This window comes from Phytohabitans houttuyneae (assembly GCF_011764425.1).
GTDB lineage: Bacteria > Actinomycetota > Actinomycetes > Mycobacteriales > Micromonosporaceae > Phytohabitans > Phytohabitans houttuyneae.
The window spans coordinates 56,732-113,945 of record NZ_BLPF01000005.1; the positions used below are offsets into that span (position 1 = coordinate 56,732).

The following is a 57,214-nucleotide window of genomic DNA, read 5'->3' on the forward strand; positions in this document are numbered from 1 at the left end:
CTGAGGTTGGGCGGTTCAGCATGTGAGGCGCGGAGGGTGAAGGCCGCGGCAGCGCTCCGCACACCGTCGCCTTGAGCCCGGCAGTAGTGGCCCAGCGGCCAACCAGCGACCTTGGACACTGCCGTCCCCGACTTCGCCGAAGCCCTGCGGTCAAGCCCGCGCTGCGGGGAGTGTCCCTGTGGGCTTGTAAGGGCGCGAGGCGTGGTCCTCCACAGGTCTCGGCTGGAGGGGCGTGGTGCGCAGCATGGCGTGAGACATCGACGCAGCGTCGTTGTGTTGAGTTGCTTGTTGCGCCCTTGGATAGGCGCTCACCGCGGATGGAGCTGCCGAACCCGCAGTGCACGCCTCACCTCCTGGTTCCCGTTGCTGCTTCGGCCGCCGGTCGGCGCGACGGGCTGGGGACGATCAATGGGGGCAAGCCCAGCTGGGTGGCCTCCCGCAGCCCACTCCACGCAGGAGTCCGCGCCCCGCTGGGGATCGTAAGTGCCGGGGTTGGTTGTGCGACCGCGGAGGGTGAGGTGGCAGGAGCAACGAGTCCGGACCACCGCGGACCTCGGAGGGTGCGGTGGCGGTCCGAGCGCGGGCCGTGCGCGGGGACTGGGGATTAGGGGGTTGCGCCCGATATGAGCGGCACACATATAGTCGCGGCGTGACGGCTGATCCCAGGGGCACGCACGAGGCGGTCGAGGCGCCCATCCCGCGCCAGCGTGACGCCGGCGTGATGGGATACGTCGCTGAGCTGCAGCAGTTCGACGACAGCATGACCGCGACGGCCGATGAGCGGGGGCCGGACAGCGAGCCGGCGGCGGACACGGCCGCGCAGGGGCGTCCTGCCGTGCCCAACCGCGCGCCACGGCCGCGGCGCGCGTCCGCGGCGGGTCGGACGCAGGCCGTGGCGGGCGGGGAGGCGGCGGAGCCGTCGCGTGGCTCGGGCGGCGGGCGGGGGCCCGAAAGGCACGGATCGCCGCGGACCGGGGCGGCGTCGGGCGTACCGAAAAAGGAAGGGCGACCGCCGTGGACCCGCACGGAGGTGGGTCTTGCGGTCGCGTTCGTGGTGGTGGCCGTCGTGGCCATCCTCGGCGGAGGTTATGCCGTCCTGACGGCCAACCGGCCGCCGACCGGTGAGGTGCAGCTGCCGTTGCCGCCGGTGGAGGCCGCGGGGGAGCAGGACCCGCCGGTGACGGCCGAGCCCACGCCGGACGCGCCGCGGGCCAGCGGTCCGGGCCAGGGGCCGTCGCCGAGCGCGGCGCCGGGCGGCGGTGCTGATCCGTCCACTGCGGACAGTGCGGCGCCGGGCGGCGGCGCGTCGCCGACGGTCGGGGCGTCACCGGCGGCGGCCGACCTCTTCGCGCGCTACTCGCGTGCCGAAAACACCGGGCTGCTCGGGCTGACGGGCTACCGCGGCGAAGTCACCATCTCAAACCGCGGCCTTGGCGCGGCCGACGGCTGGACGGTCACGCTGAGCCTGCCCGCCGGGCAGAAGGTGGACGGTGTGGTGGGTGCGGACGCGCGGCAGGCGGGCGAGCTGGTCACGTTCACGCCGCTGGCCGGGCGCGGCGAGGTGGCGGTGGGCGGGTCGGTGTCGTTCACGTTCGACGTGCCGGGGTTGCTGGCCGGCGAGCCCACCGGATGTGCGATCAACGGGCGCCCCTGCGAGTAGTTAGCTTCCTGTTCATCCCGCGCCTACGCGCAGGTTCATCCCGCGCCCACGCGCAGGCTGCCCCGCTTCGCGACGATCACGCGCGTGATGATGCGGAGAATCGCGCTCGCGGCCCTGGCCGCGGGCCTGACCCTCACGGCGTTGCCCGGTGCCGCCGTGGCGCACCCGAAGCAGTTGCCCGGCGGCGCCGCGGCGCACCCGGAGCACAAGCCGGAGTTCGACGTCCAGGCCCACCGCGGCGGGCTCGGCCTGCGGGTGGAAAACACGCTCGCCTCCTTCGGCAACGCGCTGCAGCTCGGCGTCTCCACGCTGGAGCTGGACGTGCAGATCACCGAGGACCGCCAGGCGGTGGTCACCCACGACCGCCGCGTGAGTGGCAACAAGTGTGTCGACACCGCGCCGGCGACACCCGGTGATCCCGAGTTCCCGTACGTGGGCAGGTACGTCAACACCCTCACCCTCGCCCAGGTGCGCACCCTCGACTGCGGCAGCAAGACCCTCGCCGACAAGCCCGGCCAGGTGGCCGTGCCGGGCGCGCGCATGCCGCTGCTCAGCGAGGTGTTCGCGCTGGTCAACCGGTACCGCGCGTCCGCCGTGAAGCTGAACGTCGAGACGAAAGTAGAGGCCGGGGCGCCGAGTGAGACGGCGCCGCGCGAGCAGTTCGTCCAGGTGACCGCGGGGGAGGTCCGCAAGGCGGGGCTGCTGCGCCAGGTCACGATCCAGAGCTTCGACTGGGGCGCGCTGATGCGCATGCGCCAGGTCGAGCCGCGCCTCCCGCTGGTGGCGCTCACCAATATCGACTTCCTGCAAACCGGCCAGCCGGGCGCCTCGCCGTGGCTGGGCGGCATCGACATCGACGACTTCGGTGGCGACCCGATCAAGGCGATCAAGAGCTTCGGGGTCACCACGTTCTCGCCGGTGCACGGCACGCCGCAGGGCGGCTCGGTGGTCGATCCCGGCTACAAGCCGTACGTGACCAAGGAGATGGTCCGCCACGCCCACCGCAACGGCATCAAGGTGGTGCCGTGGACCATCGACGACCTGCCCACGATGGGCAAGCTCGTCGACGACGGGGTGGATGGCATCATCACCGACTACCCCGACCGGCTCCGCGGGCTGCTCGCGCAGCGCGGCTACAAGCTCCCGCGCGGGTACGCGTCGCCGTTCGACATCCAGGGCCACCGGGGCGCCCGCGCGGTACGGCCGGAAAACACGCTGCCCGCGTTCGAGTACGCGCTCGCCAACCGCGCGATCTCCACGCTGGAGCTGGACACCGGCGTCACCCAGGACGGGCAGCTCGTGGTGATCCACGACCGTACGATCAACGGCTCGCACTGCGTGGACACCGCGCCGGCGTGGGCGGGTGACCCGGAGTTCCCGTACGTGGGCAAGCGCGTGCACGACCTCACCCTGCGGCAGATCAAGACCATCGACTGCGGCTCGAAGACGCTCGCCGAGTTCCCGTCGCAGGTGGCGGTGCCAGGCGCGCGGATTCCGACGCTGGGCGAGGTGTTCGCGCTGGTACGGTCCTCCGGCCGCCACGACGTGCGGCTCAACATCGAAACCAAGATCAGCCCGACCGCCGCCGACACCGCGCCGTACGACGTCTTCACGCGCCTCCTTGTCTCGTCGGTGCAGCGGGCCGGGTTCGTCGAGCGGGTGACGATCCAGTCGTTCGACTGGCGCACGATCCTGCTGGCCCGCAAGCTCGACCGGCGGATCGAGACGGTGGCGCTGGTCTGGCAGTACGGCCCGGCCGAGTGCGCCACGGTCGCCGACGAGTGCTCGCTCCAGGCGGCGTACGGGGACCGGTCCGTCAAGAGCCCGTGGACCGGTGGGTTGGACTGGTGGAGGTACCGCGACCTGGGCAAGCTGGTCCGCGCGGCCGGTGCCGCCACGGTCTCGTCCAACTGGCAGGTGCACGACCCCGCGCAGGTGGCGGCGCCGCACCCGGACTGGTACCTGCGCACCGACCCCTCCTACTTCCACGGGCCGGCGGTGCCGGTGCTGCAGGAGCGGTACGACCTCAAGGTGGTGCCGTACACGGTCAACGACCCGGCGGTCATGCAGCGCGTGATCGACCTGGGTGTGGACGGGATCATCTCCGACGACCCCGACACGCTGGTCGCCGTCGCGGTCCGCAACGGTCTTCGCTGACCGCTCGCGAAGGGCCCGCCCGTTTGGGCGGGCCCTTCTTGTTGCCTGCCCGTTTGGGGCGGGCTCTTCTTTTTGTCCGGAAAAGCCGGAAAAACACCTCAAAGGGGTGCATGATGCATATGACGCTCAAACTCGGAACGCTCGCTCTGGCAACTGGAGGCACCCATGTCCGAGCCTTTGGCGGTGGGGCAGGTCGACATCGACGACGCGCTCACCGATATGTGGAAGTCCGTGTTCGTGTTCCTGCCCAAGGCGGTCGCCTTCCTGGCGATCCTCTTCGTGGGCTGGATCGTGGCACGGTTCATCCGGCGCATCGTCCACAAGGGGCTGAAGCGGGTCGGCCTCGACCGCGCCATGGAGCGGGGCGGGATGGGCCGCGCATTCCAGCGCAGCCGCTACGACGCCAGCACGATCGCCGCCCGCATCGTGTACTACGCGCTGCTCCTGCTCGTACTCCAGATCGCCTTCTCGATCTGGGGCCCGAACCCGGTCAGCGACCTGATCACGAGCGTGGTCTCGTGGCTGCCCAAGGCCTTCGTCGCCATCGTCATCATGGTCGTCGCGATCGCCATCGCCAACGCAGTGCGCGACCTGGTCGGCAGCGCGCTCGGCGGCCTCTCGTACGGCAAGCTGCTGGCGACGCTCTGCTGGGTCTTCATCATCGTGCTGGGCGCCATCGCCGCGCTCAACCAGGTCGGCATCGCCACCACGGTCACCACACCGGTGCTGATCGCCGCGCTGGCCACGATCGCCGGCATCCTGATCGTCGGCGTCGGCGGCGGCCTGATCCGCCCGATGCAGCAGCGCTGGGAGGGCCTGCTCGACCGGGCGGCGACCGAGTCGCAGGCCATCCGGGCGCAGACGCAGGCGTACAACAGCGGCCGCGACGACACCCGCCGCCAGATGGGCGACCGCACCGCGGAGACGGCGCCGGTGGCCGCGCCGGCGATGTCCGGGACGGGCGCGCCGCCGCCGGCAGCCGGGGCGCCGGGCATGCCGGGGGCCGGGGCCGGGCAGCCGGGGATCTATCAGGCGGGTGGCGGCGACATGCCGCCGCGCGCTAACGACGAGACGCAGCGGATCGAGCCTCAGCAGTAGGCTGGCTGTTTTCGGTGGCTGAGGCGGGGGCGCCACATGCGCCCCCGCCTTAATTTTTGGGCTACCGCGATGTCCGCGGTGGTCCGGACCGTTGCTCCCGCGGCCTCACCCTCCGCGGGGGTCGGGCGTGTTGGCCTACCGAGCTGGTAGCAGGAGTGCGCCCACGGGGCTGTTGTGCGATCGCCGCGACTGGGCGTCTCGTCGGCGCGGACGGGCCAGGCCGTCCCTCGGATCAAGCTCGCGCGGCGTGACGTCCTCACTTCGAGGTGGGCAAGCCGTGTCCGTCCACAGTGCGGCGCCCTCGAGTCCTTTCGCGGTCAGGGTCCGCCCCGAGTTGGATGTGAGCTGCCGCTGTGCCTGCGGTGCCGCCTCACCCTTCGCGGTCGCCCAGTTCTACCCAGGAGCCCGTTCCGGCAGATCTTGGCAAGTTGGCGTCGAAATGGCGCGCAAACTCACCAAGATTTCGAAGCTGAAACCGCCTGCGCCTGATCGGTAGTCACAGACCGCGACGGCGGCGTCGAACTGCGAGTGGATTCGCGCACTCCAGCCTCAAAAGATCTGCAGAAGCACGGGTAGGGGACGATCAGACGTGTGGGGGAGCAATCCCAACTCTGAAGGTCGAGACGCACCAACTCACCAAGATTTCGACTGCGGCGCTGCTTGCGTCCAACGGATGGTCACTGACGGTAGTAAAGCCATCCGCGACGGCGCTGCGGCGTCCGCCGCCGTGAGCGCGGGACCAGCGACCTGGACACGCGCCATCCCGGCAGGGCTAGGCGCATTGCTGCCACCAGATCGGTAGCGTCCGCCGCGGCTCGCCGCATACCCGCGGACCGTGCGCGCGGCCGGCCTTGGTGTGCAAACGCGGAGGGTGAGGCCGCGGGAGCAACGGTCCGGACCACCGCGGACATCGCGGCAGCTCGCATCCGCTTCGGGTTGGATCTGGAAGGCCACCCCGGAGATCTCCACTGGGGGCGGCCACCCGCGGGCCCGCGGTGGCGTCAGGCGCGGCGCTGGGCCGGGATCGGTGTGTACGCGAGGTGGCAGACGGCGAGCAGCCGGGTCAGCACCCAGTCGACGCCGGCCGACCAGTCGATCGGTCCCTCGGGAAGGCGCCAGCCGTGCTCCGCGGCCGCGTCGCGGACGCCCTCGGCGTAGCCCGCCAGGTGCACCGGCGTCAGCGGCCGCAGGTCGCCCAGCAGGCTGTCGCGGATCGCCGCCGCGTGCTGGTCGATTGCGGCGAGCAGGCCGGGGTGGCGGGCGGCGGCCTCGAGGCCGGACGTGCCGAACGCCGACATCATCCCGTTGATCTCGGAACGTGCCGAACGCGTGGCGGCGCGCGAAGTGAATCCGCTGAACAGCCCAGTCATGGGGATCGACGCTAGCCGGGCTCCGGCGGGCCAGCCTCAACCGGTCGGCTGATTATTGGGGACGCCTGCGGGGTTGAGACCGATGTCACGCGGAGTGAGGTTACTCTGTGGCAGGGCGTCGTCGCATGGAGTCATCGGCCATGATGACCGTTGCGACCATCACGGCGACGACGATGCTGAACAACCACGAGTCGTCGGGCAGCACCTTCGCGGCGACGGGTGCCTGGAGCGCGACGAGGACGAAGCCCAGCCAAGCGAGCTGGCGCTGGCGCGGGGTCAGGAAGCCGGTGGCTTGAGGAGCACGGCGCATCCGGACAGTTTTGCGCGATGCGCCCCGATCGCCCGTCGGACGTTCGGCTGATGTTGTCATGTTCGTCCGGTTTGGACGGCCGGGCATCGGCGCGGATCGTCCAAGATCCGGAGGGCGCCGGCGCCGACTTAAGATCGGTTCTCGTGATGCGTACCCGCGGGGGCATGCTGCTCCTGGCCTACTTCGCCTTCATCAGCCTCGGGCTGCCCGACGGCCTGCTCGGTGTGGGCTGGCCCTCGATCAGCGAGGAGTTCGACGTGCCCCGCGAGACGGTGGGCGTGTTGCTCACCGTGGGGACGGTCGGATACCTGACATCGAGCGTGGCGGCCGGGTTCACGATCGCGCGGCTGGGCGTGGGACGGCTGCTCGCCGGCAGCACCGCGCTGTGTGCGATCAGCCTCGCCGCGTACGCGGTCTCCCCGGCCCTCGCCGTCATGGTCGCGTTCGCGCTGGTGCTCGGCCTCGGCGGCGGCGCGATCGACTCGGGCCTCAACGCCTACGCGGCCGCGGCCTTCGGGCCCCGCCACATGAACTGGCTGCACGCCTTCTTCGGCCTCGGCGTCGCCATCGGCCCGCTGATCATGACCACGGCGCTCTCCGCGGGCCTGTCCTGGCGATGGGGGTACGGCGTGGTCGCGAGCGCCCAGGTGATCCTCGCCACCGCCTTCGTCCTCACGGTCAACCGCTGGGCGGTGCACCGGCCGTCCCAGGTCGACGTGCCCGCGCCACCCGCTGTGCCGATCCGCGCCACGCTCGTGATTCCGGCGGTCTGGCTGGGCGCGCTCGCCTTCGCCGTGTACGTGGCGGTCGAGGTGGCGGCCGGCCTGTGGGCGTACACGCTGCTGACCGAGGGGCGGGGGCTCAGCGACGCGGTGGCCGGTGTCTGCGTCTCCGGGTACTGGGCCTGTCTCTTCCTCGGCCGCGTCGTGCAGGGCGTGGTCGCCGAGCGGGTGGGCAGCGGCCAGGTGCTGTGGGCCAGCCTCGCCGGCATGGCCGGTGGCGCGGTGCTCGTCGCGCTCCCGGCGCCGGGCTGGGTGGCGGTGCTCGGCCTCGGCATCATCGGCTTCTCGGCCGCGCCGGTCTTCCCGCTGATGACGCTGATGACCTCGGACCGGGTGGGTGAGGCGCACACCGACCGGACGATCGGGGTACAGCTTGGCGGCTCGGCTCTCGGCGGCGCGCTCCTGCCCGGCCTCGTCGGCATCCTGATCAGCCGGATCGACGTGGAGGCGCTCGGTCCGTCACTCGTCGTGATGTGCCTGCTGCTGATGGCCCTGTACGCGGCGTCGTCCCGCCGCCGGGCAGGCGACGGGACGACAGAAACCGCTGTTACGGCTCAGACCTGACCGCGCCAGGCGCCGGTCTCCTGATCGCGGTTCTCGATGAACTCCTTGAACCGCTTGAGGTCACCCTTCACGCGGTGGGTCACCGCGCCGAGCTTGTCGGCCGCCTTCTCCAGCGCGCCGTCCGGCTCGAACTCCATCTGGGCCGTGACCCGGCTGTGGTCGTCGTCGAGCCGGTGGAAGGTCACCACACCGGCCTGCCGGGTGCCCTCGGTCGAGGTCCAGGCCACCCGCTCGTCGGGGATCTGCTCGGTGATCCGGGCGTCGAACTCGCGCTTGACGCCAGCGATCTCCGTCTTCCAGTGGGTCATGGTGTCCGACAGTTGCCGGACTTCCTGGACGCCTTCCATGAAGCGGGGGAACTCTTCGAACTGGGTCCATTGGTTGTAAGCGGTCCGCACCGGTACCGCCACGTCAACCGATTCGGTCACACCACCCATTGGGTCCTCCTACCACCGTGTCGTCTCGTTCGCGTGCCCGAGTACGGCCCACACCTCGGACACGGTCTCGAACGTGCGGCCAGCCGGCAGGCGGGCCAACTCGTCGAGCACTTCGTCCGGTGCGTGGTTCTTCTCCGCCGTACGCCGCAGGGCCTCGCGTTCGGCGGGCAGTGCGGACAGGTCGATGTACCGACCCAGCTCGCTGCGCTGCTCCACCTCTTCGCTCGTCATGCCCTGCGGGACCCCCGAGCGGCGGTCTCCCGCCGGCACCTCGGTGGCCTCGGGCTGGTCTTCGCCGGCCGGTTCCGGCTCACGCCACTCCTCGGCCCGCGATCCGGCCACGCCCTGGACAGTGCCCCGCACTTCGCGGGCCATCTCGTCGTCCAGGCGCGGACCGTGCTTGCTGTTTCCCCGTTCCATATGTTCGTCCTACCCCTCGTCGGGGGAGGCAAACACCTCGCCGTCCTCCTGCGCCTTCTCCGGCATCGCCACCTTGCGGGACTCCGCGTTGATCTCCACGCCGAGCAGGACCGCGCAGTTCGAGAGGTACAGCCAGACCAGGAACGCGATGACACCGCCGAGGGTGCCGTACGTGCCCCGGTACGAGCTGAAGTTGGCCACGTAGAGCCCGAAGCCGAACGACGCGATGGCCCACACGACAAGCGTCACGGCGCCGCCGATAGTGATCCACCGGAAGCGCGGCTGCTCGACGTCCGGCGCGATCCAGAACATCAGCCCGAGCAGCGCCATCACGATCAGGATGAGGACCGGCCACTTCACGATCGACCAGGTCATGCGCGCGCCGTCGCCGACGCCCAGCGCGTTGCCGATCGCGTCGGTGACCGGGCCGCTCACGATGAGCATCACCGCCACCATCGCGAGCAGTACCAGCGCGGCCGCGGTGATCAGCAGCTGGAGCGGGCGCAGCTTGTAGAACTTGCGGCTCTCGTCGACCTCGTAGATCGCGTTCGACGCGCGGGTGAACGCGCCGATGTAGCCGGACGCGGACCAGAGCGCACCGATGATGCCGAAGCTCAGCAGCACGCTCGCCGAGCCCTGGCTGGTGACCGCGCGGATCTGGTCAATGACGCTCTGGTTCTGGACGATTGAACCGGCGCCGAGGTCGGTGGCGATCTCCACAATCGTGTCGACGGTGCGCTGGCCCTCGGAGACAAGGCCGACGAGCGCCACGATCACGATCATCGCGGGGAAGAGGGCGAGCACACCGTAGTACGTCAGGGCCGCGGCCCAGTCCGTGCAGTTGTCGTCCATGAACTCGCGTACCGCGCGGACGAACACGCCCCGCCAGGTCGCGAACGATGCCCGCGAAGGTCTGCGGGCGGGGGTGGAGGCGGATGCCGCGGTTGACGCCATGCCCGCCTCTACCCGCGCTGTGACGTGGGCAAACGTTTGTCTGCCCGGACGGTGGGTAGGGGGTCCTGACGGCTCTCAAGGAACGCGTTCAGAAGGAGGCAGCGATGCCGGCACGCGAGGACATGCCCAGCACGATCCGGCGCTCCCCGAAGAAAGCGCAGGACACCTGGGCGAAGACCCACGACTCGGCGGTCGAGACGTACGGCGAGGGTGAGCGGTCACACCGCACGGCGTTCGCCGCCCTGAAACACTCGTTCGAGAAGGTCGGCGACCACTGGGAGCCGAAGGAGAGCAAAGGGCCGAGCGACGCGCAGGCCGAACGCTCGTACGGTGACAAGCCCGCGCCGACCGCGGGCGGCGTCGACGCGAACGCCTCCAAGGAGCACCTGATGGAGATCGCGCGGAAGCTCGACGTTCCCGGCCGCTCCCGGATGAACAAGGCCGACCTCGTCGCCGCCATCGAAAAGGCCAACAACCGCCAAACGGCCAAGGCCCGCCAGCGGTAGCTTGCTGGTGTGAGCGCCGTGGACGCAGCGGCCGTGGACGCGGTCGTCATCGGCGCGGGGCACAACGGCCTCGTCGCCGCAAACCTGCTGGCCGACGCCGGGTGGGACGTGGTCGTGCTGGAGGCCACCGCCGCGCCCGGCGGGGCCATCCGGTCCGCCGGGGTCACCGCCCCCGGCTACCTCAGCGACCTTTACAGCTCCTTCTACCCGCTCGGGTACGCGTCGCCGGTCATGCGCGCGCTCGGCCTCACCGAGCACGGGCTGTCCTGGCGGCACGCACCCGACGTGCTCACCCATCTGCTGCCCGACGGGCGCGCGGCCCGGCTCAACCGGGTGCCGGAGACCACCGCCGCCTCCGTCGAGGAGTTCGCGCCGGGCGATGGGGAGCGCTGGCTCGCGGCGTACAGCGAGTGGCTTTCGGTCTCCGCGCCGATGCTGGACACGCTCTTCACGCCGTTTCCGCCCGTGCGCGGCGGCGCGGCGCTGCTCGCCCGGCTCCGGCCGGCCGGTGCGCTGCGCCTGGCCCGCCGGCTCATCCTGCCCAGCCGCAGGCTCGGCCGTGAGATCTTCCGCGGCGAGGGCGCCCAACTGCTGCTGGCCGGGTGCGCGCTGCACACCGACCTGTCCGCCGAGGACGCCGGCAGCGGCGTGTACGGATGGTTGCTGGCGATGCTCGGCCAGGAGTTCGGCTGGCCGGTGCCCGAGGGCGGCGCGCAGCGCATCACCGACGCGCTCGTCGCGCGGCTGCGGACAAGGGGCGGACACATCGAGTACGGTGCGCGCGCTTATCGCGTCATCACCGCCCGCGGCCGCGCGCTCGGCGTGTCCACGACGGGTGGCCGCCGGTGGCGGGCCCGCCGCGCGGTGCTCGCCGACGTTCCTGCGCCCGCGCTCTACCTCGACCTGGTCGGCGCCGCCGTGCTGCCGCCGAGGCTCGTCGAGGATCTGGCCCACTTCCAGTGGGACGGCTCGACGGTCAAAGTGGACTGGGCGCTGTCCGGGCCGGTGCCGTGGAAGAACCCCGCCGCGGCCGGCGCCGGCACCATCCACCTAGGTGCCGACTTGGACGGCCTGACCCGGTACGCGGCGGCGCTGACCACCGGCGAGGTGCCGCACGACCCGTTCCTCCTGGTGGGGCAGATGAGCACCGCCGACCCCTCGCGCTCGCCGGCCGGCACCGAGTCGCTGTGGAGCTACACGCACCTGCCGTTCCGCCACGAGTGGCCGGCCGATGTGGTGCTGGCCCACGTGGAGCGGATGGAGCGCGCCCTGGAGGAGCACGCGCCAGGCTTCGGCCGGCTCGTCGTGGGCCGCCACGTGGCTGGCCCCGGCGACCTGGAGCGGGAAAACCCCAGCCTGGTGGGGGGCACGCTGGGCGGCGGCACCTCGGCGGCCCACCAGCAGCTCTTCCTCCGCCCGATCCCCGGCCTGGGCCGCGCGGACACCCCCGTCGACCGCCTCTACCTGGCCAGCTCGTCGGCGCACCCCGGTGCCGGCGTACACGGCGGTCCCGGCGCCAACGCCGCCCGCGCCGCCCTGGCCCGCGACCGCTTCCTCACCGGCGACGCCTACCACGCCCTGATAGCCACCGCCCACCGCGCCATCTACTGACCCCGCGCCCCCTGTGGGCTGTTGATCAGGGAGTTGGTGGGCGTGTCGGCCGGCGTGTCCACCCACGAGGTCCCTGATCAACCGGGAGGGGCGGAGTCAACCGGGAGGGGCGGAGTCAACCGGGAGGGGCGGAGTCAACCGGGAGGGGCGGAGGCGGGGCGGCCTAGGAGCCAGCCCTGGCCCAGGTCGCAGCCGAGCTCCCGCAGGCGGGTGCGCTGGCGTTCGGTCTCGATGCCCTCTGCGGTCACCGTCAGGCGCAGGGTGTGGCCCAGGTGGATCAGTGCGGCCAGCACGGCCTCGTCGGTGCGGCTTGTCGCGCTGTCGCCGTCGAGGCCGGCCACGAAGGAGCCGGCCAGCTTGATGGCGTGCACGGGCAGCCGGCGCAGATAGGACAGTCCACAGTAGCCGGTGCCGAAGTCGTCCAGCGCCACGCGCACGGCCATGCCGGCCAGCGCCCGCACGTTGTCCACGGCCTCGCCCTCGGCGGTCATCGCCGCGTGCTCGGTGATCTCGAGCTGGAGCCGGTGCGGCGGGAGGCCGACGCGGTCGAGGACGACGGCGACCTCGGCCGCGAGGCCCGGGTGGCAGAGCTGGCGCGCGGCCAGGTTGACGCTCACGAAAGGCGGCTCGCCGCCGTCGCCGTGCCACCGCACGGCCTGGCGGCAGGCCAGCTCCAGCAGGTGCATGCCGAGCGGGAGGATGAAGCCGGAGTCTTCGGCGAGCCCGATGAAGCGGTCGGGGGCCAGCTCTCCCAGCTCGGGGTGGTCCCACCGCGCCAGGCTCTCCACGCCCACCACCCGGCCCGTGGCGAGGTCCACCATCGGCTGGTAGGCCAGCCCGAACTCGCCGCGGGCCAGCGCGGCCGGCATCTCGGCGGACAGCCGGTAACGGGCCACCGCACTCGCGTTGCGCGCCTCGTCGAAGAAGCGCCACCGGTCGCGACCCTCCACTTTGGCCCAGTGCAGCGCCATGGCGGCGGCACGCAGCGCGTCGGCCGGGTCGCCCTCGGCGACGGAGCGCTCCACGACGCCCGCGCTGGCGGACATCGGCAACTCGTGACCGTCCACTTCAAACGGTGTGCGCAGTGCCACCAACGCCCGATCGGCCGGCTTGATGGCGTCTTCCGGCTCCGCCGTGCCACGGATCAGCAGCGCGAACTCGTCGCCGCCGAGGTGGCAGGCGACCGCGCCGGGCACCTCGGCGAGGCGGGCGGCGGCCGCGGTGAGGAGGCGGTCGCCGGCCGCGTAGCCGAGGCTGTTGTTGACGGCGCCGAAGCGGTCGAGGGCGATCAGGCAGACGCCGAAGCGCTCCGGTGCGGCCGGGTCGGTGCGCAGGTCGTCCAGCCACCGGCTGAGCTGGGTGCGGTTGGGCAGGCCGGTGAGCGAGTCGTGCAGCAGCGTGTGGCGCAACCGCTCCTCGCTGCGGCGCAGGGCGATCTCCGCCTCCGAGCGTGCGGCGATGTCGGCCCGGCGCACCGCCTCCTGCCGGTCGAGCGTGTGGTCGTGCAGCGCCGTCGCGTATCCCATCGACAGCGCCTCGACAAGCGCGGTGACCCGCTCGCGACCGACCACACCGGACAGCTCCAATGTGGAGAGAAGCCGGGTGGACAGCTCGGTGATCGTGCGCCCGAGCGCCTCGGGCGCGATCTCCTCGGTGCTGGCCAGGTCGACGCCGACCCGGTAGCCGACCGCCGGGTCGAACCGCTCGGCGACCAGCGCGGACGCGATCCGCTTGGTCAGGTCGAGGAAGTACGCGTCACGCTCCGCGCCGGACAGCAGTACGTAGCTGGCATCGTGGACCGAGCGGCCCCACGCCAGAGCGAACCGCTCGATGGGTGTCATGGCTTGCGCCCCACGCCCCCGTAGTTGAAAGCGGAGAGGGTGCTGGGCTGGTCGCCGGTGTCCGGGCGCCACTCGTTTGCCCAGATGAGGCCCGGCTCGACCAGCTCGAAGCCGTCGAAGAACCGCAGGATCTCGGCGTGGGTGCGCATCGCGAGCGGCGTCGCGGTGCGCGAGACGGCCGCCGCCACCTCCTCGAACTGGTCGGGGTGATGCTCGTGCGTGCCGTGGCCGATGACCAGGTAGCTGCCCGGCGCGAGGCGGTCCTTCAGCACCGCCAGCGCGCCGTAGGGGTCGCGCTCGTCGCGGACCGCGTGGAGCAGGGCGACAAGCAGCAGCCCCACCGGCTGGCTGAAGTCGATCAGCTCGACGACCGACGGGTGCGAGAGGATCGCGTGCGGGTTGGCGAAGTCTTCCCGGATGGCCGAGGCGTTCGGGTTGCCGGCCAGGATCTGCCGGCTGTGCGCCACCGCGATCGGGTCGATGTCCACGTAGACCACCCGGGCCTCGGGGTCGACCTTCTGCGCGATCTCGTGGACGTTGCCGACGGTGGGGATGCCCGAACCGATGTCGAGGAACTGCCGGACGCCCTGGTCGAGCACAAAGCGCGTGGCGCGGTGGAGAAACGCCCTGTTTGCCCGAGCTTGAACCTTCACCTCGGGTACAGCGGCGATCATCTGCCGGGCCAGCGCCCGGTCCGCCGCGAAGTTGTGCGAGCCGCCGAGCAGGTAGTCGTACGCCCGCGCCACGGTGGCGGTGTTGTGATCGACTTCGGCGGGTGCCCAGTCCGGTCGGTCCGTCATCACACTCCTTTGGGTGCTGGGACCCCAAGTATCCTGTGTTACGGCTCACGGCTCAATTCCGCGATCGATACCTTCCCATGCGCTCCCGTAGGGGCGAGGGTTCCGGGCCAGGTCAGGGTCGGTGCCGGATCCCTTCAGGCCCGGCACGGCGGCACGATCGGGCAATGCCTGCCAGACTGTCCACTCTGGGCCTCGTGACAGCGGCCACCGCCGCCCTGTTCGCCGCGACCGGCTGCGGCCTTACCGACGGGGAGACGTCCAGCACCGTCGAGACCTACGACTTCACCGAGATCAAGACCATCGACCTGCGCGGCGAGGCCGGCGCGGTCGAGGTCGTCGCCACCGCGGGTGGGGTGCGGGTGACCGAGCGCCGGGAGTACTCCGGGACGGCTCCCAAGACCAGCCGGCGCACCGACGGCGGCACGCTCTTCCTCCGCGACGACGGCTGCGACACGCAGTGGCGGATCCGGAAGAACTGCGAGACCACGTACCGGATCGAGGCGCCGGCCGGGATCTCCTTGAAGATCAATGTCGACGCGGCCCCGGTGACGATCACCGGCATCACCGGACCGCTGGACGTCACCACCGACGTCGGCGCGATCAACGGCACCGGCCTCGCCGGAAACACGCGCGTCCGCACCGACGTGGGCGACGTGGACCTGCGGTACGGCGCGGCGCCGGACAGCCTCGACGCCACCAACGACGTGGGCAGCACCACTGTTTACCTGCCCTCCACCGCGGCGTACCGCTTCGACGTGCGGGTCGACGTGGGCGACACGACGATCGACCTGCCCAACCGCGCCGACGCGAACCACCGGATCAAGCTCACAGCGGACGTCGGCGACATCACCGTCCACGCCGCCTGAGCCGGTCAGGGTGCCCGGACGCCGCGCCGCCCTGATGGTTAGACGCGGCATGCAGGGGTATCCCGCCGGGCATGCGGGTCTTGGGTGTCAACTCGATCTTTCATGATCCAGCCGCGGCTGTCGTCGTGGACGGTCGCGTCGTGGCCGCCGCCGAGGAGGAACGGTTCAGCCGCCGTAAGCACGGCAAGCGGCCCGTGCCCTTCAGCGCCTGGGAACTGCCCGAGCTGGCCGCCGCCTGGTGCCTCGCCGAGGCGGGCCTGGAGCCGGGCGACCTGGACGCGGTCGCGTACTCGTTCGACCCGGCACTGTGCGGCGACGACCTCGGCGAGAGCGACCCCTGGGACTGGCTGCGCGTGGAGTATGCCCAGCGTGCGCCGCAGTTTCTGGCCACCGCGCTGCCCGGCCTCGACCCGGGGATCGTCCGCTTCGTGCCCCACCACGTCGCGCACGCCGCCTCGGCCGGCCTCGCCATGCCGCACCGCGACGACGCCGCCGTGCTCGTGCTGGACGGCCGCGGCGAGTCCGCCAGTCACCTCGCCGGCGCGTACCGCGACGGCCACCTCAGCCAGCTGTACGCCCAGCGCCTGCCGCACTCGCTCGGCCTGCTCTACGAGGATCTGACCCGCCATCTGGGCTTCCAGCACTCCAGCGACGAGTACAAGGTGATGGCCCTCGCCTCGTACGGCGAGCCCAAGCACCTGCCGCTGCTGCGCGACCTCGTGCGGGCCAACGGCGACGGCGGCTTCACCGTCGAGCCGATCGCCTGGGACAGCCTCGCCAAGCGCCGGACGGCGGATGGCGAGATGACCGGTGAGCACGCCGACCTGGCCGCGAGCGTGCAGGAGCGGCTGGAGGAGGTGCTGCTCGACCTGGCCCGCTGGACCTACGAGGCGGCCGGCGGCCCGCGCGTGCTGGCGATGGCCGGCGGCACCGCGCTCAACTGCGTGGCCAACGCGCGGCTCGCCGCCGAGGGCCCGTTCGACCACGTCTGGGTACAGCCCGCGGCGGGCGATGCCGGTACCGCGCTCGGCGCCGCGCTGCACGTCGCCCGCGACGGCGGAGCGCGGCCGGAGCCGATGCCCGGCGTCGCGCTGGGCCGCGGCTGGAGCGACCGCGAGATCGAGGCGGATCTGGAACGCGCGGCGCTGCCGTTCACCCGGCCCGAGTCGATCGCCGCCGAGGCGGCGCGCGTGCTGGCCGCCAACGGCATCGTGGCGTGGTTTCAGGGGCGTGGCGAGTACGGACCGCGCGCGCTCGGCCACCGCTCGCTCCTGGCTCACCCCGGCGACCAGGACACGACCCGCCGGATGAACGACGTGAAGGGGCGCGAGCAGTTCCGGCCGATCGCGCCGATGGTGCGTGCCGAGCGGGCGGCCGAGGTCTTCGAGGGCGTGCTGCCGAGCCCGTACATGCTGTTCGTCCACAAGGTACGGCCGCAGTGGCGGGACCGGATCCCGGCGGTGGTGCATGTGGACGGTACGGCGCGGGTGCAGACGGTCGATCCCGACAGCGAGCCGCTGGTGGCCGAGATGCTGGCCGAGTTCGACAGGCTGACCGGGCTGCCCGTCGTCGTCAACACCTCGCTCAACACCGCGGGGCGGCCGATCGTGGACACACCGCGCGAGGCGATGGAGCTCTTCGGCTCGGCACCGGTGGACCTGCTCGCGATCGGGCCGTACGCCGTGCACCGGGCCGAGGTGTTCCGGTGATCTCGATCGTCGTACCGACGGTCGGGCGGCCGAGCCTCGCCGTGCTGCTCGACCACCTCGCACCGTCCATAAGGGAGGGAGCCGAGATCCTGGTGGTCGACGACCGGCCCGAGCGGTTGAGCCCGCTGAGGCTGCCGGCGCGCGATGGCTCGTACCCGAAACTGCTGACGGGACGCGGCCGTGGGCCGGCGGCGGCGCGCAACACGGGCTGGCAGGCCGCCCGCTTTCCCTGGGTGGCTTTTCTCGACGACGACGTGGTGCCCGACCCGGACTGGTTTGCGCGCCTCCGCTCCGACCTGGACGTGCCCCCGCGGGTGGGCGGCGTGCAGGGCCGGATCCGGGTGCCGCTGCCGGCGGACCGCCAACCGACCGATTGGGAGCGTTCCACCGCGGGCCTCGAGCAGGCCCGCTGGATCACGGCGGACATGGCCTACCGCCGCGCGGCCCTGGCCGAGGTGGGCGGCTTCGACGAGCGCTTTCCCCGCGCGTACCGCGAGGATGCCGAACTTGCGTACCGGGTGCGGAAGGCCGGCTGGGATCTTGTGTGCGGCGCGCGGCGGGTGACCCATCCGGTGCGTCCGGAGGGGCCGTGGGTGAGCCTGCGCGCGCAGCGCGGAAACGCCGATGACGCCCTGTTGCGACATATGTACGGACCGCGATGGCGGGCGCTCGTCGAGGCGCTGCCCGGGCGGCGTCCCCGCCACGTCGCCGTCACCGCGGCGCTTGTCGTGGCCCTCGCCGTGCCGCGGCTGCGGGCGGTCGCCGGAGCGGCGTGGGCGGCTGGTACGGCGGAGTTTGCGGCCGCCCGTGTCAAGGCCGGCCCGAAGGCGCCTCGCGAGGTCGCGACAACGCTCCTGACCAGCACAATCATCCCGCCGCTTGCGACCGCGCACTGGCTTCGAGGCTGGTGGCGGTGGCGCGGTGCGCGGCCGGTCGGGACGGGGATCAGTTGATGTTTACTTCTGTTGCCCCCGGGAACCAGCGTCACGTGCGGAGCCACCTGTTCGATGCGGTGCTTTTCGACCGCGACGGCACTCTCGTCCGGGATGTGCCCTACAACGGGGACCCGGCCCTCGTGCGCCCGATGCCGGGTGCCCGGGCCGCGTTGGATCGGCTCCGCGCGGCCGGCTTTCGGCTCGGCGTGGTGACCAACCAGTCGGGCATCGCCCGCGGCCTGCTGACGCCGGGCGACGTGGCGAGGGTGAACGCCCGGGTGGAGGAGCTCCTCGGGCCGTTCGACACCTGGCAGGTGTGCCCGCACGGAGAACGCGACGGATGCCGGTGTCGCAAGCCGCAACCCGGCATGATCGTCGATGCGGCCGCGGCGCTGGGGACCACTCCCCAGCGCTGCGTGGTCGTTGGCGACATCGGCCGGGACATGGGCGCCGCCGGTGCGGCGGGCGCCGCCGCGATCCTGGTGCCCACGGCGGTCACCCGAGCCGAGGAGGTCGCCGCCGCGCCGACCGTTGCCGGCGACCTGAATGCGGCCGTACACCAGATCCTGCGCCGTTCCCGGCTGGTCCCCGCGGGCACCGCCGGCCACCGGCGGGGCACGGTGCTCGTCGCCCGGCCCGACTCGGCCGGTGACGTGCTGGTCACCGGGCCCGCGATCCGGGCGGTCGCCGCCGGCGCCGAGCGGGTGGTCATGCTCTGCGGACCCCGTGGGCGCCGCGCCGCCGAGCTGCTGCCCGGAGTGGACGAGATCATCGAGTGGCAGCTGCCGTGGATCGACCCCAGCCCTGAGCCGCTGGACAGGTCCGAAGTGGACCGGATGGTGGACCGCATCGCGGCGGCGGCGCCGGAGGAGGCGGTGCTGTTCACCTCGTTCCACCAGAGCGCGCTCCCGCTGGCCCTGGTCCTGCGCATGGCGGGCGTGGACCGCATCTCCGCGATCAGCGACGACTACCCGGGCTCCCTTCTGGACGTACGGCACCGCGTGCCGCTCGGCATCCCCGAGCCGGAGCGCGCGCTCTCACTGGCGGCCGCGGCCGGCTTTCCGCTGCCCCCCGACGACGTGCCCGAGCTGCGGATCCGCGTGGCGGAGGCGGCCACCGACCTGGCGCCCGGCTACGTGGTCGTGCACCCCGGCGCCTCGGTGCCGGCCCGCGCGTGCCCACCCGAGCGGTACGAGGCGATCGTCGTCGCGCTCACCACCGCCGGCCACCGCGTCGTGGTCACCGGCGGGCCGGACGAGCGCCCGCTCAGCGCCCGGGTAGCCGGTGCCGCCGCGCTCGACCTGGGCGGGCAGACCTCGCTCGGCGCGCTCGCCGCGGTCATCGCGCGCGCCGCCTGCGTGGTCGTGTCCAACACCGGACCGGCCCACCTCGCCGCCGCCGTCGGCACGCCGGTGGTGAGCCTCTTCGCGCCGACCGTCCCGTTCGGACAGTGGGGGCCGTACCGCGTGCCGTGGGTGCGGCTCGGCGACGCGACCGCGCCGTGCCGGAACACGCGGGCGGCGGTGTGCCCCGTCGCCGGCCACCCGTGCCTGTCCACGGTGGACCCGCTTGCGGTGGTCGAGGCGGTACGTCGGGTCGGTGCGCCGTGAACATCCTGCTCTGGCACGTCCACGGCTCGTGGACGACAGCCTTCGTACACGGCAAGCACCGCTACATCGTGCCGGTCACGCCGGACCGCGGTCCGTACGGCCTCGGCCGCGCCCGCACGTACGACTGGCCGGACACGGTGGAGGAGGTCCCGCTGGAGCGCCTCGCGGCCGAGGAGGTCGACGTGGTGGTGCTCCAGCGCGGCGAGGAGCTGGGGCTGGTCGACCGCTGGCTCGGCCGGCGTCCACCGCTTGTCTATGTGGAACACAACACGCCGAAGGGTGACGTGCCCACCACCCGCCACCCCATGGCCGACCGCGACGACGTCCTCGTCGTGCACGTGACCCACTTCAACGAGCTTTTCTGGGACACCGGCGGCACGCGTACCACCGTCATCGAGCACGGCATCGTGCCGCCGGCCGCCCGCTACTCCGGTGAGCTGCCGCGCCTGGCCGTCGCCACGAACGAGCCGGTGCGCCGCGGCCGGGTCACCGGCACCGACCTCTTCCCGCGGTTTGCCGCGGTGGCGCCGCTGGACGTCTACGGCATGGGCGTCGCCGACCTGAACGCCCTGTCCGGCGTGGACGCCCACGAGGACCTCCCGCAGGCCCGGATGCACACCGAGCTCGCCCGGCGCCGCGCGTACCTGCACCTGTGCCGGTGGACCTCGCTCGGCCTGAGCCTCCTGGAGGCGATGGCGATGGGCATGCCCGTCGTCGCGCTCGCCACCACCGAGGCGGTCCGGGCGGTGCCGCCGGACGCCGGCGTGCTGTCGACCCGGGTGGAGACGCTCGTGGAGGCGGCGAGGTGGCTGCTGGAGGAGCCGGAGGAGGCCCGCCGGCTGGGCGCACGCGCCCAGGTGGCGGCGAATGAACGCTACGGGCTCGACCGCTTCCTGGCCGACTGGGACAGGTTGTTCGAGTCCATCCATAGTCCTGGGGATTTCCGTGGTCCTGGGGTAGGAGGAGGTTCGCCATGCGCATCGCGATGATCTCGGAACATGCCAGCCCGCTGGCCGCGCTCGGGGGAGTCGACGCCGGCGGGCAGAACACCCACGTCGCCGAACTGGCCGCCGCGCTGGCCGTCGAAGGGCACGACGTACGCGTGTACACGCGCCGGGACTCCGCCGACCTGCCGGCTCTCGTCACGGTGCGGGAGGGGGTGACGGTCGCGCACGTGCCGGCCGGCCCGCCCGAGCCGCTGCCCAAGGACGACCTGCTGCCGTACATGAAGGACTTCGGCCGCTGGCTCGTCGACGAGTGGCGAAGCGACGAGTGGGCGCCGAGCGTCGCGCACGCACACTTCTGGATGAGCGGGCTCGCCGCGGTGACCGCGGGTCGCCAGACGGGCGTTCCGGTGGTGCAGACGTACCACGCGCTTGGCACGGTGAAGAAGCGGCACCAGGGCGCGGCGGACACCAGCCCGGCCCGGCGCATCGGGTACGAGCGGATGCTCGGCAAGGCCGTCGACCGCGTCGTCGCGCAATGCCAGGACGAGGTGCGCGAGCTGGTGCGGATGGGCGTGCCCCGCAACCGCATGGCGCTGATCCCGTCTGGTGTGGACAGTGAGCGCTTCTCGCCGGAGGGTCCCGCGGCGCCGCGCGACCCCGACCGGCCGCGGATCCTGACGGTGGGCCGGTTTGTGGAACGCAAGGGCTTCGCCGACGTCATCCGCGCGCTGAAGATCGTGCCGGGCGCCGAGTGCGTCATCGTGGGCGGGCCGGCGGCCGGGAGCCTGGACACCGACCCGTTCGCCAGCAAGCTGCGCAGCCTCGCGGAGTCCACAAAGGTCGCCGACCGCCTGCACCTCGTGGGCGCCGTGCCGGCGAACGAGATGCCCCGCTGGTACCGCTCCGCGGACGTCCTCGCGACCGCGCCCTGGTACGAGCCGTTCGGCCTCACCCCGCTGGAGGCGATGGCCTGCGGCGTGCCCGTGGTCGCCACCGGCGTCGGCGGCCTCACCGACACCGTGGTGGACGGGCTGACCGGTGACCTTGTGCCGCCGCGCGACCCGCGCTCGCTCGGCATGGCGCTGCGCCGCGTGCTCGGCGACCCGGTGCGGCGCTTCGCGTACGCCACGGCGGCGCTCGACCGGGCCCGCCAGTGCTACTCGTGGAAGCGGGCCGCCGAGCAGTTGGGCGCCCTGTACGCGACCGTGAGCGGGCTGCGGCCGGCGACAGGAGCGGTGGCCTGATGGAGGATGGAGCGCTGTCCGTGTTGGACAGTCACTTGGCGAGCCTGGCGTCGGCACTCGTGCCGTACCGCCAGGCCGCCCGCAAGCTCTCCCGGTGGGGGCACGAGCTGGCCCGGTTGCTGGCCGGCGGAGGGCGGCTGCTCACGGCCGGAAACGGCGGCAGCGCGGCCGAGGCCCAGCACCTGACCGCCGAGCTCGTGGGCAAGCTGCGCGACGACCGGCCGGCGCTGTCCGCGATCGCGCTCACCGCCGAGACCTCCTCGCTGACCGCGGTGAGCAACGACTTCGGGTACGACGAGGTGTTCGCCCGCCAGGTACGCGCCCACGGCCGCGCCGGCGACATCCTGCTGCTGCTGTCGACGAGCGGCCGCAGCACCAACCTGCTCGCCGCCGCCGAGGCCGGCGCCGACTGCGGGCTGCGCGTCCTCGGCCTCACCGGACCCACCCCCAACCCGCTCGCCGAGCTCTGCTCGGACGTGCTCGCGGTGCCGTCGCCCGACCCGCAGGTCGTGCAGGAGCTGCACCTGGTCTCGGTGCACGTGCTCTGCGAGTACGTCGACCTCGCACTGCCGTCGCTGCCCGCGCCCGCACGGCGCGCGGTACCGGTGGGAGGGCTGCGATGATCGTCATTGTCGGCGACACGCTGCTGGACCGGGACGTCGACGGCGCCGTGAGCCGGATCAGCCCGGACGCCCCGGTGCCCGTGCTGGCCGAGAAGTCCACAACGGACCGCCCCGGCGGGGCCGGGCTGGCGGCGCTGCTGGCCGCCCGCCGCGGCGAGTACGTCGCGCTTGTCACCGGGCTGGCCGACGACGCGGCCGGTGCCCGACTGAGCGCGCTGCTGTCCGCCGCCGGCGTCCGGATCTACCCGCTGCGGATGACTGGTACGACGCCCGAGAAGATCCGGCTGCGTTCGCGCGGGCAGGCGCTGCTGCGGCTGGACCGCGGCGACGCCGAAGTGGACGGTGAGCCGACGGAAGCCGCGCTCATGGCCATCGCCGAGGCGGACGCGATCCTGGTCAGCGACTACGGGCGCGGCATGGCCAGGCACCCGGCGCTGCGCGCCGCGCTGGCCGAGGCGACCGCTCCGGTGGTGTGGGACCCGCATCCGCGCGGGCCGGCGCCGGTGCGTGGCGTACGGCTCGCCACGCCGAACGAGGCCGAAGTCCAGCACCTGACCGGCGACTCAGGCGGGGGCAGCCGGGTCGCCGCCGCCGCGCGCGGCGGGCAGGAGCTGCGCACGCGCTGGCGCACCGGTGCCGTGGCCGTGACGATGGGCGGCGACGGCGCGCTGCTCTGCAACGGCCCCACGCCGCTTGTCGTGCCGGCGCCCGGCCGGATGGACGGCGACACCTGCGGCGCCGGTGACCGCTTCGCCACGACGGCCGCGCTCGCGCTCGCCGGTGGTGCGCTCGTCTCCGAGGCGGTGCAGGAGGGCGTGCGGGAGGCCACCGCGTACGTGGCGAGTGGGGGAGTGCAGGCCGCGCTCGCGCAGCAGGAGCCGGTGGCCGGCGCCGCCGGCGTCGGCAGGGACGCGGTGGGCGAGCTGGTCGGGCGGGTACGCGCGCGGGGTGGCCGGGTCGTCGCCACCGGCGGCTGCTTCGACCTGCTGCACGCGGGGCACATCGCCACGCTGGAGGCGGCCCGCCGGCTGGGCGACTGCCTCGTCGTGTGCCTTAACTCCGACAGCAGCGTCACCTCCCTCAAGGGGCCGGAGCGGCCGATGGTGCGGCAGGAGGACCGGGCACGGCTGCTGTCCGCGCTGTCCGCCGTGGACGCGGTCGTGGTGTTCGACGAGTCCACGCCCGACGCCGTCCTGTCCTGGCTCCGCCCCGACGTGTGGGTCAAGGGCGGCGACTACGGCAGTGACGGAGGGTTGCTTCCCGAGGCCGACCTCGTTCAACGGTGGGGTGGGGAATGCGTGATCGTGCCGTACCTGGACGGCCGCTCGACGACGCGGATGATCGCGGCGGCTCGGCACCTGGAGGGAGTTTGATGAAGGTCGTACTGGTCAGCGGCGGTTCCAGCGGGCTTGGCGCATCGGTGGTCGCCGCCGCCTCGAAGGAGGGCTGGCGCCCCTTCATCCTCGACCGGCAGCCACCGGTCGTACCGGTCGACGGCGCGGTGTGGGTCGAGTGCGACCTCGCGGACACCGGTGCGGCCGAGGAGGCCACCCGCCGCATCGCGGCGGAGGCGGGCCGCTTGGACGCGGTGGTGACCGCGGCCGGCGTCGACGTGCCCGGGCGGCTGGCGGACGTACCGGCCGAGGTGTGGGAGCGCACGGTCACGATCGACCTGTTCGCCACGGCGGCGGTCGTCCGGGCCGCCCTGCCGTCTCTGGAGCGCGCGCACGGCACCGTCGTCACGGTCGCCTCCACCCTCGGCTTCAAGGCGGTCAGCGACGCGACCGCGTACTGCGCCGCGAAGTTCGGCGTCGTGGGCTTCACCCGCGCGCTCGCCGCGGAGCTCGCCGGCACGGTGGGCGTGACGCTGCTGGTGCCCGGCGGGATGCGCACGCCGTTCTTCGACGGGCGGGACGAGCAGTACAAGCCGGGTCCGGACGCCCAGCTCAACGACCCGGCCAACGTGGCCAACGCGGTCATGTTCGCGCTGAACCAGCCGCCCGGCAGCGCGGTCCGCGAGATCGTGGTCTGCGCCGAGCAGGAGTCGTCGTACCCATGATCCTGGTGTTGCGGGCGTTGGGGATCGGTGACCTGGCGACGGGCGTGCCGGCCCTGCGCGCGCTGCGCCGGGCGTTTCCCGACCGTACGCTCGCGCTCGCCGCGCCGGCCTGGCTCAGCCCGATGGTCGAGCTGATCGGCGGGATCGACGCGCTGGTGCCCTGCGACGGGCTGGAGGGCCGCGCGCTGCCGCAGGCTTCATGGGCGGTCAACCTCCACGGCCGGGGCCGCAGTCGCACCGGCTGTTGCGCCGCGCCCACCCCGAGCGGCTGTACGCCTTCGCGTGCCCGCAAGCGGAGCATGTGGACGGTCCTGAGTGGAGTGACGGCGAGCACGAGGTGCGGCGCTGGTGCCGCCTCCTCGAGTGGTACGGCATCCCCACCGACCCCACCGACCTCGCGCTGCTCCCGCCACCGGTGCCGCCGCGCGCCGGCGTCGCGGTCGTACACCCCGGTGCCAAAGCCGCCGAACGGCACTGGCCGCCGCAGCGCTTCGCGGCCGTGGCCCGCCACCTGGCCGCGCGCGGGTTCGACGTTGCCGTCACCGGCTCCGCCGCCGAGCGACCGATCGCCGAGTGTGTCGCCGAGCTGGCAGGGCTGGGTGAGGACTCGGTGCTGGCCGGCAGCACCGACCCCGCCGAGCTGGCCGGCGTCGTGGCGCACGCGAAGCTCGTCGTGAGCGGCGACACCGGCGTCGCGCACCTGGCGACCGCGTACCGCATCCCGTCCGTGGTCCTCTTCGGACCCGTGACGCCCGACCTGTGGGGACCGCCTCCGGACCGGCCCGAGCACCGCGCGCTGTGGCGCGGCCCGGCGGTCGGTTCGATCGGAGTCGAGGAGGTGCTCGCCGCCGTGGACGAGGTGACGTGTGCGGCTGCGGCGTAGCGACGTGTCCGCGCCCGGGTACGGGCGGCGCATGCGCGGGCGTGGCGTCTCGTTCGTGGACGAGGAAGGCCGGAAGATCTCCGACCCTGAAACCCTCCAGCGCCTGCGCGACCTGGTGATCCCACCGGCGTGGAAGGACGTCTGGATCTGTCCGGACCCGCGCGGACACATCCAGGCCACCGGCGTGGACGCAGCCGGGCGCAAGCAGTACCTCTACCATCCACAGTGGAGGGCAGACCGCGACGCGGCCAAGCACGAGCACGTGCTTGACGTCGCGGCACACCTGCCCGCCCTGCGCCGGCGGGTCAACTCCGACCTCGGCGGGCGCGGCCTGGGACGCGAGCGCGTGCTGGCCGCGGTCGCCGCACTGCTGGACATGGGCGCGTTCCGGGTGGGCGGCGACGAGTACGCGGGCGGCGACGACCCCACCTACGGCGTGTCGACGCTGCGCCCCGAGCACGTGCGCGGCCGCAAGGGGTGCGTGGTGCTCGAGTTTCCGGCGAAGGGCGGCGTGGACCAGTCCTGCGAGGTGACCGACGAGCGGGTGTGCGAGGTGCTGCGCGCGCTGCGCCGGCGCCGCAAGGGTGCCGAGCGGCTGTTCGCGTACTGGAACGGGCGCGGGTGGCACGACGTGCGCAGCGACGAGGTCAACGAGTACCTGCGCGAGGCGAGCGGCACCGACATGACCGCCAAGGACTTCCGCACGTGGCACGCTACGGTGCTCGCCGCGGCCAAGCTGGCGGGGGAGGGGACGCAGGGCTCGGCGACCCGCCGCAAGCGCACGGTGGCGGCGGTGATGCGCGAGGTGGCTGAGCTGCTCGGCAACACGCCGGCCGTGGCGCGGGCGTCGTACGTGGATCCGCGCGTCGTCGACCTCTACCACGACGGCCAGGTGGTCTCCGCACCGACGGAGAGCGCCGTCCGCAAGCTCCTCTCGTAGCCCCCTGTAACGGCGCCGGCCACCGCGCCGCTCTTACCAGGTGACCCACCCGTCATCTGGAGGAACAATGCGTGCTCGCCCGGGACTTCGCGTCCTGTTCGCGGTGGCCACCGCCGCCGCGGCCGCCGCTTTCGCCGCGTCACCCGCCGCGGCTGTCAACTCGTACAACGCCCTGCCCGCGCCGGAGCGGACCGAGGTGGGTGCGCTGATCGTGCAGTGGGACCGGGACGGTGACCCGGCCACGCCGGACGTCGTCGACTGGTACTGCTCCGGCACGATGATCGACACGGACGTGTTCCTGACCGCCGCCCACTGCACCACCGACTGGCCGGCCGGGGCGAGGTTCTACGTCTCGCTGGCGCAGGACGTCCAGGGCGCGCTCGACGCGGCAGCCGGCCAGGGCCTGCCGCCGCAGCAGGTGGCGGCCGCCGTCGCGGTCGAGGGCACGGCGCACACGAGCCCGGCCTACCCCGGCAACTCCGCCGACGCGCACGACATCGCCGTGGTCACCTTCACCCCGGCTCAGGCGGCCTCGCTCGCCGCCCGCTGGCCCTTCACTCCGGCGACGCTGCCCTCGGCCAACCAGCTCGGGGCGCTCGGCTCGCGGGCGCTCGCGGCGGCGCCGTGGCAGGTCGTCGGCTACGGCACGGAGGAGGCCGAACGCGGGCCGGGTGGGCACGTGCACCCCGGGGGCGGCGTGCGGATGAAGGCGCCGGTCGGCTTCGACGCGCTGAACCCCACCTGGGTCCGGCTGGCGATGAACGAGAGCCGCGACTTCGGCGGCGCCTGCTACGGCGACTCCGGCGGCCCGAACTTCGTCACCGTCGGCGGCCGGATGCTGCTCGCCAGTACGACGATCACCGGCGACGCACCGTGTTACGCCACCAACGTCACGTACCGGCTCGACACGGCGAGCGCGCGGGGCTTCCTCGGCCAGTTCGTCGCGCTCCCATGACGGCCGCGGGGCCGGCACGGAGGGGTGCCGGCCCCGCGAGCTCGGCGGCCGCGCCTTGCGCTGTCTCACGCGCCACCGCCCGCGGAGAATGCGCCCTCTAAAGACCTTTCGGGTTGGGGTGCGCAGGTCCGTCCACAGTGCAGCACCGCCCGACGCGGCCCGGTGCAGGCGGCGCTCACCGTCGAGATCTCGACGGTCATCCCAGGAGATTTGGGCTACCGCGACGTCCGCGGTGGTCCAGAGCGCGGTAGCCCGGAACTATCTCAACGTGAATCTGACGTTCGCACTCACCCTGACCGCGAAGGGTGTCTAGCCTTGGCGGGGTCGGAGGGGGCCGGTGGAGTCGCGGACCACCAGGCGGCACGGCTGGCGGATCACGCCGGCCGCGGGCTGGCCGTCGAGGGCGGCGAAGAGATGATGGACCGCGGTCTCGCCGAGCTGCTGCAGGTTCAGGTCCACTGTGGTCAGTGGTGGCAGGCAGTCCGAGGCGAACTCGTGCCAGTTGTCGTACCCCACGATGGAGATGTCGTCGGGGATGTGGCGGCCCAGCTCGCGCACCGTGTGGGCCGCGCCGCTCGCGATCTGGTCGTTGCCGCAGAAGATGGCGTCGATGTCGGGGTACGCCGTCAGGAGCGTGCGGGTCGCGTGGCGGCCCCAGCGCTGCGACCACTCGCCGAAGAGCGGGTCGCCGCCGACCAGCGGGAGGCCCGCGTCGGTCAGCACCTTGCGCGCCGAGGTCACGCGGTCGCGGGCGGCGCGGTAGGTCTCCGGTCCGGTGATGTGCGCGATGCGGCGGCGGCCGAGCGAGACGAGGTGCTCGGTGGCGAGGCGGGCGCCGTGCTCGTCGTCGGCCAGGACGGAGAGGTCGTTGGGGTCGTCGGACTCGCCGTACACGTACACGACCGGGACCGGGATCTGGCTGGTGAGCGACGGGCGCAGGTCGTTGGAGTCGCCGAGGAGGACGAAGCCGTCGACCTGGCGGGCCAGCAGCGTGCGGATGTAGTGCTGGCGGCGGATCGCGTCACCGCGGGCGTCGCAGAGCAGCACGGACATCTGTCCACTCGCGAGCGCGTCTTCGATCCCCAGCAGGATCGGGATGGAGAAGCGGCCGGCGAGCTCGTCGGTCAGCAGGCCGATGGTGCGGGTGCGGCCGGTGAGCAGGCCGCGGGCCAGCGCGTTGGGCTGGAAGGCGAGCTCGTCGGCGGCCTGCAGCACGCGGCGGCGGGTCTCCGGCGCGACCTCGTCGCGCGCGTTGAGCGCCTTGGACGCGGTGGCCACCGACACGCCCGCGCGGCGGGCCACGTCGGTCAGCGTGACCGGTCTGGAACGCTGCCTGGCCACCGAAATCCTTTCGCCTGGCGTTTCGTCGGAGGGTACACCAAGACACCCTTGACAGCCTCACAGCGACATCGCTAGATTGCCGAAAAGGTTTTCGGGCCACCGGGCGGCCAGGTCCTGTCGGTACGTCAAAGGGTGCCCGCATGTCCGGTCATAGCTGGGTTCACGTTCACATAGATGACGAAACATGCCCGTGACCGGCGACCGGCACCACGCCGACTACCTGGCCTCCCGCCCGTGAACCGTACCTGGACAAACCGGGGTCCGGCTTCGATGCGGGCCTGGCCCCCGGTCGTAACACCGACTCGGTAAAGGAGGGAGGGCACCTACCCCACGGTCCCCGGCTGGTGGCTCCGACCTGCGCCCGGCTAGTCGGGCCACCAGCCGGCTACCTCCGCGGGGCCCTCACGGTGGAAGCTCGCGCCGCCCGCCGCCGCTCGGTCAGCTTGCGGGCCTTGGCCTGCGCACCGCAGTCGGCCATCGCGCACCAGCGGCGCGAGGAGTTACGGCTCTGGTCGAGGAAGAGCCAGCCGCAGCCACCCTCGTCCACCGGACACTCCTTGACGTGCCGCGGGTCGACCGCGCGCAGCAGCTCCACCGCCGCGAACGCGAGCCGGTCGGGCACCACGAACGCCGGATCCGTCCCCACCACCACCTCCGCCGGCCGATCGGCGCCGGCGACCAATGTGGAACGTGCCGTGGCGGCCGCCCACCGCAGCGTCAGATGCTCCAGCGCCGCCACCGGACCGGGTGTCGGGTCCGCGAGGCGGGCGGCGAGAATCCCGTACACCGACTCCCGCACATCGAGCGTCGCGTGCAGTGCCTGGCCGGCGGACCCGGACCTGGTCCGCCAGGCCGCGCTGATCGTGCGGGCCTCGCCCGCGCCCACCAGGCCGACCCGCCGTGACCAGGCGAGCAGCGCGGTGGGGAGGTGATGTGCTCGCGGCCGCCCGGGCGGCGCGGCGTCACCGTGTTGACCAGGTCGAGCACCGGGTGGCCGCCGACGATCCGCAGCTCTGGGTTGCGCACCTCCGCCACCCCTGGGACGCTACCACCATAGCCAGGTTCAGTGGAGACAGCAGGGTGCGTGCCAACGGCGCGTTGGTGGCGCTGTCGGTGGCCGCGTTCACGTTCGTGACGACCGAGGTGCTGCCGATCGGCCTGCTCACCGTGATGGCCGACGACCTCGACCGCTCCGACACGCAGATCGGGTTGCTGGTCACGGGCTACGCGGCGGTGGTGGTGGTCGCCTCGATCCCGCTCACCCGCTTCACCGTCCACATTCCACGCCGGCAGCTGATCACGGCGGCCCTGGCCGTCTTCGTGGCCGCCACGCTTGTCACCGCCGTCGCGCAGACCTACTGGGTGCTGCTCGCCGCCCGCCTCGCGACCGCCCTCACCCAGGCCCTCTTCTGGTCGGTGGTCGCCTCGACCGCGACCGGCCTCTTCCCGCCCGACGTGCGCGGCCGCGCGGTGGCCCGCCTCGCCGTCGGCGCCTCGCTCTCCCCGGTGGTCGGCGTGCCGGTGGGCACGTGGATCGGGCAGCAGGCGGGGTGGCGCGTGGCGTTCGTGGTGATGGCCGGCGTGGGGCTCGCGACCTGCGTCGCGGTGGCGGTGCTCGTCCCCACGATCCCGCCCGCGGAGGGCGGCGCCGCGCGCGGCACGGCGCCGGACGCCCGCCGCTACGCGATCCTCGTCGTGGCCTGCGCGGTCGGGGTGGCCGGCTTCCTGACGGCCTACACCTACGTGACGCCCTTCCTGCTCGACGTCAGCGGCTTCGCCCCGGCCGCGCTCGGCCCGCTGCTGCTGGTCATCGGCCTCGCGGGCGTGGCCGGCACGCTGATCGTCGGCCGCTTCCTCGACCGCAGCCCGTGGGGGCGCTGACCGTCCCGCTCACCGCGAGCGCCGTCGCGCTGCTCACCCTCTACCTCCTCGGCGCCGCGAAGGGTCCGGCACTCGCGGCGGTCGCCGTCACCGTGATGGCCTACGCGGCCTTCGCGGCCGCGGTGCAAAACCGCACGCTCCAGGTCGCGCCCGGCAGCACCGACATGGCGGGGGCGGGCAGCGGCTCCGCGTTCAACGCGGGCATCGCGGCCGGCTCACTCTTGGGGGCGGTTTGATCCAAACCGCGGGGGTACGAAGCGTCGCGCTCGCCGGCGCCGGACTGGCGGCCGCCGCTCTCGCCCTGCTGCTCGCCGAGCCGTGGCTGACGCGCTCCGCGCGCTCCCCCGCCCCGGCCGGCGAGCGCGTCAGGCTTCCGGGCTGACCGGCACCTCGCCGGCGAGCCGCTGGTGGAGCTCATCCCTCGTGGCGAGAAACCAGGTCTGCTTGCGGCGGTTGCTCTCCCGGACGAAGTCGCGCAGCGCGTTGCTCGCCTCCACCCGCTCGGTGATGTCGCCGACGATCGCCACGCGGAGGCGGTAGTTGGCAAGCTTCTGCAGGAACTCACCGGCGAGCCCGTTGCTGAGCGTGAAGAAGTCCGGGTCCAGCCGCTCGACCGGGACGACGATGAAGTCGGCCAGCTGCTCGTAGGTGGCGGCGACGAGATCGAGGGCGTCGGCGCTGCTCCGCAGTGCCGGCCCCTGGTCGGGCACGGTGAGCACACGCACGCCATGAATCTCGTGAACAGCCATGGCCGCGATCGTAAGGCGTCAGATCCGCGCCCGCTCGATGATTTCCTCAGGTGTGAGCGGGCTCTTGGGGTGGTGGGTCAGGCAGAGCGGCGCCTGAAGCTTCTGAAACTCGGAACCCTCGATCGCCGCGTAGAACTGCCCCGTGCGCAGCCGGCCGACGTCGGAGATGTCGCTGCCCTTGGCGCGGGCCAGCTCGCGTGCCGCGCTGATCTGCGTCGGATGGTTGAGCAGCCCGAACAGCTGCGTCGCCGCGTTGCCGGTGACCCTGTTGTGCAGCCCCTTGGGCGCCTGGGTCGCGAAGACAAGGCCCAGCCCGTACTTGCGGGCCTGGGACGCCAGGGCGAGCGTGCTCTCGGTGCACGCGGTCAGCGCGCCCGAAGGTGCCAGCGTCTGTGCTTCGTCCATCACCAGGAGGCCGCCGAGGGGCCGGTCGCCGGCCGGGTTGCGCTTGATCCAGGAGAAGAGCGCCAGCTGGAGCTGGTTGACGAAGCTCTGCCGCTGCCCGTCGTCCGGCAGGCCGATCAGGCTGATCACCGAGACCCGGGCTCGCTGCCCTGAGCCGGGGGTCAGCAACACGCCCGGGTCGACCGGTGTGCCGCTGCCGCCGAAGAGCGGGTCGTTGACCATCGCGGCCTTCAGCAGCTGAGCCATCTCCGCGGCCATCTTGCCGGCGCTGTCCAGCGCGCTCACGTACTCGGGCAGGTCGTCGAGCAGGTCGACGAAGCCGCGGAGGTCGCTGGCGCCGCCGCGCGCGTAGTGGGTCAACGCCTCGCGGAGCACCGCTTGGCCCTTTTCCGCCTTGGCGGTCGAGCCGTCCACTTTCGCCCGCGGAGCGAGTGCCGCCGCCGCGGCGTCGACGGCGGCCGCGAACGCGTCCGGGTCGTCGAGAATCCCGGCGAAGTCGGGCAGCGGCCGGAACGCGAGGGGGCGCCCACTCGCGCGCCGTGGTGTCCAGATGACCACCTCGGTGTTGGCGAGGTACTCCTCGGCGCGAGCCCGCTCCGCATCGTCCCAGTGCACCGGGGGAGTGGGCCAGCGCTCGCCGAGGCGCGCGAGGTCGTTGTTGGGGTCGAGGACGATGGCCGACACGCCCCGCAGCGCGCACTCCTCCACCAGCCGGCGAATCAGCACGGTCTTGCCCGACCCGGAGCCGGCGAAGATCGCCGTGTGGCGGCGGAGCGCTTCGAGCTCAATCGTGACCGGCGCGACGTGGTCGATGCCGACGCCGAGCGTGATCCGCCGCTCGTCGCCCTCCGCGGTCGCGGTCGGTGCGGCGGTCGCCGCCGGTACCGGTGCGGCTTGTTGTTTTGTGGTGGCCGCCTCGTCGGTGCTCTGGCCGCTCAGGGCCCGGTGGAGAAACTCGATCCCGTCGGTGGGCCGGCGCGCCGCGAACCAGGGCTGGAGGGTCTCGTAGCCGTACCGCTTGATCATCTGCCGGAGCGCCACGAGGCTGGCGAGGTCCCGGTCGCCGAACTGCAGGCACATGCCGCCTGCCTTTTCGAAGGCGGCGAGCACTTCCCGGGTGCGGGTGCCCGGTGAGTACGGGGGGTTGCGCAGAAGGATGAGCTTGCGCCGGGAGACCCCTTCGGTGAGACCGGCGGCCGTGACGGCGTTGCGGATCCGGTTGAGCGCTGAGATGTGATGCTTGGCGCCGATGGCCCGGAACGCCCAGTGCTCCTCGTCCTCGGTGTCGTCGCCGAACGTGCGGCGCAGCCGGGCGTGCAGCGCCGGCTTGCCGCCCGGCTGCGGGTCGTAGCCGTACGCCTCGCCGGCCGCGCCGCGCTCGGCGATCCACGCGGTGAGCCCGGCTTCGAGCAGCGCCGGCATCTCGGCGTCCTCGGTGCGCTCGTCCAGGGCGGCCGCGGGGTCGGCCTCGGCCACGAGCGCGGCGAACGCGGCGTCGTAACCGGCGAAGCCGGCCGTGTCGGGTGCGGGCTCGGTGCGACCGCGGTCCGGACCGACCTCCCGGGGCTTCTGCAGGAGGCTCGTCATCTCCCGCACCTCGCCCGCGGCGAGGCAGGCCCGCACGTGCGAGTCCACCGCGCGCAGCAGCTCGCGCGGCGTGAACTGGTGAGCCTCTTCGAAGGCCGCCGGTGACACCGGCCAGGTCGGGTAGGGCGGCGCGAAGGCGACGTCGTCGAACTTCACGGCGAACCGCTTCGCGATGAGCTCCCGGCCGATCTCGGCGGACGGGAGGTCGGCGAGGTAGAACGCCTCCCGGAAGCGGTCCTGGACCGTGTCCGTCACCTGGCTCTTGATCTGCTCCCAGGTCACCGGCAGGCAGCTGACGACCGACAGTGTGCGTCGCGTGGTGTCGCGCAGGTGCATGAGGCCGCCGGCGATCTGCTCGAGCAGCAGCGCGGTGCGCCACTCCTCGCGTACGTCGCCTTCCGTGCTCTTCGCCCACTGCGCCACGAGCACGTCGATCTGGTCGACCGCGATCACGGTGGGGCCGGTGAGCGCCAGCAGCCGGGAGATGTCCCGCACGATCTCCTGCGCCGAGCGCTTGCTGCGCCGCATGCCCCAGCCGGCGCGCTCGCCGGGGTCCACCTCGTCGTTGGAGCAGAGGAAGTCGTACCCGATGTTCTGGTGGGCGGCGCTCTCCGACGCGTACAGCACCAGGGCGCGCGCGGTGTCCTGGCACTCGGTGCCCACCTGGCGGTCGGCCTTGCGGAGCAGGTCGACGACCGCGTCAAGGGCGGCGCGGGAGAGGTCGGACTCGCTCTCGCCGGTCATGGCCCGGCGGACGACGCGCGGCGCGGCGATCCGCTCCGCGAGACGGTGCAGGAAGACCCGGAGCTGGCTGTCGCCCTCCTCCGGCTGGCGGGAGAAGCCGTCCAGCATGGACAGCGCCAGGCTGCCCCAGAACGCACTTGCCTCCATGACGCTGACCAGGAAGAAGTAGCCGCCGTCGGCTTGGACGCGCTCGCGGACGGAGCCGAGGAGGTGGGTCTTGCCGGTGCCGCGCTGGCCGAGCACGACGACGCCGACCGGGCTCGACTCGACGCTGTCCCTCGCCTCGGCGACGCTGTCCAGGACCGTCCGCGTGACCTCGCGGTGCAGCCCGTCGACGTGGTACCGCGAGGTGCGCCACACGTCGTCCGGCGTGGGCGCCCAGTTGAACCGGAGCGCAGCGAGTGCCCGCCGCTCTACCTCGTTCATCAGACGCCAATGGCGATGAGGTGCTTGTCCTGATTGCCGATGCTGACAGCGGCCGCACGCTCAGAATCGGTAAGCACCTTCTGGTTTGACTCCGGCACAAGTCGCACATCTGGCGCCCGGTGGAGACTGATGAGGGCACCGTCGACTTCCTCGCGGGAGATGGGGCCGAGCGCACGGCGGATCTTGTCCAGCATGATCCATGCGCCCGTTCGCGGCGCGAGTTCGCCGTACGCCTTGCGAATTCGCGCCTCGACATCGGGCTCGACGTCTATCTCGTCATCGATCGGCGGAGCAAAGAACTCGCCGGGAGAGATCTTAGATCGATCGATGAATTGCCCGACCTTGTCGAGCACCGCGTAGAGTGCCGCCCCGGCGGAACCGGCCCTCGGAGGAACGGGCTGTCCGAGCTCGGCCTTGGCGCGGCTCCATCCCCGCTCGGTCAGCTCCATCGAAACGGGCCCGCCTCGGCGCTCCTGGCGCACCGCGATCAGGCCCGCGGCCTGCAGCGGATCGCGGTGCTCCTTCTTCTTGAGGACGATCTTCCGCTCGTTTTCCAAATATGAGTTCGGGACTTCGCGAGCTTCGGCCATGAGGACCAACAATGCACACCGCTGTACCAAAGTCAGCTCTATGTCCGACATGCCGGCGCTCCTCCGCGATCGGGGCGTGGTGGCGCGCAAGCCTCTGATGGGCTGCGCGACGGGCCCGATTCTGCCGATGCCGGTACGGAAGCCGCAAGGTCCACTGTGGGATTTCGTATATCTGACACATTGGCGCCTCGTGGATCTCATGCGGCCCAGCGAGAGCGCGATTTTAGTACAGCTGTTCGCGGCATGAAAAGCAGATCTTGAAATCGGCTATTGCCCACGATCACCGATCCGTGCACGATTGCGACCTGCGAGGACCACGTGCATTCTGGCGATCTTCACTCCGTCTGATCGTCGATTTCCCGCACGGCTCCACGAGTGGAGGTGACGCCGGTGCCGTCCGAGATCGTCCGCTATCAGGTCGACGGGGAGACCGTGGCCAAGTTCGAGATCGAGCCGACGCCCGGCTTCCGGCCGGCGGGAGTCGGTGACATCGCGGGCAAGGTCTGGGACGCCGCTGGCCCCGCCGTCGAGGCGGCGATGGCGGTCATGGACAGGGTCAAGCGGCTGGGCCCCGACGGCGTCGAGATCACCTTCGGCGTCAAGGTCACCGGGACGATGGACTGGCTCGTGGCCAAGGCGGCCACCGAGGGAAACTTCCAGATCACGCTGTCGTGGCAGCCCACGGCGGTGGCGGAGCTCGCGGCCAGCGCCGGCTGAGCAAGGCTTCCGCCGTGACCAAGCCGCCACCGGACCCGTGGACCGTCGCGATCCACAGGAGCGACAAGGACCTCCTCCCGATCGGCGCCGGCGTCGTGATCGACGACAGCCTGGTGCTGACCTGCGAGCACGTGGTGTGCAAGGGCGGCACCCTGCTCGACGAGATCTGGATCGCCTTCCCGAAGGCACCCACCGTCTCGTGGAGCAGCCGCCGCCGCGTTCGTGCCCTGGTCCACAACGGACGCCCGGAGCACAACCTCGATGTGGTGCTGCTGCAGCTCGACGAGCCGGTGCCAGGGGTGTCACACCCGCGCGGTTGCGCTGCGTCGGCCCGGACGACCTGGCCGACAAGTCGTGGTGGACGTTCGGCTTTCCCGGCGACGCCGACTTCGGCAGCTCGGCGCGCGGCCTGGTGGGGGATCCCCTCGCCAACGGGCTGATCCACCTCGAACGGCAGTCGACATCGGCTCTCGCGCCGGGCTTCAGCGGCAGTCCACTGTGGTCGCCGGAGTACCAGGCCGTCGTCGGTCTCGTTGTCAACGCGGACGCGGCGGGCAATGGCCACGCGTTGACGCTGCGCCACATCGACAACCATCTGCCGGACATGAAGCTGTCCACCTTCGCCGGCTGGCGTGCCGAGGACGCCGACGACACCGCGCTGTCCGCGTGGGGCTGGACGCTTTCGACCGACCAGGAGGCCGGCCGGCACTGGCTTCCACGGGCGCGCGGCGTCGCGAGCGACACCGAGCGCGGGCAGCGGTTCCGCGGGCGGACAGCGGCTCTGCGCCGCCTCGTGGAGTGGCTTGACCTGGCGGAGCCCGACGGGCGGCCAATGGTGGTGACCGGCTCGCCCGGCGTGGGCAAGTCGGCTGTGCTCGGCCGGATCGTGACGACCGCGGACCGTGGCCTTCGCGGATCGCTCGCGCCGGACGACGACGCGGTGCGCGCGACGGTGGGCTCGGTCGCGTGCGCCGTACACGCGAAAGGTAAGACGGCGGGTGAGGTGGCCGCCGAGATCGCCCGGGCGGCGTCCGTCGGCCTCCCGGTGACGCCGGCGGACCTGGCACCGACCCTGCGCGAGCGGCTCGTGCGCCGGCCGGGGCGGTTCAACGTGGTCATCGACGCGCTCGACGAAGCCGCGACGCCGTCCGAGGCGCGCCAGCTCGTGCGCGAGGTCGTCCTTCCGCTCGCGCACGGCTGCGCCCGTCTCGGCGTGCAGGTGGTCGTGGGCACGCGGCGCTCGGACGACGCGGGCGACCTGCTGGCGCCCTTCGGCTCCGCGGTCGAGCTGGTCGACCTCGACGACGCGCAGTACTTCACCGAGGCCGACCTCGCTGACTACGCACTGGCGACCCTGCAGATCGCCGGTGCCGAGCGGACGCAGCGACCATATACAAGCGTCGACGTCGCGGGCCCTGTTGCGCGGCGCATCGCGAGCCTCGCGGAGGGCAACTTCTTGGTAGCCGGCCTTGTCGCCCGCGCGCGGGCCCTGCGCGACACCCTTCCCGTGGCACCGGAGCAGGTCTCGTTCTCGGCGACGGTCGGCGACGCCCTGGACCGGTACCTGGAAGGACTGCCCGGCGCCGGCGCGGCGTCCGCGCGCCTGGCACTCACCGCCCTCGCGTACGCGGAGACACCCGGCCTGCCGCTGCCACTGTGGACGGAGGCCGTCGCCGCACTCGGCGGCCACACGACCGAGGCAGCCCTGGCGACCTTCGCGCAGCAGTCCGCGGCGAGCTTCCTCGTCGAGAGCGGCAGCCCGGCGGCGCCCGTGTACCGGCTGTTTCACCAGGCACTGAACGAGGCGCTGCTGAGTGCCAGGGGCAGGTCGTCGTCGCGGCGCGTCGACGAGCGCGAGCTGCTCTACGCGTGGGTGCGGTACGGACACCGGGTCGGCTGGGCGGCGGCACCTGACTACCTGCTGCGGTCGCTTCCCCACCACGCCGTCAAGGGGCAGGCGATCGACACGCTGCTGAACGACCAGGGGTACCTCCTGCACGCGCACCTGGACCGGCTGCTGCCGGCCGCCGACGAGGCCACGACCGACGTCGGCCAGGCGCGGGCACAGCTGTTGCAGCGTACGCCGAGTGCCGTCCGCGCCGACGCCGCCGAGCGCGCGGCTCTCTTCTCCGTGGTGGACCGCCTCGACGGCCTCGGTGCGGCCCTGGAGCCGGCGCCCGACGTCCCTTACCACGCGCGGTGGGCGCGCACGCCACCCCGCCTCGAACGCACCGTCCTCGAAGGACACTCAGACGCGGTGTGCGACGTCTGTGTGGTGCCGGTCGACGGGCGGGCGTTCCTCGCGTCGGCGGGGGAGGACGGGACGGTGCGCCTGTGGGACCCGCACACCGGACAGACCGAGCGGGTCATGGACTGCCACGACGACTGCATCCGCGGCGTGTACGCGGTGGGCGACGGCGAGGACACGCTGCTCGCCACCGCTGGTCACGACGGGAGCATCAGGCTGTGGGACCCCCGCACCGGCGGGCACGTGCACACGCTCGTGGGACACGAGGACTGGGTGCGCAACCTGTGTGCCGTACCGATGGCGGACGGTCGCTTCCTGCTGGCCTCCGCAAGTGACGACCGCACGGTCCGCGTGTGGGATCCGCGCACGGGTACACCGCTTCACGTGCTGGGTGGGCACGCGGCATGGGTCACCGCGGTCACGTACGTTCCCGCCGGTCCACACGGGATGGTCGCCTCGACGGGCTTCGACGGCACGATCCGCCTCTGGGATCCGGAGACCGGCCTCGCACAGGCGACACTGACCGGCCACGACGGCTGGGTCACCACGCTGTGCGGCGTGCGCACCTCGCGCGGACCGCTGCTGGCGTCGGCCGGCTACGACGGCACCGTGCGGCTGTGGGACCCGGTGTACGGCACGCTGGTGTGGAAGGTCGACGTCGGCGCCGGACCCCTGACCGACGTGTGCACGATCGAGGTCGACGGGCGGGTGCTGCTCTGCTCAAGCGGCGAAGACGGCGTGATCCGGCTGTGGGACATGGTGACCTCCGAGGCGTTGTCCGAGCTTCGCGGTCACGTCAGCTGGATCCGCGCGATCTGTACCCTCCCGATGGCGGACCGGCAGTTGCTGGCCACCGCCGGCGACGACGGCACCGTGCGGCTCTGGGACCCGGTCACCGGCCGGCCTCCGCAGGTCATGGACGGGGGGCGCATCGGTCCGGTCGCGGCGGTGTGCGCCGTACCGTCCGAGGAGGGCGAGGTGCTGGCGTCGACCGGCAGTGACGGCTCCGTGCGGCTGTGGGACCCCGCGGACGGCACCGCGCTGGATGATCTCACCACGCACGCCGCGGGCAACACGGACGTCTGCGCGGTCGTCGACGAAGACCGCCGGTTGCTCGTCGCGTCGAGCGAAAACCCGGCGGTGGCGATCTGGGACCTCGACGCCGCCGTCTTCCTGTCCCCGCTCGAAGGCCACTACGAGCGGGTCAACGCGGTGTGCACATTGGACGTCGACGGCCGTACCCTCCTCGCCTCCGCGGCCGACGACGAGACCATCCGCCTCTGGGATCCGGGCGCGGGCAAGGTGCGCGACGTCCTCCTCGGCCACCGCAACTGGGTGACCGCGCTTGCGGCCGTCACCGTGCGCGGTCATCAGATGCTGGCGTCGGCGGACAAGAACGGCGTCGTGCGCCTGTGGGACGGCGGCGGCAAGTGCGAGTGGCAGAGCCACGGCCACCACGACGCGGTGAACGCCCTCTGCGCCCTGACGGTGTCCGGGCGAGAGGTGCTCGTCTCCGCGGGTGCCGACCGGGTCATCCGGCTCTGGGACACCGAACGCGGCCAGCCCCTGCTCGGACTCACCGGTCACACAAAGGCGGTGACGGGCATCTGCCCGGTGCCCTACGGCGACCGCCAGATCCTGGCCTCGACCAGCCTCGACCGCACGGTGCGCCTCTGGGACCCGCGCACGGGGCGGGTGATCCGCTCGATCCCGGTGCACCACCGCGCGCTGGCCTGCCGTTGGGTGGACGGCGCGCTGGTGCTCGGCTTGGAGCGCGGGCTGCTGGCACTCGCCGTGAACACGCTCTGAGCCGGCGCGACCGTCCTCAGCCGGCGGGCGCCCGACCCTCCGGCCGGAGGTCGTCGTTGGCCCGGATCATCGCCCGGAGTCGGTGTCCCCTCGGCGTGAGGATCCACCCCTGGGGGCCCGCCTTTTCCACGAGTGCCTCGGTCGCCAGGCGGTCGAGAACCTGGCGGATCTGGTCAGGGCGGTATCCGACGAGGCCGGCGAGCGTGGCGGCGGTCGGCGCGGGATCCGCGCCGAGCGGGAAGGACTCCAGCAGCGCGTGCTCCACCGAGGGCAGCACCGCGGGCGGGATCGCGGTCCTGGCGCGCGCGGACGTCCGCAGGCGGCCGGCGGTGCCTTCGATGGCGGAGAGCAGGTCACGCTCGAAGTCATCCAGCAGGCGCAGCACCGCCCGGTTGAGATAGACCCGGTTACGCCGGCCGAGACTCACCTGGGCGACGATGCCGATGCCCTCCAGCCGCTCGATGACCTCGGTGACTGCCGTCGTCGAGGCGCCAAGGTCATCGCGCAGCGAACCGGCTGTGAAGACCGGTGTGATCGTGGTCTGCTCGCACGCACGCCAGAGGTGCGAGCCGGGGCGTGCCTCGGCCTCCAGCCGCCATCGACTGATCATCGTGGCGAGGTGCTCCTCGAACTGAGCGGCACCTTCGACGGCCAGGCGGGCCGCCGACGCGAAAGTGCCGCACCACTGGTCTGTGCGGCCTTCGCGAAAGTCGACGAGCCCTTGGATGTAGTGGTCGCCGTACGCCGCGAGGACAAGGCTGACCGGCACGAGGATCCGTGCGGCGAGGCCCCGCCGGGCGAGCACGGTGTGGATGAGACAGCGGCCAACCCGACCGTTGCCGTCGAGGAACGGGTGGATCGTCTCGAACTGGGCGTGCGCTATCGCGGCCTGTGCCAGCACGGGTAGGTCATCACGGTTGATGAACGCCGCCAGGTCGGCCATCAGCGGCTCGACGTGCTCGGGGGCGGTGGGATGAACGCCGCGTCACGAGGGCTGTCGCTCCGCCCGCCGATCCAGTTTTGCCGCGACCGGAACTCGCCGGCGAACTGGCCGGTGGCGCGGTCTTCGCGCATGAGCAGCTCGTGCATGCCTTTGATGCCTTCGACGGTCAGCTCCCGCTCGCCCGCGCCGAGCTCGATGGCACGGCGCATCGCGTCGATGTTCGCCAGCACCTGGCGTGCGGTCTCACCCGCGTGCTCCGGTGCGAATGCCGCCTCGGCGAGGCGGCGCTGGCTGCACTCCAGGCCCTCGATGCGGCTGGACGCCACCGACTCGCTTCGAAGCAGCAGGCGTGCCAGCGTCTCCATCGCGACGAGGTGCTGCCCGTGATCAGCCACCGCGATGGCCGACTCGGCCTCGGCGATGTCGGTGGCGGTCGCCGCGCTGAAGCTCAGCGCGGCAGGGTCCAGGCGGTCAGGAATGAAGGCGCGATAGGTGAAGCTCTGCCGCGCGCGGCGGCCTCCGAGTGCCGACAGGTCTGGCACCCAGACAGCCTCCTGCCACGTGGCCACCTCGACACCATATCACCGATATAGAGATCAACAAGTAATATGGAAGCGGGGCTACCAGCCTCGGGAGCGCCATTCTGGGAGGTTGGGGCGTTCGGCGCCTAGCGTGCTGTCCTTGCCGTGGCCCGGGTAGAACCAGGTGTCGTCGGGCAGGCGGTCGAAGAGCTTGCGCTCCACGTCGCCGATCAGTGAGGCGAAGTTTTCCTTGTCACCCCGGGTGTTGCCGACGCCGCCCGGAAAGAGGGAGTCGCCGGTGAAGAGGTGGTGGATGCCCGTCGGGTCGTTGTAGAGCAGAGCGATCGAGCCCGGCGTGTGGCCGACCAGGTGGATGACCTCAAGGGGGCAGTCGCCCACGGTGATGATGTCTCCATCGTGGACGGTCTCGGAGGTGACGGGCAGCTCGCCGGCGTCGGCCGCGTGCGCGATCGACCGTGCGCCGGTCTCGGCCACGACGGCCTCCAGGGCGACCCAGTGGTCCATGTGGCGGTGTGTGGTGACCACAGTGGACAGGCCGTCGTCGCCGATGAGGGAGAGCAGGTGCGGGGCCTCGTTCGCGGCGTCGATCAGCAGGAGCGAGCCGGTCGCGTTGCAGCGCAACAGGTACGCGTTGTTGTCCATCGGGCCCACCGACACCTTGGTGACGGTGAGCGCGTCCAGCGCGCGGACGTCGGGCGGTCCGCCCTGGGTTACGTCTCCGGTGTACGGCATCGTGCCTCAGATCCAGGCGGGTGGTGTGGGCAGGGGGCCTTCGGGCGTGGTGGTGAGGTCCACACCGTACGATCGGCCGGCCAGCCACGCGGCCAGCTCGAACGCGGGTCCGGCCACCACCGTCGTGTCCTTGTCCGTCGCGCCGATCGTGAGGTCGTGCTCCAGCTCGGTCGGGCGGAGCACGAGCGGGGTGACGCCGCTGGCGGCACCGAGGTCGGCGACCACCTCGCGGAGCAGGTGCTGGCTGAAGGCGTCCGGCCAGTCGCTCGGCCGGTAGCCCGCGTCGAGGTCGACGTGGTGCACCTCGACCTCGCGCAGGCGACCCCAGACGCAGGTGGCGGCGGGGGCTTTGCGGCCTCCCGTCCGTTCGATGATGGCGCCCCATGCGTCCGCGGGCATCGCCTCGGCCGCCTCGGCGAGTCGGGCGCACGCCGTCCGGAGGTCTTCCAGCTGCTCGGCCAGCGGCCGGGCGGCGCCCTCCTGGATGCCGGCCTCGCGGGCCTCGGCGCTCGCGTAGCCCGGCGTGCGCACGCCGGTGCGGGCCCAGGTGAGGAGGTTGACGTAGGAGTCGGCGTTGCGCGCGACGTGGGTGAGCACGTGGCCGCGGGTCCACCCGGGCAGGAGGGAGGGGCCGGCGACGGCGCCGTCGTCCAGGGTCTCCGCGGCGCGGATCAGGCGGTCGGTGGCGCGGTCGAGCTCGGGCAGGAGTACGAGCGGGTCAGCCGTCACACTCCTGACCCTACAGAAATGGCTTTCGCCCCACCCGGTTTGACCTTACGGTCTGGTATAGAACCGTCTGGTACAGACGCGTCACGACGAGCCCGAGGAGAGGAGGTGGGGAGCCATGACTGTCCTCGCCTCACGTTGCTCGAGTTTCTGAGTCTCCACTCACCAAAGGGTTGTACCGATGACGTTTGATCTTGCGTCCCTGGGTTGGGACGCCAACTACTCCCTGCCCGCGGACGGCCTCGCCGAGCCCGGCCGGGTCGTGCGGGTGGACCGCGGGGTCTGCACGGTGCTCTGCGCGTCCGGCACTGTGCGGGCGAGCCTCGCCGGCGCCATCCTCGCGGCGGCCGGCGCCGACCCGGTCAACCTGCCGTGCGCGGGCGACTGGGTGACTGTGCGCACGTGGCCCGATGACCGGATCACCGTCGAGGCGGTGCTGCCACGGCGTACCGCCATCGTTCGCCGCACCGCCGACAAGGACTCGGTGGGCCAGGTGCTCGCCGCCAACGTCGACGCGGCCGCCGTGGTCGAGCCGATGCACCCCGCGCCCGACGTGGGCCGCATCGAGCGGCTGCTGGCGCTCGCGTGGGAGTCGGGCGCGCAGCCCGTGGTGGTACTCACGAAATGTGACCTCGCGGCCGACCCGGACGCGGTGGTCACGGAGGTCGCGCAGGTCGCGCCCGGTGTTGATGTCCTGGCGGTCAGCGCGCAGCGGGGGGACGGCCTAGCGGCGCTCGCGCCGCTCGTCGCGTCCGGCCGCACGCTCGCGCTCCTCGGCCCTTCCGGTGCGGGCAAGTCGACGCTGGTCAACGCGCTCGCCGGTGCGGTGGTGATGGGCACGCAGACGATCCGGCGGGTCGATGGCAAGGGGCGGCACACGACCACGTACCGGGCGTTGATCCCGATTCCGGACGGTGGTGCCGTGCTGGACACGCCGGGCATCCGGGCGGTCGGCCTCCTCGACGCGGAGGAGGGCCTGGACCGGGCGTTCGCCGACGTGGCCGACCTGGCCGCGACCTGCCGGTTCGGGGACTGCCGGCACGAGGAGGAGCCGGGCTGCGCGGTGCGCGCGGCGTTGGAGGCGGGAGATCTCGCACCGCGACGGTACGAGAGCTGGCAGAAGCTGCAGCGCGAAATCGCGTACGAGATGCGGCGCAAGGACGCGCGCCTGCAGGCCGAGCAGCGGGCGGTGTGGAAGCGGATCCACAAGGAGGTACGCGGCCGCAACCGCCCGTGAGAGTGGTCTTGAGCTGCGGGAATGCGGCGGCGCGGGAAAGTGTCATACCGGGGGTCTAGAGTCGTTGCGGCAGTCTGGACGTTCTCCCCGGGGGCAAAGAGTGGCAGATCGGTTGATCATTCGAGGCGCGCGCGAGCACAACCTGCGCGACGTCAACCTCGACCTGCCCCGCGACGCCATGATCGTGTTCACCGGGCTCTCCGGGTCCGGCAAGTCCAGCCTCGCGTTCGACACGATCTTCGCGGAGGGCCAGCGGAGGTATGTGGAGTCGCTGTCGTCGTACGCGCGGCAGTTCCTCGGGCAGATGGACAAGCCCGACGTCGACTTCATCGAGGGTCTGAGCCCCGCCGTCTCCATCGACCAGAAGTCGACCTCGCGCAACCCGCGCTCCACGGTCGGCACGATCACCGAGGTCTACGACTACCTGCGGCTCCTGTTCGCCCGGGTGGGCGAGCCGCACTGCCCCAAGTGTGGTCGGCCGATCTCGCGCCAGACGCCGCAGCAGATCGTCGACCGGGTGCTGGCGATGGACGAGGGCACCCGCTTCCAGGTGCTCGCGCCGGTGGTGCGGGGGCGCAAGGGTGAGTATGTCGACCTGTTCGCCGAGCTCCAGTCGAAGGGCTACGCGCGGGTCCGCATCGACGGCGTGGTCTACCCGCTGACCGAGCCGCCCAAGCTCAAAAAGCAGGAGAAGCACACCATCGAGGTGGTGGTCGACCGCCTCACCGTCAAGGCGAGCGCCAAGCAGCGGCTCACCGACTCGGTGGAGACCGCGCTGCGGCTGGCGGCCGGCGTGGTGCTGCTGGAGTTCGTCGACCTGCCAGAGGGTGACGAGCACCGCGAGCGCACCTTCTCGGAGCACCTCGCCTGCCCGTATGACGACCTGTCCTTCGAGGCGATGGAGCCGCGCTCCTTCTCATTCAACTCTCCTTACGGCGCGTGCCCCGAGTGCACCGGCCTCGGCACCAAGAAAGAGGTCGACCCCGAGCTCGTCGTGCCTGACCCGGAGCGCACGCTGCGGGAGGGCGCGATCCAGCCGTGGGCCGGCGGCACGACCCTGGAGTACTTCCTGCGGCTGCTCGAGGCGCTCGGCGACCAGGAGCACTTCGACATCGACACGCCGTGGCGGGCGCTCCCGTCGCGGGCGCAGAAGACGATCCTGCACGGCGCCGAGGACCAGGTGCACGTCCGCTACCGCAACAAGTACGGGCGGGAGCGGTCCTACTACACCGGCTTCGAGGGCGTGGTGCAGTGGATCGAGCGGCGCCACTCCGACACGGAGTCGGACTGGTCGCGCGACAAGTACGAGGGGTACATGCGGGACGTGCCGTGCCCCACGTGCGGTGGCGCGCGACTCAAGCCCGAGGTGCTGGCGGTCACGATCGACGGGCGGAGCATCGCCGAGGTCTGCAACCTCTCGGTGGGGGAGTGCGCCGACCTGCTGGGCGCGATGACGCTCAACGACCGGCAGAAGATGATCGCCGAGCGGGTGCTCAAGGAGATCAACGCGCGGCTCCGCTTCCTTGTCGATGTGGGCCTGGACTACCTGTCGCTCGACCGGCCGGCGGGCACGCTTTCCGGCGGTGAGGCGCAGCGGATCCGGCTGGCGACGCAGATCGGCTCGGGCCTGGTCGGCGTGCTGTACGTGTTGGACGAGCCGTCGATCGGCCTCCACCAGCGTGACAACCACCGCCTGATCGAGACGCTCGTCCGCCTCAAAAACCTCGGCAACACGCTGATCGTCGTCGAGCACGACGAAGACACGATCCGCACCGCCGACTGGGTGGTCGACATCGGCCCGGGCGCGGGCGAGCACGGTGGCCGCATCGTGCACAGCGGCTCGGTCGACGGCCTGCTGAAGAGCAAGGAGTCGATCACCGGGGCCTACCTTTCCGGCCGCCGCGAGATCCCCACGCCGGGCATGAGGCGCATGCAGATCCCCGGGCGTGAGCTCGTGGTGCAGGGCGCGCGCGAGCACAACCTGAAAAACCTGACGGTGTCGTTTCCGCTGGGGCAGTTCATCGCGGTCACCGGCGTCTCCGGCTCGGGCAAGTCGACGCTGGTCAACGACATCCTGTACACGGTGCTGGCCAACCAGATCAACGGCGCCCGCCTCGTGCCGGGGCGGCACACGCGGATCACCGGCATCGACGAGGTCGACAAGGTGGTGGGCGTCGACCAGTCGCCGATCGGCCGCACGCCGCGGTCCAACCCCGCGACGTACACGGGGGTCTTCGACCACGTCCGCAAGCTCTTCGCGGAGACGACCGAGGCCAAGGTCCGCGGATACGGGCCGGGGCGGTTCTCGTTCAACGTCAAGGGCGGCCGCTGCGAAAACTGCGCGGGCGACGGCACGATCAAGATCGAGATGAACTTCCTCCCGGATGTGTACGTCCCTTGCGAGGTGTGCAAGGGCGCGCGGTACAACCGCGAGACGCTCGAAGTGCACTACAAGGGACGCACGATCTCCGAGGTGCTGGAGATGCCGATCGAGGAGGCGTCCACCTTCTTCGAGGCGATCCCGGCGATCCACCGCCACCTCAAGACGCTCGTCGACGTCGGCTTGGGGTACGTGCGTCTCGGCCAGCCCGCACCCACCCTCTCCGGCGGCGAGGCACAGCGCGTCAAGCTGGCGTCCGAGCTGCAAAAGCGTTCGACCGGCCGCACGGTGTATGTGCTGGACGAGCCGACCACCGGCCTCCACTTCGAAGACATCCGCAAGCTGCTGCGGGTGCTGGAGAGCCTCGTCGACAAGGGCAACACGGTCATCGTCATCGAGCACAACCTCGACGTCATCAAGACCGCCGACTGGCTGATCGAGATGGGTCCGGACGGCGGCCACAAGGGCGGCACGGTGGTCGCCACCGGCACGCCCGAGGAGATCGCCGAGGTGGCGGAGAGCGCGACCGGCCAGTACCTGCGGCATGTGCTGAAGCTCGACGGCGCCGCGGCGGGCGCGGCCGCGGCGATCTCCCGCGCGGCGAAGGCCAACGGCAGCGCGCCGTCGACCTCGAAGCGCACGCCGGCGGCCGCCTCGAGCAAGGCCGCGTCGAGCAAGGCCGCGTCGAGCAAGGCCGCGGCTCCCGCCAAGGCCGCCAAGGCGACCGGCACGGCGGCGCGTGGAGGCAAGGCCGCGACCGGTGGCAAGACGGCGAGCGGTGGCAAGACGGCGAGCGCGGCGAAGGAGCCCGTGAAGGCGACCCCGGCAAAGGCGCGGCGCGCCACAGCCAAGTCGCGCGGCTGAGGCCGCATCGCCCCCTGTTGGTGACGTGGAGTTACCACGTCGCCGCCGCCATGCGCTGGCGCCGTCCTGCCGTGTGCGCACCCTCGCGGTCGGTAACGGATAGACGGTCGTGGGTTTATCGTGATCTTGTGGGGAAAATGTTGAGCCTTTGACCAGTTTGTCGGATGCTGCCTGAGCAGGGATTGTTCGGTCACGTTTGGCCGTGGGTGGGGGCGATCCGGGGTGCCGGATGAACCGGAGCGGCGGGCGACTCGTGTGTACTGACGTGGCCGCGGCCGGCCTGGCCGCGGTGGGCCGAAGACAGGAAGGGTGAGGTATGAGCGAGGAACAGGCGGTGACGCAATCGGGGGTGACCACCCGCCGGGCGCTGCTGGCGGGCGCGGGAGCCATCGGCACGACCGCGGTACTGGCGGCGTGCGGCACCGACCCCGACGAGGACACCTCCTCCTCCGGCACCCAGTCGAACGGCGGGAGTGACCCATCGGCGGGCGCTGGTGACACCGGTGGTGGTGCGCTCACCCAGACCAGCAAGGTGCCGGTCGGGGGCGGGGCGATCATCACGGCGTCCAGCGTCGTGGTGACGCAGCCGACCGAGGGTGAGTTCAAGTGCTTCAGCTCGACGTGTACGCACCAGGGGTGTCCGGTGACCGGCGTCGAGGGCGGGACGATCAACTGCAACTGCCACGGCAGTAAGTTTTCGATTACGGACGGCTCGGTGAAAAACGGCCCGGCCTCCAAGCCGCTGACCGAGAAGCAGATCAAGGTCGACGGGGAAAACATCACGCTCGTGTGACACCACGCCGGCCGGCCCGCGCCTCGCGAGATTGACAGAGGCGCGGGCTAGGCTTTTTCGCGTGGCAGACCCCTCTACTTACCGTCCGGCGCCCGGCACCATCCCGGACGCCCCGGGGGTCTACCGGTTTCGTGACGCGAGCGGGCGGGTCATCTATGTCGGCAAGGCGAAGAGCCTCCGCAGCCGCCTGAATTCGTACTTCGGCGACCTGTGGCACCTGCACCAGCGCACTCAGCAGATGGTGACGACGGCGTCCTCCGTCGACTGGGTCACGGTGGGCAGTGAGGTCGAGGCGCTCCAGCTGGAGTACTCCTGGATCAAGGAGTTCGACCCCCGCTTCAACGTGAAGTACCGCGACGACAAGTCGTACCCCTATCTCGCTGTCACGCTCGACGAGGAGTACCCGCGTCTGCAGGTCATGCGGGGGGCCAAGCGCAAGGGTGTGCGCTACTTCGGGCCGTACTCGCATGCGTGGGCGATCCGCGAGACGCTGGACCTTCTCCTGCGCGTCTTCCCGGCGCGGACCTGTTCTTCCGGGGTTTTCAAGCGGGCCGGCCAGATCGGGCGGCCCTGCCTGCTCGGCGACATCGGCAAGTGCTCGGCGCCCTGCGTGGGGCGGGTGTCGGCGGAGGAGCACCGCGCGATCGTCGAGGAGTTCTGCGACTTCATGGCGGGCCGCACCGAGACGATGGTCAAGCGGCTGGAGCGGGAGATGATGGCCGCGTCGGAGCGGCTGGAGTTCGAGCTCGCCGCCCGCCTGCGCGACGACGTGGTGGCCCTGCGGCGGGCGCTGGAAAAGCAGGCGGTGGTCTTCGGCGACGGGACGGACGCCGACGTGGTGGCGTTCGCGGAGGATCCGCTGGAGGCCGCGGTGCAGGTCTTCCACGTGCGCGGCGGGCGGATCCGCGGCCAGCGCGGCTGGGTCGTGGAAAAGGTCGAGGATCTGAGCACGGGCGACCTGGTGCACCACTTCTGCAGCCAGGTGTACGGCGGGGCGCAGGGCGAAGGCGACGTCCCCCGCGAGCTGCTCGTCCCCGCGCTGCCACCGGACGCGGACGCGCTCGCCGACTGGTTGAGCCAGCACCGCGGGAGCCGCGTGCAGCTGCGCGTGCCGCAGCGGGGCGACAAGAAGGCGTTGCTGGAGACCGTCGCGCGCAACGCGGCCGAGGCGCTCACCCGCCACAAGCTGCGCCGCTCGGGCGACCTCACCACGCGCAGCAAGGCCCTTGAGGAGATCGCCGAGGCGCTCGACATGTCCACCGCGCCACTGCGCATCGAGTGCTACGACGTCTCGCAGATCCAGGGCACCGACGTGGTGGCGAGCATGGTGGTCTTCGAGGACGGGCTGCCCCGCAAGAGCGAATACCGCAGGTTCGCGGTGCGCGGCGCCACGGACGACCTGTCGGCCTTGTCGGAGGTGCTGCGCCGCAGGTTCGCACGGTACCTGGAGGCGCGCGCGTCGATGGGCGAGCTGGACGCCGAGGAGGCGGAGGACCCGGAGCGGCCGGGCATCGACCCGACGACGGGGAGGCCACGCAAGTTCGCGTACCCGCCTCAGCTCGTCGTCGTCGACGGTGGCCAGCCCCAGGTCAACGCGGCCGCCGCGGTCCTCGCCGACCTGGGCATCGACGACGTGGCACTTTGCGGGCTGGCCAAGCGGCTGGAGGAGGTGTGGCTGCCGTCCTCTGCCGATGGCGCGGGCGACTTCCCGGTGATCCTGCCGCGCGCCTCGGAGGGCCTCTACATGTTGCAGCGCCTGCGCGACGAGGCCCACCGCTTCGCGATCGCCTTCCACCGGGAGCGCCGCTCGAAGCGGATGACGGTGTCCAGTTTGGACTCCATCCCGGGGCTGGGCGAGGTGCGGCGCAAGGCGTTGCTGCGCCACTTCGGCTCACTGAAGCGGCTGGGTGCGGCAACCCCCGACGAGATCGCCGAGGTGCCCGGCATCGGCCGCCGCACAGCGGAGGCGATCGTCGAGGCACTGGGCGGGACGGCGGCGGCGGGCAGCGTCTCGGGCCCGGCGACCGAGCCGGCGCCAGGTCAGGCCACTGAGCTGGACGGGGCGGTGGAGCCAGGCGCGGCGTCCGATGGTGGCGCGGCGTCCGATGTGGGCGCGGCGTCCGCTGGTGGCGCGGCGTCCGCTGGTGGCGCGGCGTCCGAGCTGGGTTCGGCCACCGTGTTAGGGCAGGCGACTGAGCTGGGCGGGGCGGTTGAGCCGGCCGCCGCTGGCGCCGCCAGTGAGCGGGATGGGGCAGTTGAGCGCGGTGCCGCCCCCGAGCCGGGCGCCGACATCGAGCCGACCGCGGCCAGCCAGCCTGGTGCGGCGACCGGGTCGGGCTCCGTCACCGAGCCCGGCGCCGTTACCGAGCCAGCCGACGTTAGCGAGCCGAGCGCGACCAGCGAGCCTGGTGCCGCCACCGAGCCTGGCGCGGCGAGCGAGCCTGGCGCGGCGTCTGAGCTTGGTCCGGTCACCGCGCTGGGTCCGGCGACCGAGCCCGACCGGGCGGATGAGCCGCGCGCAGCCACCGGGCCGGACGCGGCGCCTGCACTGGGCCCGGTTACCGAACTGGGTCCGGCCACCGAGGCCGGCGCGGCCGTCGAGCCAGGCCGAGCCACGAAGCCTGGCGCGGCTACGGAGCTGCGTCCGGCAGCTGAGCCGGGCGCGATGATCGAGCCAGGCCGAGCCACCGAGTCTGGCGCGGCCACCGAGCTGGGTCCGGCGGTCGAGTCAGGTCCGGCGGTCGAGCCAGAATCCGCTACCGACTCGGCGCCTGCTGGGCCACCTCGGGCCTAAACCCAGGTCGCTGGCGGCCGCTCGGTTGATCGCGACCACGCGGCCTGAGCCTCCGAGCCGGGCGGGACTACGGAACCAGGCCGAATCACCGAAGCAGGTCCGAGCGATCGAGCCAGGCGGGGTGACCGAGCCGGGATCCGCCACTGACTCGGCGCCTGCTGGGCGGCTTCGGGCCTGAACCCGGTCGCTGGCGACGGCGTTTGGTTTGACGGGACCAGGCAGGCTGAGCCGTCGTGCGGGGCTGAGCCGCCGAGCCAAGCCCAGCGATCGAGCCGCGCGGGGTGCCCGAGCCGGGACCCGGCGCCGCTGGGCCACCTCGGGCCTGAGCCCTGGCCGCGACCAGGCGCGGAGGGTGAGGCCGCGGGAGCAACGGTCCGGACCACGACGGGCGTCGCGGTAGCTCGCATCTGCGGGGATTTGAAGCGGAGCCGGCGGGAAGTGCGGAGGGTGACGATCGGGCGGGCAGACCCGGCCGTGCCGCCGGGGCGGGCGGTGGCCGGAGCGCCTAGGATTCTCTGGTGCACGACGACTCCAGCGCGCCTCCCGACGACGACACCGAGCTGGTGGTGGTGACCGGCGTCTCCGGCGGCGGTCGCAGCACCGTGGCCAGGGCGCTGGAAAACGTTGGCTTCTACGTGGTCGACAACCTGCCGCAGGCTCTCATGCTGGACATGGCCGAGCTGGCGCAGAAGGCGGGCGGCGCGGCGCAGCACACCGCGATGGTGCTTGATGTGCGCAGCCGCGCGTTTTCTACGGACCTGGTGGGCGCGATCAACGCGCTCAAGGAGCGTGGGTTCCACCCTCGCGTGGTGTTCGTCGACGCGGACGACGAGGTGCTGATCCGGCGGTTTGAGAGCGTGCGGCGTTCGCATCCGTTGCAGGGTGACGGGCGGCTCGCGGACGGCATCGCGGCGGAGCGGAAGCTGCTGGAGGAGGCGCGCGACCACGCCGACGTGATCATTGATACCAGCCACCTCAACGTCAATCAGCTGCGGCGGCGGGTGGAGGAGCTGTTTGGCGGGGAGGACGCGCGGCGGCTGCGGGTGACGGTGCTCTCGTTCGGCTTCAAGTACGGGCTGCCGCAGGACGCCGACTTCGTGCTGGACGCGCGCTTCCTGCCCAACCCCTACTGGGTGCCGGAGCTGCGCGAGCACAACGGCCAGGAGGAGGCCGTCAGCGACTACGTGCTGGGGCAGCCGGGGGCGGGCGAGTTCGTCGCCACGTACGCCAATCTGGTGGGTGCCACCGCGCCGGGCTTCGAGCGTGAAGGTAAGCGGTACCTGACGGTCGCGGTCGGCTGCACGGGTGGAAAGCACCGCAGCGTGGCAATCGCCGAGGAGTTGGCCGACCGGCTGCGGCAGGCGCGCATCTCCGCCCACGCGCAGCACCGGGACCTGGGGCGAGAATGAACGTGGTCGCATTCGGTGGGGGCCATGGGCTCGCCGCCTCGCTGCGGGCGTTGCGCCGGTGCCAGGGTGACCTCGACCTCAACATCACCGCGGTCGTCACGGTGGGTGACGACGGTGGGTCGAGTGGGCGGCTGCGGGCCGAGCGGGGGGCGCTGCCGCCGGGCGATCTGCGCCAGGCGCTGGCCGCTCTCTCCGCGCCGGACTCCGCGTCCACCGCCGACCTCTTTCAGCACCGCTTCCGCCCGCCCGGGCCGCTGACCGGCCACACCGTGGGAAACCTCGTGCTGCTCGGCCTCATGGAGCTGCTCGGCGACCCGGTGACCGCGCTCGACCACGCCGCCGCGATGGTGGGCGCCGCCGGGCGGGTGCTGCCGATGTCGTGCGAGCCGCTCGGCATCGAGGCGGAGGTGCAGGGCGCGGACCCGTCGGTACCCGATGACGTGCTGACCGTGCGCGGGCAGCACGCCGTCGCGGTGACCCGGGGGCGCGTGCTGTCGGTGCGGCTGACGCCGGTCGAGGCGGTGGCGTGCCCGGACGCGGTCGCGGCCATCGCGGAGGCCGACTGGTTGATCTTCGGGCCGGGCAGCTGGTACACGAGCGTGATCCCGCACCTGCTCATGCCCGGCCTGGCCGCCGCGATCGTCGCCAGCCCCGCCCGCCGCCTGGTCACCCTCAACCTCGCGGAGGAGAAGGAGACCCTCGGGCTGTCGGTGGCCGGTCACCTGGCGGCCCTGCGCTGGTACCTGCCCGAACTGAAAATCGACACGGTCATCGCGGACGAGAAGGCCGTAGGCGACCCCGAACCCGTCCGCCATGCGGCAGAATCGCTGGGTGCGCGGCTCACCCTCGCCCCTGTGGCGATGTCCGACGGCAGCGCTCGACACGATCCGGCGGCGCTCGGCGCCGCACTGGTGCCTGTCTTGGGCGCCGGTCGTTAGTCACAACTGAAGCACTCGCAACTGTCCAGGAGATGACGACGAGATGGCTATGACGGCGGCTGTCAAGGACGAGCTGAGCCGGGTCGACGTGCCAAAGCCGTGTTGCCGCCGATCGGAGATGGCCGCCCTGCTCCGTTTTGCGGGCGGCCTGCACATCGTCTCCGGCCGGGTTGTCGTGGAGGCCGAGCTGGACACCGGCGCGGTCGCCCGACGACTTCGGCGCGAGGTGGCCGAGGTTTACGGGTACCCGAGCGAGATTCACGTTCTCGCCTCGGGTGGGCTGCGCAAGGGCAGCCACTACATCGTGCGTGTGGTCAAGGACGGCGAGGCGCTGGCCCGCCAGACCGGCCTGCTCGACGTGCGCGGCCGGCCGGTGCGCGGCCTCCCGCCGCACGTGGTCTCGGCCGGCGTGTGCTGCGCGGTCTCCGCGTGGCGCGGCGCGTTCATGGCGCACGGCTCGCTGACCGAGCCGGGCCGCTCGTGCGCGCTGGAGATCACCAGCCCGGGGCCGGAGTCGGCGCTCGCGCTGGTCGGCGCCGCGCGGCGGATCGGCGTCAGCGCCAAGCAGCGCGAGGTGCGCGGGGTCGACCGCGTGGTGGTCAAGGACGGCGACGCGATCGCCGCGCTGCTCACCCGCATCGGCGCGCACTCCAGCGTGCTGGCGTGGGAGGAGCGGCGGGTGCGGCGCGAGGTGCGCGCCACGGCCAACCGCCTGGCCAACTTCGACGACGCCAACCTGCGGCGCAGCGCCCGGGCCGCGGTGGCGGCGGCCGCCCGGGTCACCCGCGCTCTGGAGATCCTGGCGGAGGACGCGCCCAACCACCTGACAAGTGCCGGCCAGCTCCGCTTGGAGCACCGTCAAGCCTCGCTCGAAGAGCTCGGTGCGCTCGCGGACCCACCGCTGACGAAGGACGCCATCGCGGGGCGGATCCGTCGCCTTCTGGCATTGGCCGACAAGCGCGCCCGCGATCTGGGAATCCCCGACACTGAGGCGGCCGTCACACCCGAAATGCTCGTCGGATAAAGCCTGGGAGCAGGTCACCCCGGGCCAAGTCCAGGACGGCGGCTCCGATACTGTCAGAAGCGGCGACGAGGCCGAATGAAAGCAAAATCCAAAGCGCACGAGGAGATGGACCGTGACCATCCGCGTTGGCATTAACGGCTTCGGCCGGATCGGCCGCAACTTTTTCCGGGCGGTGCTGGCGTCCGGTGCTGACATCGAGCTCGTCGGCGCCAACGACCTCACCGACAACGCGACGCTCGCCCACCTGCTGAAGTACGACAGCATCCTGGGCCGCCTGCCTTACGAGGTCAAGGCCACCGGCGACGAGATCACCGTCAACGGCAAGACCTTCAAGGCGCTTGCCGAGCGCGACCCGGCCAAGCTGCCGTGGAGTGACCTGGGCGCCGATGTGGTGATCGAGTCGACCGGTTTCTTCACCGACGCGAGCAAGGCCAAGGCGCACGTCGAGGCCGGCGCCAAGAAGGTCATCATCTCCGCACCGGCGAAAAACGAAGACGTGACGATCGTCATGGGCGTCAACCACGAGAAGTACGACCCGGCGCAGCACACGGTCATCTCCAACGCCTCCTGCACCACCAACTGCCTCGCCCCGATGGCCAAGGTGCTGCACGACGGGCTCACGATCGAGCGCGGTCTGATGACCACGATCCACGCGTACACGCAGGACCAGAACCTGCAGGACGGCCCGCACAAGGATCTGCGCCGGGCCCGCGCCGCCGCGCTCAACATCGTGCCCACCTCGACCGGCGCCGCCAAGGCGATCGGCCTGGTGCTGCCCGAGCTCAAGGGCAAGCTCGACGGGTACGCGCTGCGCGTGCCGATCCCGACCGGCTCCGCCACCGACCTCACCTTCACCGCCGGTCGTGAGACCTCGGTCGAGGAGGTCAACGGCCTGCTGAAGGCGGCGGCCGAAGGCCCGCTCAAGGGCATCCTCACGTACACCGAGGACGACATCGTCTCGTCGGACATCGTCACCGACCCGGCGTCCTGCATCTTCGACTCGGGCCTGACCAAGGTGATCGGCGACCAGGTCAAGGTCGTCGGTTGGTACGACAACGAGTGGGGTTACTCCAACCGCCTCGTGGACCTGGTCAAGCTGGTGGGTTCCTCGCTCTGATGAAGACGCTGGACGACCTCCTCGCCGAGGGAGTCGAGGGTCGGCGCGTGCTCGTGCGCGCCGACCTCAACGTCCCTCTCGACGGCAACAAGATCACGGACGACGGCCGCATCCGCGCGGTGCTCCCGACGGTGCGCGCGCTCAGCGAGGCGGGCGCCCGGGTGATCGTCGTCTCCCACCTGGGCCGGCCCAAGGGCGCGCCCGACCCGAAGTACTCTCTGGAGCCGGTCGCCGCGCGCCTGGGTGAGCTGCTCGACCGCCCGATCGCGTTCGCCACCGACACCGTCGGTGAGTCGGCGAAGTCGGTGGCCGCGAGCCTCGCCTCGGGTGACGTCGCGCTGCTGGAAAACCTGCGCTTCAACGCCGGCGAGACGAGCAAGGACGAGGCCGAGCGGGGCGCGTTCGCGGATGAGCTGGCGGCACTCGCCGAGGCGTACGTGGATGACGCGTTCGGCGCCGTGCACCGTAAGCACGCGAGCGTGTATGACGTGGCAGCCCGGCTCCCGCACTTCGCGGGCGGCCTTGTGCTGCGTGAGCTTGAGGTGCTCGGCAAGCTGACCGGGCAGCCCGACCGCCCGTACGTCGTGGTGCTCGGCGGCTCGAAGGTCTCCGACAAGCTCGCGGTGATCGAGGCGCTGCTGCCCAAGGTCGACAAGCTGCTCGTCGGCGGCGGCATGTGCTTCACGTTCCTCAAGGCGCAGGGCCACGAGGTGGGCAAGTCGCTGCTCGAAGCGGACATGATCGACACGTGCCGCGACCTGCTCGACCGCGCCGCGGGCCGGATCGTGCTGCCGGTCGACGTGGTGGCGGCGAGCGCGTTCGCGGCCGACGCCGACCACGATGTCGTGCCGGCGGACGGCATCCCGGCCGACCGGCTCGGCCTCGACATCGGTCCGGACAGCGTCGCGCTCTTCGCCGAGGCGCTCGCGGGGGCCAGGACCGTGTTCTGGAACGGGCCGATGGGCGTCTTCGAGCTCGCGCCGTTCGCGGCCGGCACGCGGGGCGTGGCCGAGGCGATCACCAAGGTCGACGGCTTCACCGTGGTCGGTGGCGGCGACTCGGCCGCGGCCGTGCGCACGCTCGGCCTCGACGAGGAAGCCTTCGGGCACATCTCGACCGGCGGGGGCGCCTCGCTGGAGTACCTGGAGGGCAAGACCCTTCCCGGCGTCGCCGCGCTGGAGCAGTGAGCGAGCAGGCGCCGCGGCGTCTGGCGTGCGTGGCCCCGCCGACGGGAGTCGGGGTTCGGGGCCGCGCTTGCCGACGGGGTCGGGTTTTCGGGGTGGCGAGGGAAGAATGGCGCCTTCGGCGCCCCGCGAGTGAGTGAACCAGGAGACGCTGTGGCCAAACCCGCCCGCCGGCCGCTGATGGCCGGCAACTGGAAGATGAACCTCAACCACCTCGAGGCCAACCTGCTCGTGCAGAAGCTGGCCGCGAGCCTCAACGAGCAGCAGCTCAGCGATGTCGAGGCGGTGGTGCTCCCGCCGTTCACCGACATCCGCACGGTGCAGACGCTGGTCGACGGCGACAAGCTCCTCCTCGGGTACGGCGCGCAGGACCTCTCGCCGCACCCCAAGGGCGCCTACACCGGCGACATCTCCGGCGCGATGCTGGCCAAGCTCGGCTGCCAGTACGTGGTGGTGGGCCACTCGGAGCGCCGGCAGTACCACCACGAGGACGACGCGCTGGTCAACACCAAGGTCAAGGCCGCGCTGGCGAACGACCTCGCGCCGATCATGTGTATCGGTGAGGGGCTCGAGGTGCGCGAGGCCGGCGAGCACGTGCCGTTCGTGATCGCGCAGCTCGACGCCGGGCTCGACAAGCTCACGCCGGCGCAGGTCGAGAAGACCGTCGTGGCGTACGAGCCGGTGTGGGCGATCGGCACCGGCAAGACCGCCACGCCGGAAGACGCGCAGGAGGTCTGCGGCGCCATCCGGCAG

General features: G+C 71.9%; 47 protein-coding genes and 3 pseudogenes (1 of these 50 only partly in view). 34 read left to right on the top strand and 16 right to left on the bottom strand.

The annotated features are described in order from the left end of the window. The first annotated feature begins 649 nt into the window (after positions 1-649). From Phou_RS49040 to Phou_RS49050, 3 genes are all read left to right on the top strand, one after another. Positions 650-1,660: a cellulose binding domain-containing protein gene (locus Phou_RS49040; protein ID WP_173071679.1), complete on the top strand. Its 1,011-nt coding sequence runs from the start codon at positions 650-652 to the stop codon at positions 1,658-1,660. 87 nt (positions 1,661-1,747) lie between these two features. Next, positions 1,748-3,817, top strand: a complete 2,070-nt coding sequence (locus Phou_RS49045; RefSeq protein ID WP_246274890.1) for a glycerophosphodiester phosphodiesterase family protein — start codon at positions 1,748-1,750, stop codon at positions 3,815-3,817. A gap of 165 nt (positions 3,818-3,982) precedes the next feature. Next, positions 3,983-4,915, top strand: coding sequence for a mechanosensitive ion channel family protein (locus tag Phou_RS49050; protein WP_173071684.1), 933 nt, complete (start codon positions 3,983-3,985; stop codon positions 4,913-4,915). A gap of 1,001 nt (positions 4,916-5,916) precedes the next feature. Here the strand turns inward: Phou_RS49050 and Phou_RS49055 are convergent. Together Phou_RS49055 and Phou_RS49060 are read right to left on the bottom strand one after the other, a co-directional pair. Then, the gene (locus Phou_RS49055; RefSeq protein WP_173071685.1) at positions 5,917-6,285 is read right to left on the bottom strand and encodes a DUF6401 family natural product biosynthesis protein; all 369 of its coding nucleotides are present in this window, start codon (positions 6,283-6,285) and stop codon (positions 5,917-5,919) included. 100 nt (positions 6,286-6,385) lie between these two features. Continuing rightward, positions 6,386-6,595 (bottom strand): hypothetical protein, encoded by a 210-nt coding sequence (locus Phou_RS49060; protein WP_173071687.1) that lies wholly within the window; start codon positions 6,593-6,595, stop codon positions 6,386-6,388. Positions 6,596-6,741: 146 nt separating this feature from the next. Between Phou_RS49060 and Phou_RS49065 the strand changes: the two genes are divergently transcribed. Continuing rightward, complete coding sequence (locus Phou_RS49065) at positions 6,742-7,941, top strand: MFS transporter (RefSeq protein ID WP_173071689.1); 1,200 nt, start codon at positions 6,742-6,744, stop codon at positions 7,939-7,941. Here Phou_RS49065 and Phou_RS49070 read toward each other — a convergent pair. From Phou_RS49070 to Phou_RS49080, 3 genes are read right to left on the bottom strand one after another with little or no spacing between them, the layout of a single operon-like run. Next, positions 7,932-8,378: an SRPBCC family protein gene (locus Phou_RS49070; protein WP_173071691.1), complete on the bottom strand. Its 447-nt coding sequence runs from the start codon at positions 8,376-8,378 to the stop codon at positions 7,932-7,934. The genes Phou_RS49065 and Phou_RS49070 overlap by 10 nt on opposite strands. Positions 8,379-8,387: 9 nt before the next feature. Further along, the gene (locus Phou_RS49075) at positions 8,388-8,798 is read right to left on the bottom strand and encodes a DUF2795 domain-containing protein (protein ID WP_173071693.1); all 411 of its coding nucleotides are present in this window, start codon (positions 8,796-8,798) and stop codon (positions 8,388-8,390) included. Positions 8,799-8,807: 9 nt separating this feature from the next. Next, positions 8,808-9,752: a YihY/virulence factor BrkB family protein gene (locus tag Phou_RS49080; protein ID WP_173071695.1), complete on the bottom strand. Its 945-nt coding sequence runs from the start codon at positions 9,750-9,752 to the stop codon at positions 8,808-8,810. Between the two features lie 104 nt (positions 9,753-9,856). On the opposite strand from Phou_RS49080, the gene Phou_RS49085 reads away from it, so the two are divergent. Continuing rightward, positions 9,857-10,258 carry a ChaB family protein gene (locus tag Phou_RS49085; protein ID WP_173071697.1) on the top strand — a complete coding sequence of 134 codons (402 nt, stop codon included), beginning with the start codon at positions 9,857-9,859 and terminating at the stop codon, positions 10,256-10,258. Between the two features lie 9 nt (positions 10,259-10,267). Next, positions 10,268-11,869 carry a phytoene desaturase family protein gene (locus Phou_RS49090; protein WP_173071700.1) on the top strand — a complete coding sequence of 534 codons (1,602 nt, stop codon included), beginning with the start codon at positions 10,268-10,270 and terminating at the stop codon, positions 11,867-11,869. 134 nt (positions 11,870-12,003) lie between these two features. Here the strand turns inward: Phou_RS49090 and Phou_RS49095 are convergent, their stop codons facing one another. Both Phou_RS49095 and Phou_RS49100 read right to left on the bottom strand, forming a co-directional pair. After that, entirely contained in the window at positions 12,004-13,710 is a 1,707-nt protein-coding gene (locus Phou_RS49095; protein WP_173071702.1) for a putative bifunctional diguanylate cyclase/phosphodiesterase, read from the bottom strand. Then, positions 13,707-14,510: an SAM-dependent methyltransferase gene (locus Phou_RS49100; protein ID WP_173071704.1), complete on the bottom strand. Its 804-nt coding sequence runs from the start codon at positions 14,508-14,510 to the stop codon at positions 13,707-13,709. The genes Phou_RS49095 and Phou_RS49100 overlap by 4 nt, the downstream gene beginning before the upstream one ends. Positions 14,511-14,674: 164 nt before the next feature. Here Phou_RS49100 and Phou_RS49105 point away from each other — a divergent pair, with 164 nt between their 5' ends. The 12 genes and pseudogenes from Phou_RS49105 (at position 14,675) to Phou_RS49160 (ending at position 27,281) form a co-directional block, all read left to right on the top strand. Continuing rightward, positions 14,675-15,376, top strand: coding sequence for a DUF4097 family beta strand repeat-containing protein (locus tag Phou_RS49105; RefSeq protein ID WP_173071706.1), 702 nt, complete (start codon positions 14,675-14,677; stop codon positions 15,374-15,376). Between the two features lie 71 nt (positions 15,377-15,447). Next, entirely contained in the window at positions 15,448-17,085 is a 1,638-nt protein-coding gene (locus Phou_RS49110; RefSeq protein WP_173071708.1) for a carbamoyltransferase family protein, read from the top strand. Next, complete coding sequence (locus Phou_RS49115) at positions 17,082-18,038, top strand: glycosyltransferase family 2 protein (protein ID WP_173071710.1); 957 nt, start codon at positions 17,082-17,084, stop codon at positions 18,036-18,038. The genes Phou_RS49110 and Phou_RS49115 overlap by 4 nt, the downstream gene beginning before the upstream one ends. Continuing rightward, complete coding sequence (locus Phou_RS49120) at positions 18,038-19,630, top strand: HAD-IIIA family hydrolase (protein ID WP_173071712.1); 1,593 nt, start codon at positions 18,038-18,040, stop codon at positions 19,628-19,630. The genes Phou_RS49115 and Phou_RS49120 overlap by 1 nt, the downstream gene beginning before the upstream one ends. Next, the gene (locus Phou_RS49125) at positions 19,627-20,619 is read left to right on the top strand and encodes a glycosyltransferase (RefSeq protein WP_173071714.1); all 993 of its coding nucleotides are present in this window, start codon (positions 19,627-19,629) and stop codon (positions 20,617-20,619) included. Before Phou_RS49120 ends, Phou_RS49125 begins: the two co-directional genes overlap by 4 nt. Beyond that, on the top strand, positions 20,604-21,821 hold the full coding sequence (locus Phou_RS49130; RefSeq protein WP_173071716.1) for a glycosyltransferase: 1,218 nt from the start codon (positions 20,604-20,606) through the stop codon (positions 21,819-21,821). Before Phou_RS49125 ends, Phou_RS49130 begins: the two co-directional genes overlap by 16 nt. Next, entirely contained in the window at positions 21,821-22,444 is a 624-nt protein-coding gene (locus Phou_RS49135) for a D-sedoheptulose-7-phosphate isomerase (RefSeq protein ID WP_173071718.1), read from the top strand. Before Phou_RS49130 ends, Phou_RS49135 begins: the two co-directional genes overlap by 1 nt. Continuing rightward, on the top strand, positions 22,441-23,817 hold the full coding sequence (locus tag Phou_RS49140) for a PfkB family carbohydrate kinase (RefSeq protein WP_173071720.1): 1,377 nt from the start codon (positions 22,441-22,443) through the stop codon (positions 23,815-23,817). The genes Phou_RS49135 and Phou_RS49140 overlap by 4 nt, the downstream gene beginning before the upstream one ends. Continuing rightward, positions 23,817-24,503 (top strand): SDR family oxidoreductase, encoded by a 687-nt coding sequence (locus Phou_RS49145; RefSeq protein ID WP_173071722.1) that lies wholly within the window; start codon positions 23,817-23,819, stop codon positions 24,501-24,503. The genes Phou_RS49140 and Phou_RS49145 overlap by 1 nt, the downstream gene beginning before the upstream one ends. Further along, positions 24,500-25,386 (top strand): annotated as a pseudogene (locus Phou_RS49150) (glycosyltransferase family 9 protein). The gene Phou_RS49145 and the pseudogene Phou_RS49150 overlap by 4 nt, the downstream one beginning before the upstream one ends. Continuing rightward, complete coding sequence (locus tag Phou_RS49155; protein WP_173071724.1) at positions 25,370-26,326, top strand: DNA topoisomerase IB; 957 nt, start codon at positions 25,370-25,372, stop codon at positions 26,324-26,326. The pseudogene Phou_RS49150 and the gene Phou_RS49155 overlap by 17 nt, the downstream one beginning before the upstream one ends. Before the next feature lie 67 nt (positions 26,327-26,393). Then, positions 26,394-27,281 carry a trypsin-like serine protease gene (locus tag Phou_RS49160; protein WP_173071726.1) on the top strand — a complete coding sequence of 296 codons (888 nt, stop codon included), beginning with the start codon at positions 26,394-26,396 and terminating at the stop codon, positions 27,279-27,281. A 309-nt stretch (positions 27,282-27,590) separates the two neighbouring features. On the opposite strand, the gene Phou_RS49165 is transcribed toward Phou_RS49160, so the two are convergent. Continuing rightward, entirely contained in the window at positions 27,591-28,622 is a 1,032-nt protein-coding gene (locus Phou_RS49165) for a LacI family DNA-binding transcriptional regulator (protein ID WP_173071728.1), read from the bottom strand. 385 nt (positions 28,623-29,007) lie between these two features. Continuing rightward, entirely contained in the window at positions 29,008-29,508 is a 501-nt protein-coding gene (locus Phou_RS49170) for a CGNR zinc finger domain-containing protein (RefSeq protein WP_173071730.1), read from the bottom strand. 194 nt (positions 29,509-29,702) lie between these two features. On the opposite strand from Phou_RS49170, the gene Phou_RS49175 reads away from it, so the two are divergent. From Phou_RS49175 to Phou_RS49185, 3 genes are read left to right on the top strand one after another with little or no spacing between them, the layout of a single operon-like run. Continuing rightward, the gene (locus tag Phou_RS49175) at positions 29,703-30,503 is read left to right on the top strand and encodes an MFS transporter (protein ID WP_173071732.1); all 801 of its coding nucleotides are present in this window, start codon (positions 29,703-29,705) and stop codon (positions 30,501-30,503) included. Continuing rightward, positions 30,491-30,739: a hypothetical protein gene (locus tag Phou_RS49180; RefSeq protein WP_173071734.1), complete on the top strand. Its 249-nt coding sequence runs from the start codon at positions 30,491-30,493 to the stop codon at positions 30,737-30,739. The genes Phou_RS49175 and Phou_RS49180 overlap by 13 nt, the downstream gene beginning before the upstream one ends. Further along, positions 30,736-30,885 (top strand): hypothetical protein, encoded by a 150-nt coding sequence (locus Phou_RS49185; RefSeq protein WP_173071736.1) that lies wholly within the window; start codon positions 30,736-30,738, stop codon positions 30,883-30,885. Before Phou_RS49180 ends, Phou_RS49185 begins: the two co-directional genes overlap by 4 nt. On the opposite strand, the gene Phou_RS49190 is transcribed toward Phou_RS49185, so the two are convergent. From Phou_RS49190 to Phou_RS49200, 3 genes are read right to left on the bottom strand one after another with little or no spacing between them, the layout of a single operon-like run. Continuing rightward, the gene (locus tag Phou_RS49190; RefSeq protein WP_173071738.1) at positions 30,869-31,252 is read right to left on the bottom strand and encodes a DUF4180 domain-containing protein; all 384 of its coding nucleotides are present in this window, start codon (positions 31,250-31,252) and stop codon (positions 30,869-30,871) included. The genes Phou_RS49185 and Phou_RS49190 overlap by 17 nt on opposite strands. A gap of 18 nt (positions 31,253-31,270) precedes the next feature. Beyond that, positions 31,271-34,414: a helicase HerA domain-containing protein gene (locus tag Phou_RS49195; protein ID WP_173071740.1), complete on the bottom strand. Its 3,144-nt coding sequence runs from the start codon at positions 34,412-34,414 to the stop codon at positions 31,271-31,273. Beyond that, complete coding sequence (locus Phou_RS49200; protein WP_173071742.1) at positions 34,414-35,055, bottom strand: hypothetical protein; 642 nt, start codon at positions 35,053-35,055, stop codon at positions 34,414-34,416. The genes Phou_RS49195 and Phou_RS49200 overlap by 1 nt, the downstream gene beginning before the upstream one ends. A gap of 339 nt (positions 35,056-35,394) precedes the next feature. Here Phou_RS49200 and Phou_RS49205 point away from each other — a divergent pair, with 339 nt between their 5' ends. Genes Phou_RS49205 through Phou_RS49210 form a run of 3 tightly spaced genes read left to right on the top strand, consistent with a single transcriptional unit; the run spans position 35,395 to position 39,778 of the window. Further along, positions 35,395-35,721 carry a CU044_2847 family protein gene (locus tag Phou_RS49205; RefSeq protein WP_173071744.1) on the top strand — a complete coding sequence of 109 codons (327 nt, stop codon included), beginning with the start codon at positions 35,395-35,397 and terminating at the stop codon, positions 35,719-35,721. A 14-nt stretch (positions 35,722-35,735) separates the two neighbouring features. Then, positions 35,736-36,161, top strand: a complete 426-nt coding sequence (locus Phou_RS54210; RefSeq protein WP_246274858.1) for a trypsin-like serine protease — start codon at positions 35,736-35,738, stop codon at positions 36,159-36,161. Next, complete coding sequence (locus Phou_RS49210; protein ID WP_371872293.1) at positions 36,062-39,778, top strand: hypothetical protein; 3,717 nt, start codon at positions 36,062-36,064, stop codon at positions 39,776-39,778. Before Phou_RS54210 ends, Phou_RS49210 begins: the two co-directional genes overlap by 100 nt. A gap of 16 nt (positions 39,779-39,794) precedes the next feature. Here Phou_RS49210 and Phou_RS49215 read toward each other — a convergent pair whose 3' ends face one another. The 4 genes from Phou_RS49215 to Phou_RS49230 are packed head-to-tail and all read right to left on the bottom strand — an operon-like array spanning position 39,795 to position 42,724. Beyond that, entirely contained in the window at positions 39,795-40,721 is a 927-nt protein-coding gene (locus Phou_RS49215; RefSeq protein ID WP_173071748.1) for a Fic family protein, read from the bottom strand. Beyond that, positions 40,721-41,290 carry a Fic/DOC family N-terminal domain-containing protein gene (locus Phou_RS49220; protein WP_173071750.1) on the bottom strand — a complete coding sequence of 190 codons (570 nt, stop codon included), beginning with the start codon at positions 41,288-41,290 and terminating at the stop codon, positions 40,721-40,723. The genes Phou_RS49215 and Phou_RS49220 overlap by 1 nt, the downstream gene beginning before the upstream one ends. A 51-nt stretch (positions 41,291-41,341) precedes the next feature. After that, positions 41,342-41,995 (bottom strand): MBL fold metallo-hydrolase, encoded by a 654-nt coding sequence (locus Phou_RS49225; protein ID WP_173071752.1) that lies wholly within the window; start codon positions 41,993-41,995, stop codon positions 41,342-41,344. A 6-nt stretch (positions 41,996-42,001) separates the two neighbouring features. Next, positions 42,002-42,724, bottom strand: coding sequence for a maleylpyruvate isomerase family mycothiol-dependent enzyme (locus Phou_RS49230; RefSeq protein ID WP_173071754.1), 723 nt, complete (start codon positions 42,722-42,724; stop codon positions 42,002-42,004). 178 nt (positions 42,725-42,902) lie between these two features. Between Phou_RS49230 and rsgA the strand changes: the two genes are divergently transcribed. The 10 genes and pseudogenes from rsgA to tpiA form a co-directional block, all read left to right on the top strand. Next, entirely contained in the window at positions 42,903-43,958 is a 1,056-nt protein-coding gene (gene rsgA, locus Phou_RS49235) for a ribosome small subunit-dependent GTPase A (protein WP_173071756.1), read from the top strand. A 100-nt stretch (positions 43,959-44,058) separates the two neighbouring features. Beyond that, positions 44,059-47,007 (top strand): annotated as a pseudogene (uvrA, locus tag Phou_RS49240) (excinuclease ABC subunit UvrA); the annotation flags it as partial. Positions 47,008-47,518: 511 nt separating this feature from the next. Next, a complete protein-coding gene (locus Phou_RS49245) occupies positions 47,519-47,995 on the top strand; it encodes a Rieske (2Fe-2S) protein (RefSeq protein WP_173071760.1) in 477 nt (158 codons plus the stop codon). Positions 47,996-48,056: 61 nt separating this feature from the next. Beyond that, positions 48,057-49,979 (top strand): annotated as a pseudogene (uvrC, locus tag Phou_RS49250) (excinuclease ABC subunit UvrC); the annotation flags it as partial. A gap of 1,328 nt (positions 49,980-51,307) precedes the next feature. Next, positions 51,308-52,198: an RNase adapter RapZ gene (gene rapZ, locus Phou_RS49255; RefSeq protein ID WP_246274859.1), complete on the top strand. Its 891-nt coding sequence runs from the start codon at positions 51,308-51,310 to the stop codon at positions 52,196-52,198. Then, complete coding sequence (locus tag Phou_RS49260; protein WP_173071761.1) at positions 52,195-53,136, top strand: gluconeogenesis factor YvcK family protein; 942 nt, start codon at positions 52,195-52,197, stop codon at positions 53,134-53,136. The genes rapZ and Phou_RS49260 overlap by 4 nt, the downstream gene beginning before the upstream one ends. Before the next feature lie 43 nt (positions 53,137-53,179). Next, positions 53,180-54,160 (top strand): DNA-binding protein WhiA, encoded by a 981-nt coding sequence (gene whiA / locus Phou_RS49265; RefSeq protein WP_173071763.1) that lies wholly within the window; start codon positions 53,180-53,182, stop codon positions 54,158-54,160. A 112-nt stretch (positions 54,161-54,272) separates the two neighbouring features. Then, positions 54,273-55,277, top strand: a complete 1,005-nt coding sequence (gap, locus tag Phou_RS49270) for a type I glyceraldehyde-3-phosphate dehydrogenase (RefSeq protein ID WP_173071766.1) — start codon at positions 54,273-54,275, stop codon at positions 55,275-55,277. Beyond that, on the top strand, positions 55,277-56,464 hold the full coding sequence (locus Phou_RS49275) for a phosphoglycerate kinase (RefSeq protein WP_173071769.1): 1,188 nt from the start codon (positions 55,277-55,279) through the stop codon (positions 56,462-56,464). The genes gap and Phou_RS49275 overlap by 1 nt, the downstream gene beginning before the upstream one ends. A 150-nt stretch (positions 56,465-56,614) precedes the next feature. Then, a protein-coding gene (gene tpiA / locus Phou_RS49280) for a triose-phosphate isomerase (RefSeq protein ID WP_173071771.1) crosses the window boundary here: on the top strand, positions 56,615-57,214 show its 5' portion. The gene runs 192 nt beyond the window's last position; 600 of the gene's 792 nt are visible here — the first part of the coding sequence; it begins with the start codon at positions 56,615-56,617; its stop codon lies off the right edge, out of view.

What these genes read in the sequence shown, in the direction of transcription:
- Phou_RS49070 (WP_173071691.1), bottom strand. Translation starts at nt 8,378, where the DNA reads ATGGGTGGTGTGACCGAATCGGTTGACGTGGCGGTACCGGTGCGGACC.
- rsgA (WP_173071756.1), top strand. Translation starts at nt 42,903, where the DNA reads ATGACGTTTGATCTTGCGTCCCTGGGTTGGGACGCCAACTACTCCCTG.
- Phou_RS49215 (WP_173071748.1), bottom strand. Translation starts at nt 40,721, where the DNA reads ATGGCCGACCTGGCGGCGTTCATCAACCGTGATGACCTACCCGTGCTG.
- Phou_RS49110 (WP_173071708.1), top strand. Translation starts at nt 15,448, where the DNA reads ATGCGGGTCTTGGGTGTCAACTCGATCTTTCATGATCCAGCCGCGGCT.
- Phou_RS49130 (WP_173071716.1), top strand. Translation starts at nt 20,604, where the DNA reads ATGCGCATCGCGATGATCTCGGAACATGCCAGCCCGCTGGCCGCGCTC.
- Phou_RS49075 (WP_173071693.1), bottom strand. Translation starts at nt 8,798, where the DNA reads ATGGAACGGGGAAACAGCAAGCACGGTCCGCGCCTGGACGACGAGATG.
- Phou_RS49100 (WP_173071704.1), bottom strand. Translation starts at nt 14,510, where the DNA reads ATGACGGACCGACCGGACTGGGCACCCGCCGAAGTCGATCACAACACC.
- Phou_RS49275 (WP_173071769.1), top strand. Translation starts at nt 55,277, where the DNA reads ATGAAGACGCTGGACGACCTCCTCGCCGAGGGAGTCGAGGGTCGGCGC.
- Phou_RS49140 (WP_173071720.1), top strand. Translation starts at nt 22,441, where the DNA reads ATGATCGTCATTGTCGGCGACACGCTGCTGGACCGGGACGTCGACGGC.
- Phou_RS49120 (WP_173071712.1), top strand. Translation starts at nt 18,038, where the DNA reads ATGTTTACTTCTGTTGCCCCCGGGAACCAGCGTCACGTGCGGAGCCAC.
- Phou_RS49200 (WP_173071742.1), bottom strand. Translation starts at nt 35,055, where the DNA reads ATGTCGGACATAGAGCTGACTTTGGTACAGCGGTGTGCATTGTTGGTC.
- Phou_RS49050 (WP_173071684.1), top strand. Translation starts at nt 3,983, where the DNA reads ATGTCCGAGCCTTTGGCGGTGGGGCAGGTCGACATCGACGACGCGCTC.
- Phou_RS49145 (WP_173071722.1), top strand. Translation starts at nt 23,817, where the DNA reads ATGAAGGTCGTACTGGTCAGCGGCGGTTCCAGCGGGCTTGGCGCATCG.
- Phou_RS49080 (WP_173071695.1), bottom strand. Translation starts at nt 9,752, where the DNA reads ATGGCGTCAACCGCGGCATCCGCCTCCACCCCCGCCCGCAGACCTTCG.
- Phou_RS49225 (WP_173071752.1), bottom strand. Translation starts at nt 41,995, where the DNA reads ATGCCGTACACCGGAGACGTAACCCAGGGCGGACCGCCCGACGTCCGC.
- Phou_RS49065 (WP_173071689.1), top strand. Translation starts at nt 6,742, where the DNA reads ATGCGTACCCGCGGGGGCATGCTGCTCCTGGCCTACTTCGCCTTCATC.
- Phou_RS49055 (WP_173071685.1), bottom strand. Translation starts at nt 6,285, where the DNA reads ATGACTGGGCTGTTCAGCGGATTCACTTCGCGCGCCGCCACGCGTTCG.
- Phou_RS49085 (WP_173071697.1), top strand. Translation starts at nt 9,857, where the DNA reads ATGCCGGCACGCGAGGACATGCCCAGCACGATCCGGCGCTCCCCGAAG.
- Phou_RS49045 (WP_246274890.1), top strand. Translation starts at nt 1,748, where the DNA reads ATGATGCGGAGAATCGCGCTCGCGGCCCTGGCCGCGGGCCTGACCCTC.
- Phou_RS49095 (WP_173071702.1), bottom strand. Translation starts at nt 13,710, where the DNA reads ATGACACCCATCGAGCGGTTCGCTCTGGCGTGGGGCCGCTCGGTCCAC.
- Phou_RS49245 (WP_173071760.1), top strand. Translation starts at nt 47,519, where the DNA reads ATGAGCGAGGAACAGGCGGTGACGCAATCGGGGGTGACCACCCGCCGG.
- whiA (WP_173071763.1), top strand. Translation starts at nt 53,180, where the DNA reads ATGGCTATGACGGCGGCTGTCAAGGACGAGCTGAGCCGGGTCGACGTG.
- Phou_RS49190 (WP_173071738.1), bottom strand. Translation starts at nt 31,252, where the DNA reads ATGGCTGTTCACGAGATTCATGGCGTGCGTGTGCTCACCGTGCCCGAC.
- Phou_RS49195 (WP_173071740.1), bottom strand. Translation starts at nt 34,414, where the DNA reads ATGAACGAGGTAGAGCGGCGGGCACTCGCTGCGCTCCGGTTCAACTGG.
- Phou_RS49105 (WP_173071706.1), top strand. Translation starts at nt 14,675, where the DNA reads ATGCCTGCCAGACTGTCCACTCTGGGCCTCGTGACAGCGGCCACCGCC.
- Phou_RS49135 (WP_173071718.1), top strand. Translation starts at nt 21,821, where the DNA reads ATGGAGGATGGAGCGCTGTCCGTGTTGGACAGTCACTTGGCGAGCCTG.
- Phou_RS49160 (WP_173071726.1), top strand. Translation starts at nt 26,394, where the DNA reads ATGCGTGCTCGCCCGGGACTTCGCGTCCTGTTCGCGGTGGCCACCGCC.
- Phou_RS49060 (WP_173071687.1), bottom strand. Translation starts at nt 6,595, where the DNA reads ATGCGCCGTGCTCCTCAAGCCACCGGCTTCCTGACCCCGCGCCAGCGC.
- Phou_RS49260 (WP_173071761.1), top strand. Translation starts at nt 52,195, where the DNA reads ATGAACGTGGTCGCATTCGGTGGGGGCCATGGGCTCGCCGCCTCGCTG.